The sequence below is a fragment of the Nocardia sp. NPDC004151 genome, assembly GCF_042874235.1.
Lineage (GTDB): Bacteria > Actinomycetota > Actinomycetes > Mycobacteriales > Mycobacteriaceae > Nocardia.
Window position 1 is genome coordinate 108,016 of record NZ_JBIAMR010000018.1, and the last position, 56,109, is coordinate 164,124.

Sequence of the window (56,109 nt, forward strand, 5' to 3'; positions counted from 1 at the left end):
CACGCCCTGGATGCCGGAGGCGAAGACCGCGGTGACGGTCGCGCCCCACCGTTCGAAGCCGGCGCCGACCACCATCAGCAGGATCACCATGAACGCGGTGACCGCCACGGTCCACCGCACCGACCCGACGCTGAGCCGCTGCACCGCCAGCGCGGTGACGGTGCTCGACGTCGCCAGATGCGCCAGCGCGAACAGCGCGCCCACCCGGCCCCACCGGTGCGCCCGCGCCGCCGCGAACACGATCACCGTGCCGACCGAGATCACCGTGCTGGACAGGAACAATCCGATGTGCGGCGGCGAGTCGATGATGGCGTCGAACCCGTAGAGGCTGTGCCACCACAGATCCCACAGCCCGTACAGCAGGAACGAGGCCGCGCCGAGGGCGGCCACCATGTAGCCCAGCGGCGCGGTGAAGGTGCGGCCGAACACGCCGATACCGGGACCGCCCAGTTCGCCGTCCACCCGGCGGCCCGCACGCCCGGCGGCGGTGGTGATGAGAATGACTGTCAGACCGGTGAATCCGGCGACCGCCGCGCTGGCGTAGATGAACAGGTGCGGCAGGGTGAAGAAGGTGTCGGGTCCGACATCGGTGTGCCACTGGATGTCCCAGGTGGACCCGACCGCGAAGGTCATGCTGGCGGCGAAGAGGATCGCCGCGGGTAGCCAGGGGCGGACGGTGATCGGTGCGGTCGCTTCGGCGGTGAGCCCGCGACCATTGGCGGTGAGGTCCATGTGCTGCTCCTGATCCTCTTTCCTTCGATTCAATGGGCCGGAACGGAGAAGACGGCGCTCCCGGAACCCGGTGCGCCGGACAGTTTCACGGCGATCTCCCACTGCCCGGGCATCGGCAGCGTCACCGTCGCCCGGTAGTGGCCCGGCGTGATCACGGTGGCGGTGCTCGGCGGGAGGGCATGGCCCATCTGCGGCATGGCGGGCTCCACCGACACCTTGTCCGGTGCCGCGGCCGTGCCCTGGGCGTCGGTGATCGCGAGATCGACGGTGTTGTCACCGGCGTGCGCGGAGCCGCCGGACACCCGCAGTTCCACCTGATAGGGCCCGGCGGCGCTGCGGGACACCGATGGCGCGGCATCGGCGGGCCACCACAGCCACGCCGCGACCGCCGCCAGTACGGCGACGACGGCCACGATCATCCCGGTGCGCTTGGTCATTGCGGGACCCCCGCTCGAACGTCGACGGTGGCCGGAACGGTCATCACCGAGTAGCCGCGCTCGGCCTGCGCCCACACCAGGTACCGGCCGGGCAGTGGAAAAGTGAAGGTGAAAGCCACATTCGGGCCGAACGCGGCCACGGTCTCGTCGGGTGGTTGCGAGCCGACGGCGGGCAGCGGTGCCATGGCGTGCGCGTGCGCCCAGATGGGGACGGTGGCCGCGGCCGTTCCGGCGGGCACCCCGTCGGGCAGCGGGCCGACCGCGATGAGATGGCCGACCATGCCCAGCCAGGGCTGGAGATCGGCCGGGCCGCCGAATGCGGCGGTGAGCGTGGTGGGTTCACCCGAGACCGCCTCGGTCGTGGTCAGCGTCGCTCCGCTCGCGGCGGCGCCCTGGCCATCACCGGGACCGGAGTCGCCTCGGCCACTGATCCGCAGCGAGGAGCGCAGCAATTGCACGCCGCCACCGCGCCGGGCGATTTCGGCGGCCACCGCGTAGTCACCGGATTCGGTGGACCCCAGGCTGACCCGATATTCGCCGGGCGCGACCCGGATCGGATGCCGATGCCACAGCCGTCCGGACGGCCCGACCACCATCAGATGCAGGAGCGCGTCATCGCTGACCAGCAGGTCGTCCACCGGCCGCCCCGTCGCCGAATCGGTCAGCGACAGCGCGAGCTCGGTCGGCTTGCCCGTGTCGGCGGGCTGCGCGCGCACCGTCAGATTGGCTGGGGGCCGTGAGTAGTTCGCGGTCAGCGGCAGATCCCGCTCCGGATACGGATTTCCGACATTGCCCGAGGTCGGATCGAGCAGACTGCCCGCGGGCCGCGGCTGCGGTGCGTGCGATGACAACACCGCCCCGGTCGTGCCCACCGTCACCGCGGCGATCAGCGCGCCCACCGGAATCAAGGTCGGCCACCCCCGCTTGGAGAGCAGCGCGGTGCCCAATGCCACCAGCAGCAGCGCTCCGGCCGCGAAGAATCCGCCATAAGCCGCCCGCTCCCAGGGCGTCACCACCCGCGCGGCCACGAGGAACGGTATCCGCGCGATGCGTTCACCATCGGCGACGGTCAATTCCCACGGTCCCGCCTGATCCACCCGCAGGGTGGCGGCGTAGATGCCGGGCCGATCCCCGAGCTCGACAGTCCCCGTGGATGTCTCACCCCCACGATCGACGGGCGTCGCGGTGAGCGCGAGCGTCCCCGGCGCCGTCCCCGCGTGCGTCACGACCTCGACCCGCAGCGGTCCGGCCTCGGCCCGCCGCACCACAACGGTCAGCTCCCGGGCCCCGAGTGACTGCGCCACGGTCAGATCGCCGCCGCTCGCGGCCCCGTCGGCCCGGGCCTGGGGCGCGAACCAGGAACCCAGCAGGGACACGCAGAGCACCCCGATTATCAGGCCCACCCCGCGCAGACGAACGTTCAACGGCGGCTGCACCGTTCCGAACCTACCGAAAACCGCCGCCCGGGAAATCCCACCCGCGGGGGATATCGCCTCAGGGCGGTATCAGGGTAAACGCGATCACCAGGGGGTGGAAGACCGGCTACGACAGGTGGTTTCGAAGCCAGCCGGGCCCGACCGTTGTCGCGCCGAGGGATTCGACCCGCGCCCGCAATCCGCGATCGGCCGTCACCACCGTGATCGCGGGCATGGGATCCGAGCCCCCGACCTCGGCGGCCACCACCTCGACGATCGTGTCGTCGCCGGACCCGCCGGCCAGCACGACGCGCACTCCCGCCGACCCGTCCGAACCGCTCTCACCGTCGGCGGCGTGCCCGTCACCGCCCCGGTCGGCGGCGGCCTTGGCCGCTCCCTCCAACACCACGATGATCCGCGTCGACCCGGGCAGCCGCGTCCGCAGCGCACCCAGCTCGCCGAGCAGCCGCCGCGCCGCCCCGGCCCGGTCGCGCCACCATCCGTCCGGCCGCGACCCGACCACATTGGCGGCGTCCACCACGATCACCTGCGAGGCATCCTGCATCCGCCCAGTCTCCACCCGAGCCGCCGCCGAACGGTGGATGGGCGGGCGCGCGCCGTCCTGTGCTGTCCGGCCCGCCCGTATTGATACGGTTGCTGCCTGGAGAATCATCCGCGAAACGACAGGCAGTGATCAGTTTTGGCGTCCGAATCGATGGCAGGCGAGAGTGCGTCGCGGCGGGCCGAGCCGCCCACCCGGCGTGGACAGCGGACCCGGGGTGCGCTGATCGCGGCCGCGCGGGAGGTGTTCGAGCGGGACGGCTACCTGGACGCCAAGATCGCCGACATCTCCAAGACCGCGGGCATGGCGGCCGGATCCTTCTACACCTACTTCGACAGCAAGGAAGAGATCTTCGCCGCGCTGGTCGAGCAGGTGTCGGAGGAGATGCTGCATCCGCATGTGCGTGAGCGCAGCGGGATCACCGATCCGCGCGCCCTGATCGAGGCGGCCAACCGTGATTACCTGTTGTCCTACAAGCGCAATGCCCGGCTCATGGCCCTGTTCGAACAGGTCGCCCAGATCGACGAGAACTTCCGGCGCATGCGGATGGAACGCGGGAAGGCGTTCGCGCAGCGCAACGCGCGCATGATCCGCGAACTGCAGGAATCCGGGCAGGCCAGTGCCGACCTGGATCCGATGATCACCGCGCACGCGCTGTCTGCCATGGTGAGCCGGATGGCGTCGATGGTTTTCGTTCAGAAGCAACGGATTCCGTTCGAGAAACTCGTCACCACCCTGACCCAGCTGTGGGTGAACGCGCTGCAACTGAAAACGGACTGACCGATCAGCCCAGACCGCGCGCGAATTCGATCAGCGCGGCATTGACCTCCTCGGGCCGCTGCTGCTGAATCCAGTGGCCCGCGCCGTCGAGGATGAGCGAGCCGCGCAGATCACCGAGCATCGCCGCCATCTTGTGCATCGGCGTGAAACGGATGACCGGATCGGTCGACCCGGCGATGAACAGCGACGGGCAGTCGATCTTCACGCCCTCCAGGTGCGCGGTCAGCTCCCAGGTCAGATCGAGGGTGCGGTAGTAGTTCAGCCCGCCGGTGAACCCGGTGCGGGTGAAAGCCTCCACGTAGTAATCGAATTCGGCTTCGCTGAGCCACGGCGGCAGCGGCGGCTCCGGCTCGCCGGTGTCCAGGAACGTCGCCGCGGTGACGATATCGTCACGCAACAGCGTGCGCCGCACATCCGCCGCCAGCACCGCGTCCGCGACGCCGGGCTCCTGGAACCACACCATGTAGAAGTCCTCACCCAGCCGCTTGCGCATGATCGGCAGCGGCGGCGCCGACGAGCGCGGCGTGGCGGGCACGCTCAGCCCCGCCACCGCCCGCACCCGCTCCGGGAACTCGCGGGCCAGATGCCACACCACCGACGCGCCCCAGTCGTGGCCCACGAAGATCGCGTCCTCGAGCCCGTACGCGTCGAGCAGCCCGACCAGATCCCGGCACACCGTGAGCAGGTCGTACGCCTCGATCCCGGCCGGTCGCGAACTGCCGCCGTAGCCGCGCATATCCAGTGTCAGCGTCCGGAAACCGGCCTCGGCCAGCGCGAACACCTGATGCCGCCACGAGAAGCCGAGCTCCGGGAACCCGTGGCAGAACACCACCGGCGTGCCCTCGCCATGCTCGACCACCCGCAGGTCGATGCCATTGGTCGCGACCTGCCTGCTGCCCAGGCGATTCCACTCGTCCACCGGATGTGCTGTCCGCATCGGCTGTTCACCTCTCGAGACCGGGACGGTTGACGCCGGGGCAGTCATGAACTTGAATCCGACGCAGGGTTCATATTTCCATGAGCCGGCGCGTTCGATCCAGCCTCCGATGGGCGGATCGGCGGCCGGAATCGGCCGGAGGGAGCATCCGTGCAGGTCGCGGGCAAGAACGCCATTGTCACAGGAGGCGGCGGCGGCATCGGTGGGGCGATCGCCGACCGGCTGGTGCGGGCCGGGGCGCGGGTGGTGGTCGCGGATCTGAACGCCGACGCGGCCGCGGCCGTGGTCGCCGCGCTGGAACCGGAATTCCCGGGCGCGGCCGTGGCGGTCGGCGCCGATGTGGCCGACACCGATCGCATCGCCGAGCTCATCGTCCGGTGCGAGACCGAATTCGGGCCGGTGGACCTGTATTTCGCCAATGCGGGCGTCATGGGCGGGATCGGGCTCGGCGACGACAAGGACTGGGGTGTCACCCTCGACGTGAACCTCAACGCGCACATCCGGGCGGCGCGTCTGCTGGTGCCCGGCTGGGTCGAACGCGGCGAGGGATACTTCGTCAGCACCGCCTCGGCGGCGGGGCTGCTCACCCAGATCGGTTCGGCCGCATACTCGGTCACCAAACACGCCGCCGTCGGATTCGCCGAATGGCTCTCGGTCACCTACGGCGACGCCGGGATCCGGGTCAGCTGCCTGTGCCCGATGGGGGTGGAGACCGCGCTGCTACGCGCGGGCGAACACTCCGGCGACACTCTCGGCATGGCCGCCACCCGTGCGGTCACCTCGGCGGGCGCGGTCCTGACCCCCGACGAGGTCGGCGAACTGGTGTTGGCCGCCGTCGACGACGAGCGCTTCCTGATCCTGCCGCACCCGGAAGTCCTCGACATGTACCGCCGCAAGGGCGCCGACTACGACCGCTGGCTGGCGGGCATGCGGCACTACCAGGCGCGACTGCTCGAGAGCGCGGGCGGGGAGTGACCACTGGGCAACCGCGCTGAGCCAACCCGAGCAGTCGCCGTGGCCGACGGTGCACGCGGGGCCTGTCACAGCGGCCATGCCGGAGGCGGGTAGCCGCAACGCGCGGTGAATACCTGACACGGCAAGGGCGACCCACGCCGCAGGCATTGGCGAGTGCACGACGACTGCACAGTCTCCGCCACCACACGTGGCTCGCATGCGCAGGTGCCGGCCGCTGCTGATTCGGGCCTACTTCGCGTCCGCGTAGCACTCGACTATGGCGGTGGTGAACGGGAAGCGCACCGGGGTCGAGCCGAACGCGAGTCGACCGGCGGTGTCGGCGGCTCGGGCGATCGCGTCGGCGACGGTCGCGGCCTCCTCCTCGGGGCAGTGCACGATGACCTCGTCGTGCTGGAAGAACACCAGTTCCGCGCGCAGTCCGGCGGTATGCAGGGTGTGGCGCAGGCCCGCGAGCAGCAGCAGCGTCCAGTCGGCGGCACTGCCCTGGACGACGAAGTTGCGGGTGAAGCGGCCTCGGGCCCGGGCACGCGGGGTGCTGCCGAAGCCCGGAGAATTGCCGGCCTCGTCGTCGGGCTGGTCGAAAGCGGTTGCGGGAGGACAGGTTCGGCCGAACCAGGTGCGGACCAGGCGGCCCTGTTCACCGGCGATGGCCGCGTCGTCGACGAAGGCGACCGCGGCCGGATAGCGTCGCCGCAGTTCGGCCATGTGAGTGAGCGCGTCGCCGGAGGTCTGGCCGTAGATCGCGCCCAGCATGGCGATCTTGGCCTGGGCGCGGTCGCCGCCGAAGGCCCGGGCGGCCAGATCGGCGTAGAGGTCCTCGCCGCGGCCCGCCACCTCCATCAACCCGCGGTCGCGGGAGATGGCGGCCAGCACCCGCGGTTCCATCTGGTCGGCGTCGGCGACCACCAGCCGCCACCCGGGGTCCGCGCGGATGGCGCGGCGCACGATCTTCGGAATCTGAAGCGCGCCACCGCCATTGGTGGTCCAGCGGCCGGTCACCGTACCGCCCGGCAGGTATTCGGGCCGGAATCGGCCGTCGCGCACCCACTGGTCGATCCAGGACCAGCCGTGGGCGGTGTGCAGGCGGTAGAGCTTCTTGTACTCCAGCAGCGGTTCCACGGCCGGATGATCGACGTCCTGGAGCTCCCATTTGCGGGTGGAGGACAACAGGATTCCCGCGCGGGCGAACGCGCGGATGATGTCCTGGGGGAGGTCGGGCCGGACCCGCACCCCGGTCCCGAAGGCCCGCGACACCTCGTCGGCAAGTTCGGCCAGCCGTCGTGGCTCCGACCCGCTCGGCACGCGTTCGCCCAGCAGGGAATCGAGTAGTTCGCGGTGGACATCGGCGCGCCACGGAATCCCGGCGCGCGACATCTCCGTCGCCACCAGCAACCCCGCGGACTCGGCGGCGAGCAGCATCCGCACGCGGGCCGGGTACTCGGCCGCGGCCGTGCGCGCCACCTGTCCCGCGTACACCTCGAGCAACGCGGTGAACTCGTCGGTCCCGGATGGCAATGGCACCGGCCCGGATTCGAACAGGGTCGGTTCGGTATCGGCGGCCCGGGCGGGCGCGTCCTGGGGGACCGGTAGGCCGTGCACCCGCGCCCACGCGGCGGCCAGCGAACGGGCCTGCCCGGACTGGCCCTGTTCGTGCCCGATCAGCAGCGCTTCGGCAGCCTCCACGTCATAGCAGCGGTCCACTCGCACCCCGGCGTCGAGCAGCCGCTTGTAGATCGCCGCCGTCGACCGCCACACCCACCGCTCGACCTCCGGCCGCGCCCGCACCGCCTCCGCGAGCGAGGATTCCTCGACCACCGGGCCCGCCGGTCGGCCACGCTCGTCCAGCGGGCACACCCGTGCCCCGCCGTCACCCGTCTCCGCCACCGCCCACCGCATACCGGTGAGTCTGGCAGCGGGCACAGACAATTCCGTGACACCCGACCGTGGCCGGGTGTCCGCGGGGAGGGCGGCGCTACCGGATTGTCCGCTAGCTGGAGTTTCAAGCTCTGCGGCGTGGTCGTGGCCCGGCGGGTTTCGATGCCCGTATGTTGCTGGGTGTCTTCAGGACGTCGTCGACTTCATCGCGGCCCGCACTGTGTGGAGCCGCTCGGCGTAGAAGAAGCCCGTCCGTATCCGAGGCAGAGCAGGGCGAGCAGGTCCGTCAGGGCCCGCCCGCCATTGCGCTGGATCAGACTCGAAGCGAGACGACCGGGCGAAGAGCCAGCGCACGATAAGCCTCCGACGCAGAATGCGCCCCAGCCGGGGCCGTCAGCCGGGAGCCGCCCCTGGCCCCGATCCCGGGGGGCAAGGGGTGTAGGGGCAAGGGATTTGCCGGGTACGAACCGACCGTTCGCTGACCTAACGTTCAGCGTCGCAGGGTAATCAGGTGCGGTAGCTCTCGGAGGAATCGGTGTGGTTGTGCAGTTGGCCGTCGAGGCGGACGTCGCGGTGACGGGTGAGCCGCGATGGAGTCCGTTGCGGCGGATGGTGTTCCGGTATTCGTTCGTGACGCTGGGTGTTGGAATGGCCGGGGTGTGGGTGCTGCACATGCTGCTGCGGTCGGTGGGAGTCTCGCAGCAGACCGTGGTGGGTGTGGCGAAATGGACGGCACTGCATCCGCTCACGGATTGGCTGGGAGAGCATGTCTTCGGCGTCCATGTCGACTGGTCGTACACGGGAAGCGGAGATACCGCGGCGAATTGGGTGTCGATTTTCACCCTACTGTTCGTCGCGGTGCCGATCACGGCGGTGTGGTCGGTGCTGGACCGGCGGCGGCCGGACTATCTGCGGCTGTACGCGTGGTTCCGGATGGTGGTACGTCTGGCCCTGATGAGCGCCCTGCTGCTGTACGGCGTCACGAAACTATTGCCCTCGCAGATGGCGTTCGCGCTGGACCGGCTGGTGGAGCCGTTCGGCGATCTGAGCCCGATGGCGGTGTTGTGGTCGCAGACGGCCAGCTCTGAGCCGTATGAAATCGCCTTGGGCGCAGCAGAAGTCACCGCAGGTTTGCTGCTGATCCTGCCGTTCACCGCGGGACTGGGTGCGCTCCTGTCAGTCGTGGTGACCCTCCAGGTGTTCCTGCTGAACCTCACCTTCGATGTGCCGGTGAAAATACTCTCCGGCGAGCTGCTGGTGTATGCGATGGTGCTGGCTGCCCCGGATATCGCACGCACCGTCCGGGCGCTGGTCGGGCGCGCGGTGCCGGTGCGCCGGCCCGAGCCGCTGGTCTCCTCGCCGCGCGGGCGGCGAATCCTGGTGGCGGCACAGGTGATTCTGGGGATGTGGATACTCTTCACGACTCTCGGTGAGGGGCACGACGCCTGGCAGACGTACGGAAATGGCCGACCGCACTCGCCGCTCTACGGGATTTGGAATGTCACCGAGTACACGGTCGCGGGCCAGGAGGTCCCGGCGCTGGTCGACTTCCGGTCCGCGCCATCGGATGGCCGGCTCATCGGTCCGGCGGACCGATTCCGCCGTCTCATCTTCGACATCCCGCAGGGCGTGACCGCTCAGCGCATGGACGACTCGCTGGTGTCGTTCCCGGTGGAGATCGATACCGATCTGCACACCGTGACCATTACGAAGGATCTGGCGCACCAGTGGAAGCTCGCCGTCCTGAATTACGAACAGCCCCAGCCTGATCAGCTGATGCTGGACGGTCAGCTGGCCGGCCGTCCGGTTCATCTGCGCCTGACCTGGGTCGATCTCGACCGCTTCCGGTTGATCTCGCGTGGGTTCCACTGGGTCCAGCCGGCGCCGTACCTCCGCTAGCTCGAGTTTCAAGCTCTGCGGGCTGTGTCGTGTGCCCCAGATGATCTTGGATGAAGCCCTTCGGCCAGCATCGCCGAGGTCATGGCAGTGTGAATGCGGCGCTGGATCGGGGCCGCATCGAGATCGATCGGCTGCGTCGGGCGCTGGCCGGCGTGCCGTTGCCGCGGGCGGCGGAACCACCCACGACCGCGATCTGCACGCCGCCCATCACATCCTCGCCGCCGGACGGGCCGAGAGGCTGAACGCCTGCGGAGGGACCGTCAGTCTTTCCGTCTGACGGAAAGCAAGTCCCAGCGAAACAGGAACCCACCCGGAGCGCCCGCCAGGGCGCTGACAGGAATCTCCGGCCTTCAGGCAGGAGAAGACGTCAACCAGTATTGATGCTGTGCGCCGTCGGTGTCGGTGATGAAGACGACCGCGTCGGCGCCGTCGAGATCGGCGAGCGTGAGCGGGAAATGGCCGCGCACAATCGGTTCGGCGGACGCGATCGCGGGGGACAGGGCGGCAGCGAGCGCACGCGCCGGGAACAGGGCGCGGCCGGGGGTCGCCTCGGCGAGCACACCCTGCAGGGTGCCCGGAACCGGGGCGGGGGTCGCGTCGGTCGCCACGAACAGGTAGCGCTCGCCGAGGGTGAAGGCGGCCAGCGCGCCCGCGTTGCTCCATGCGGGCTGGTCCGGCACCCGGGGATGCAGGTGCGAATTGTGCGCGAAGACGAGCGTCGGCCCGCGCCGCTGTTCTCGCTCGACAATCGCCAGGATGTTGTTCGCCATCATCTCCGATCGCACACCGGACAGGCTGCCGATACGGTCGGGGCCCGGGGTGGCCATGGCGGCGTGGTAGCGCAGCAACCCCAGCGCGGACCGCGCGTGGATGACGGCCTCGGCGTAACCGGTCGGATCGGCCGCGCGCAGCGAGGGGCCCGCGCGGTGCAGGGCATCGGCGAGGTCGTCGGCGATCAGGCGCAGCGCGCGGGCGCGGTCGGAGTCGCCGATCGAGGCCGCCGGATCGAACATGGCCGCCTGGTTCGTCCACTCGGCGTCCGCGCCCAGCAGCCCGTCGAGTTCGGCGACCGATGCGGGCAGCAGCGCCTTCGGCAGCCGGTCGGCCAGCGCGCACAACGCGGACCGGGGGCTCGGCGCACCCGCGTACTCCACCGGCGCGTCGAATCCGTAGAACCGCACCCGCTCCGAGGGCGCTCGGCCCGCGTTGTATTCGCGCAGCCACTCGACGAGTTCGCGATTACCGGGTATCGATCCGAATCCGTGGCTGAACCCCGTGGACAGCACGGCATCGATCGCCGCCTCCGACCCATTGACGTAGTCATCGACGATCCCCGCCGCCAGGAAATCGATCTCCAGCGCGATCGACCGGAACCCCCGGTCGGCCAGCCGGCTCAGAATGTCGTTGCGCAGCAGCGGGAATGCCGCGATCCCATGGGTCGGCTCGCCGAGCGCGAACACGGCCGGTGGTGTGGTGCGGGCGGACAGTAGCTCGTCCAGAGCGAGGCCCAGGGCCGCGCGGTCATCGGCTCGGCGGCCGATCGCGCTCGGGGAGGTGGGGGTGGTTGCGGACATGGCACTCCTTCCAGCAGGACTGCCTTCGACAGTATCGTTGAAGGTTCGGGTGAAACTTGTGTGAAGTTGTTCCTGTTCGGAGCAGGACAACCCTCAAAGGAGGTGGCGATGCGCCCGATCGATCTGGCCCGCGAGCACGGCTTGTCGGCACAGGCGATCCGCAACTACGACGACGCGGGCATCCTCCCGCCCACCGAGCGCACCGACAACGGCTACCGCCGCTACACCCCCGCGCATGCGCAAGCCCTGCGCGCCTTCCTCGCCCTGCGCGTCGGCCACGGCCACGAACGCGCCGCGGAGATCCTGCGCGCCTGCCATCGCGGCGACACCGAAGCCGCCTACCGGCTCATCGACGCCACACACACCGCGCTGCACACCGAACGCACCACCCACACCGACGTCTCGACCGCGCTCGACACCCTCTCCGCCGCGCCACCCGACCCGATTCCCGGTCGCCCCCTGACCGTCGGCGAACTCGCGCACCGCCTCGGCGTGCACGCCGCCACCCTGCGCACCTGGGAGACCGAAGGCATCCTGCGTCCGGAACGCGGCCCCGCCACCGGCTACCGCCACTACCGGCCCGACGCCGTGCGCGACGCGGAGATCGCCCGGCAGCTCCGCCGCGGCGGATACCCGCTGGCACGCGTCGCGCACTTCCTCGAATCCCTGCACGAGGCAGGCGGAACCGAGGCGCTCACCGCCTTCCTCACCGCCTGGCAGCAGCGCCTGAACGCCCGCGGCCGCGCCCTGCTGTCCGGCGCGGCCCAACTCGACGCCTATCTCCTACTGCGCGAGCGGATGTGACAACCTGCGCCGATATGACAACGGCCCCTGGCGCGCCCGCCGGAACGGCCTAGCATCGTAGGGAGATCCCGGACCGACGGCCCGGGCGGCAGGAGGTGCGAGTCATGGCCGGCAAACCCGAGATTCGATCGATCGGCAACCCCTCCGCGCCGTCGTGGGTCCCGGTGGAAGCCTGCGCGCTACCCACCGCCGAACAACCCTTGCGCGTCGCCGAATTCGACGCTCTGTTCCGCGACGCGGTGCTCGGCTGGGACCGGATCTCGGCGACCCGGCTGCGGCTGGACCTCGACGGCAGCGCCGAGCCCCGGGCCCGCGAACTCGCCGCGCGGGAAACCAGCTGCTGTTCCTTCTTCACCTTCGAATTCGCCGCCGCGGGAACCGATCTGGTGCACATGCACATCGGTGTGCCACCCGAGCGGGCCGTGGTGCTCGACGGCCTGGCGGCCCGGGTGACCGCGGCCGGAACCGCCTGACCGCGCGTCATTCCCGCGCATCGGCTCCCGGATACGCGCGGGAGTCGGTCGTGTACTCGGGGTTGCCGTAGACCACCAGCTGCTTGCGCACCCTGCGGACCGTGTAGGCGTCGGCCGCCCGGAGCAGGGTGGGAGACTGGCTCGCCATGGTCATGAGAATGAACCGCACGATGATGAACGGCGCGGTCAGGCCCACCCGGATCGCGTCGGGGAGAGTCAGCGTCACGCTCATGGCGGCCGCGGCCTTGCGGTTGCCGCCGCAGAAGCCGAGGAAGAACACCCGGCTCCAGCTCTTCTCGATCGCGTCGGCGACGCGGTCGTAGCGCGAGCGGCCCGGGCGCAGGTACGCGGACATGGTGGAGCGGACCAGCGCGCCGCAGGTGGCGTCGTCGAAGTCGTCGCGCAGCACGGCGGCCCGGCCGTGGAAGACCTCGAGGATGCCCGCCGCGGTGGTCGGCAGCAATTCCTCCGGCAGGCCCAGCAGGAAGCAGCGGTAGCGGCTGAATTCGAGGATCGCGCGTTCGCGGGCGCTGAACTCGGTGCGGCCGCGGCGGATCGCCATCGTCGCGAGCAGATACATATTGATCAGCCCGGCGGGCATCTGATCGACCTGCGGCAGCGGCACCCCGTACACGTCGGCGTCCCACCGGTCCCCGCGCGCCAACGCGTTGTAGCGCACCATCGAATGCATCAGGCGCACCATGGCCGCGGCCTCGAAGCCCTCGCCGTGCCGTTCCAGCGCACCGGGCAGCGTGGTCACCGCGAAGAACGAGGCGGTCTCGTTGACCCGCCGCGCCGCCCGCCGCCCCGACAGCGCCCCGGTCAATGTCATCGGCAGGGCCGCATAGGTATTGAGGAACGTCGCCAGGAACGCGCCCCGGATCAGGACCGGTGACAGGAACGCCGCGCCGACCCGCGAATGTCGCGCGCCCTCCTCGACCAGCTCCATGTCCAGCCAGGCCGGCGTCGCCTCCATGGCCGCCAGGAAAGCCCGCAGTTCCTCGGGTGCGCCGGGTACCGAGTCGACCCCCGCACGGCACGCCTGCCGCAGCATTCCGATCAAGCCCTTGACGCCGTACTCCGGGGCGAGCGCCGCGTACGGGTCGGCCACCACATCGCCGAGCATCGTTGCGGTGCGCATCAATTCGACGACCCGATCGTCGGCCAGCAGTGGCTCGCGCGGTGCGACCCAGCCGGGTAGCGACGACTTGTCGCCGGGATCGACGGTGAAGCGGAAGGGGGCCTCGTCGAAGTCGATCGAGCCGTAGAGGTCGGGCTGCAGTGCGCGCTGACTGCGGACGCGCTCGGCGAGTTCGGGGTAGTGCGGCGACATCGGAGCACCTCAACTTTCAACCTGTTAGTTAGAGACTGACAGGTTGTAAGTTATGCTGTCAAGGGTGACCACCGCTCCCCGGACGCGGCGGCGGATGAGCGCAGAGAACCGCCGCGAGCAGATCCTCGACATCACCCACGAGATCGTCGGGGCGGAAGGCTTCCCCGCGGCCACCCCCAATCGGATCGCCGAGGCGGCCGGGGTCACCCGCCCCGTGCTGTATCAGCAATTCGGCGATATGGCAGGGCTTTTCGTCGCCCTCATCGACCGGGAGAGCGTCCGTGCCGCGACCCAGTTCGCGGAAGGCTTCGCGCAGGTGGACGAGACCGCCGACCCGGACCCGTTCGTGCGGGCCTTCGAGGGCGCGGTCCGGGCCATCGACGCGCATCCCGAGACGTGGCGGCTGTTCCTGTTCCCGCCCGCCGGTGCGCCACCGGAACTGCACGAGCGCCAGGCCGTCGCCCAGGCGGCCGTCCGGGGATTCCTGGAACAGGAACTGCGGCAGGCGTTTCCGAAACTGCCCGATCCCGAATACACCGCGCGCATCCTGCACGCCTCCGGTCGCGAACTGCTCCAGTTGCGGCTCGCCGATCCCGAGCACGCCACCCTCGAACGGCTGGTCGCGCTGGTCCGGCACCTGCGCGTCAACGTGCTTCCGGCGGATCGGGCCGCGGACTGACCGAATACGCTCGGATCCCGTGAGCACACCGAAGATCGTTCTCGTCACCGGAGCCGGAGCCGGATTGGGGCGCGCCATGACCCACGCGCTGACCGCCGCCGGGCATCAGGTCGTCGCGGTGGGGCGCACCCGTGCCACCCTCGACGAGACCGCCGCGGCCGCACCCGGCCCGGGCGGCGTGGACGTCGTCCCCGCCGATGTCACCGATCCCGGCGCCGTGGACGAGGTGTTCGCGCACATCACGCGGCAGTGGGGGCGGCTCGACGTACTGGTCAACAATGCCGGGATCTTCGGGCCCGGCAAGCCGATCGACGAACTGTCCGCGCGAGAGTGGCGGCAGGTCGTCGACATCAACCTCACCGGCGCTTTCCTGTGCGCGCAGGCCGCGTTCCGGCTCATGAAGACCCAGACGCCGCGAGGCGGGCGGATCATCAACAACGGATCCATCTCCGCGCACACCCCGCGCCCCAACACGGTGGCCTACGCCGCCAGCAAGCACGGCATCACGGGTCTCACCAAGGCGCTCAACCTGGAAGGCCGCGCGCACGACATCGCGGTCGGGCAGATCGACATCGGCAATGCCGCAACCGAACTCACCGCGGGCATCGCGGCGGGATCACTGCAGGCCGACGGCAGCGTCCGCCCGGAACCGACCATCGACGCCGCGCACGTCGCCCGAGTCGTCGCGCAGACCATCGACCTGCCGTTGGACGTGAACGTGCCGTTCGTGACCGTGATGGCGACCGGCATGCCCTACATCGGCCGCGGCTGACCGGACCGGGTCCACCGCGTGTCCGTTCCGGCGTGATCGTGTCGTCGGCGGGGGCCTTCATCGATGGAGGCCAGCAGCTTCCACTGCTGTGCCGGGATGGTGAACGGCTCCGCAGGTAGGGCCTGCAGGCACACATGATCGGCGCCGGCGTCGATGTGGGCCGTGATCCGTTGCCGGACCTGGTCTTCCCCGATCGCGACCAACGCGTCGACGAGCCGGTCGCTGCCGCTGAGATCGGCGTCGGTGAAGCCGAGTCGCTGCCAGCTCGCGCGGTAGCCGGGGTTGGACAGGTAGGCGCCCACGTGTGCCCGTGCGCGGGTCCGGGCGTCCGCGTCGGCGGCCCCGACCACGACGGCCTGTTCGACCACGAGCGTCCGGTCCGGTCCGAGCGCGGCGCGGGCCCGCGCCGTGTGTTCGGGCGTCACGAGATAGGTGATCGCGCCGTCGGCCCGGTCCCGAGCCAGCCGCAACGCGCTCGGACCGAGCGCCGCCAGCACGCGAGGCAATCGGCCGGCGTCCGGCAATCCGAGCTGGGCCAGCAAGGCGTCCGGCGTGTCGAGTTCGTCGAGGTAGTCGCGCAGAGCGGTCAGCGGTCTGCGGTATTCGAGCCCGAGTACGCCTTCGACGACGCGGGGATTGGAGGTGCCGGCCCCGAACACGAACCGATCCGGATAGGCGTCCAGGACGGCTCGGGCCGAGGCTCGCATCCAGTGCGGATGGCGGCCGTATGTCACCGCGATCCCCGTGCCGACCACCAGTCCGCTTGTCGCGGCGAGCAATCCGGCGGCCGTGACGAACGGGTCGTGCGCGAGCCCTTCGCTGAGCCAGATCGCGCCCAGCCCCAGTTCCTGCAGCTCCGCGGCCAGTCCCGTCGCGACCGGCGGCGCCTGCAGATCGAGCCCGTTCACCCAGATGCCGGTGCGCGGCAAGTTGGTCGGCAACGTCATGTTCGACTCCTGTCCACTACAATTCGGAATGCCACTCCGAATATACGGAATGGCATTCCGATTCGCCCGAGGAGTCCTGTGGAGCAAGCAGAATCACCGCCACCGGGCGGGGCTCGAGCCGATGCCCGGCGCAGCCGCGCACGACTGCTCGACACCGCCCGCGCGATGTTCGCCAGCGATGGCGTCGACGTGTCGTTCAATGAGATCGCCCGCCGTGCCGGCGTCGGCCCGGCCACCCTCTATCGGCATTTCCCGCGGCGAGAAGACCTCATCGCCGCCGTGGTCGGCACCAGCCTCGACGAGGTCACCGCACTCGCGAGCGCTCTCGACGCCGAACCCGACCCCGCGGCGGCGCTATCGCAGTGGATTGCCGCGCTGGTAGCGCACATTCGCCGGGTGCGGGGGCTGTCCGAGGAGATCCTGCGAGCCCTCGAAGTGCCCGACAGCCCCTTGGCCCCGCATTGCGCCGCGGCACTGGATGCGGCCGGCACCGTGCTCGTCCGCGCCCAACGGGCAGGACGCGCGCACCCCGAGGTCACCACCGACGACATCGTCAAGCTCGCTACCGCCATCGCGTGGACCACTGACCGGTCCGACATCGCCGCAGCGGCCACCGACCGGCTTGTCGGCCTTGTGCTGCATGGCATCATCGGCCCGGGCGACACGCAACCCGCACACCCCTGACGTCCGACCGGGTCATCGGCTCAGGGCGGTCACCCGGTCCATGTGCGAGTGCTTCTCCGGGTTGCGGACCGCGTACAGCCCGGTGATGAGGCCGTCGTCGATCCGCAACGCCAGTACGGTGTCCACCGCACCCTCCCGTCGCATCACCAGCGCGGGATGGCCGTTGACCGACGTGGTGTCGAACGGGCTGTCGCCGAATCGCCGCCAGCCCGTGGTGAGTACGCGAGCCACCTTGTCCGCGCCCACGATCGGGTGCGGCAGCGCGGACCGGAGCCCGCCGCCGTCACCGAACGCGACGACATCCGGTGCGAGCAGATCCAGCAGACTTCGCAGGTCACCGGTCTCGACCGCGCGATGGAACGCGTCGAGCACCTCGCGGGACTCGGCGGGTGACACCGGGCCGCGCGGGCGGCGTGACGCGACGTGCGCGCGGGCGCGGTGCGCGATCTGCCGGACCGCGGCCGCGGACTTGTCCACCGCCGCGGCGATCTCGTCGTACGGCAGGTCGAACACCTCGCGCAGCACGAACACCGCGCGCTCGGTCGGGGTGAGCGTCTCGAGCACCAGCAGCATGGCCATCGACACGCTTTCCGCCAGTTCGACGTCGTCGGCCACATCCGGCGCGGTCAGCAGTGGTTCCGGCAGCCACTGCCCGACATAGGACTCCTTGCGCCGGCCCAGCGTCCGCAACCGGCTCAGCGCCTGCCGGGTGGTGATCCGCACCAGGTATGCCCGCTGATCCCGCACCTCCGCGAGGTCGACGCCGATCCAGCGCAGCCACGTCTCCTGCAGCACATCCTCGGCGTCGGCCGCCGACCCGAGCATCTCGTAGGCGACCGTGAACAGCAGATTCCGGTGCGCGACGAACGCGTCGGTGGCGGCGGTGGTACCGATCATGGGTGGGCTCCCGTCTTTCGTGTCATCCACTGGACACCGCCGCCGATCGACATGTGACAGCCCGCCTCAGAACACGAACCCGCGCAAGGCGAGAAACCGCATCCCACCGACCGCCGCCATCACCGCGAGCACGGCCGTCGCCTGGCTGAGCTCCCCGAGCCCGGGGGCCCAGAAATCGAGCCCCGCCAGCGCTGCCGTACTGATCACCAGCCCGACCGCGGCCAGCCCGCCGCCCTCCCATTGCGCGCTGAACCACCCGACCCGCCCGGCCGCCCGGAACGTCAACCGCCGGTGCAGCTCGTTCGCGATCGCCGTACTGACCACCGACCCCGCGATATTCGCCACCAGCGCCCCACTCCCGTTGACCGCCATGAACATCAGCACATACGCGATATTGCTGACCCCGCCGACCACCGCGAACCGGATCAGCTGCGCGACCACATGATCGCCGCGCAGAAACCGGCTCGCGGCGGCGAGCCCACGCTCGATGCCCAGATCGATGGCCTCGAAGTCCATCGGGTTGCCGTGCATCGTCCGCAGTCCGGAATCGGCGATCAGAGTGCTGTTCACGCCACTGACAATCCCCACCCGCGCTTACACCGAGCTGACACCGCCCTGACGCGCCACTGTCACGATCTTCGACACTCGAACAAACGTTCTACTCGAGGTATTGTCCCGGACCATGCCGGAACTCTCACGACGCGACTGGGCGACGATGAACCTCAAAGAGGTGCAGCGGCAGCTGCTGAAGGCGGCGTCGTTCGGGAAGGTGCTCTCGCCCGAGCAGTTGGAGAATGCTGCGGGCAAGATCGGGGAGGGCTTGCGGATCTTTCTGGACGAGACGGATGGGGGCGGTGCGGGGCGGCCGCCGTCGGGTGCGGGACGGTGACCGCCCGGGCGGCTCAGTCGGGGAGTGCGGGATCGGGGGCTGGGCGCGTGCCGCGCAGGAACGAGCACCCGAGGCAGACGAGTCCGAAGAAGAGGTAGCCGAGGGCGACCTTCGGGGCGGCGGCCCAGGCCACCTCGGTGGCGTGGATGAGACCGACGAAACTGAGCGCGGCGCCGACCGTGGCGGCGAGAGCGGCTGCGCGGAAGCGCTTTTCGAGGATGAAGGTAACCATGGTGCCGAGTACCAGCCCGGCCAGCACCGCGCCCGCACCCAGGGTCTTCAGGCCGTCGTAGACCACGCCGGCCTGGCCGAGCGCGCCCGTGCCGATCTTGTCGGCGGAGGTCCCGGCAGCGCTGAGCGCGTTGTCGATCTGGCCGACGCCCCACTCGGCCAGATTGGGCAGCAGCGCGGCCACCACCGCGACCGCGTGCAGGCGCGGGACGGCCTGGAAAGCCTGGGCGCCGATCAGCAGTCCGATGTAGAGCAGGATCGGGACGATCGCCGGAATGGGGAGCAGGGTGGCCAGCACGCCGAAAAGGCCCAGCAGGCACATCAATCCGATGATCGCTCCACTGGCGAGCGAGTAGGCGGTGCGTCCGCCCGCGTCCTTCCAGCCGGGATGGCCGATGTAGACGGCGGGCGGGAAGGGCGAGCCGAAACCGGAGCCGATGATCGCGCCGAAGCCGTCGGCCAGCAGCACGCTGCGCAGGTTGTAGTTGTCGCCCGCGGCGGCGGCGCTCTCGACGTTGCTCATGGCCTCGGTGAAGTTGTAGACGCCCAGCGGAATCGCGGTGGCCAGCAGCGGCGCCAGGTGCGCGAGCCCGTCGAAGAGCAGGTGCAGGCGCAGGTCCGGCAACCCGAGGGCGATGTCGTGTGCGGCCTGGGAGACGTCCGGAACCGACATATAGCCGCCGATCCACCCGACGGCGGTGCCGACCAGCAGCGCCACCAGGCCGACCGGAACATTGCCAGGCAGTCGCACATCGGTGAAGAAGCCGATGAGAATGATGGCCAGCACCGGCAACCCGATCCAGGCCGCTTCCCACATCTGCGCGGCGGGCCGCATGGCGATGAAAGTGATCGAGATGCCCGCCAGCGTGCCGAGCATGGCCGCGCGCGGGGTGATCCGGCGAATGTACGGTCCGACGAACGCGCCGATCATGACGATCACACCGATCATGAACGCCCACGCCAGACCCGCGGACCACGCCCGCATCGGGTCGTTGGTCTTCAGATAGATGGGCAGCATCACCACGAACACCACGATGAACATGTGCGGGACGCTCGGCCCGTAGGGCAGCGCGGTGACCGTCGCGCGGCCCTCACGCCGCGCGAGCCGCCGCGCCAGCAGCATGTAGTACAGATTGCCCAGCACCAGCGCCACACCCAGCGCGGGCAGTACGGTGCCCAGCACGTCGGCGCTCGGGATCTTCACCACCGCGATGGACAGCGTGGTCAGGGTCAGGACATTGACGAGGATGTTGAACGACAGGCCGAAGAAGGCATTGGTGTCGCCGCGGGTCCACCACGGCAGCGACAGCGGTGCGGCGCTGCCGGTTTCACCGGCGATCGGGGTTTCGACGGACATGGGCTTTCCTGTTCACTGGGCCGGGCTGGGGGAGACGGCGGAGGTGAGCGCGGCGCGGACCGCGGCCGAGTCGGCGACCCAGCCGAAGATGCCGCCCTGGGCGGCGATCATGGCCAGCCCGACGCGCTGGAACTCCGGGAAATACGAACCGACGCAGTCGGAGACCACCAGGCACTCGAATCCGCGGTCGTTGGCCTCGCGCACCGTGGTGTGCACGCAGACCTCGGTGGTGACCCCGGTGACCAGCAGCGAGCGGATTCCCCTGTCCGCCAGTGCGTCTGCCAGCTCGGTCGCGTAGAACGCGCCTTTGCCGGGCTTGTCGATCACCATTTCGCCGTCCACCGGCGCGAGCTCGTCGATGATGTCGTGCCCGTACTCGCCGCGGATCAGGATGCGGCCGAACCGTCCCGGGTCGCCGATGCGCTGGGCGGGATCACCGCGCAGTAGTTTCGCGGGCGGGCAGTCCGAGAGGTCGGGTCGATGGCCTTCGCGGGTGTGGATCACCGGAATCCCGGCCGCTCGCGCGGTGGCCAGCAGCCCGGCCAGCGGCTCGATGACCGTGCGCAGCAGGGCCACATCATTGCCCAGGCTCTCGCCGAAGCCGCCGGGGTACAGGAAGTCGCGTTGCATGTCGATGATCAGCAGCGCGACCCTGTTCGGGTCGAAGATGAAGTCGCCCGGTTGCGCCGGGACGCGGGAGAATGCCGTCATTGCCGTTCCTTCTGTACGAGCCGGAGATCCGCGTGCGCCACGACCGGGCGCGGTTCGTCGAGCAGGCGGGCCGCCGCGGCGAGCACCACGTCGTCGGCCAACGCCGGGCCGAACACCATCACCGACAGCGGGCGGCCGTCGGCGGCGAGGCCCATCGGCACCGAGATCGCGGTGAGGTCCAGCAGATTGCCGAAGTGGGTGTAGTGGCCCAGCACGGTGTTCGTGGCGATCGGATCGGCCAGCACCTGCGCGACGGTGAACGTGGTGCCGATGGTCGGCGTGACCACCACGTCGACGTAGTCCCAGACCCGGGCCACCGTGGCGCGCAGTTCTTGCAGGCGCTGCTGCGCCCGGAAGACGTCTACCGCGGTGAATCGGAAACCGCCGGTGAGGATTTCGCGGATCACCGGCAGGATCGAATCCGGTCGCTCGGCGAGGAAGTCCTCGAACTCCACCAGCCGCTCGGCCACCCACGGGCCCTGATAGAGCAATTCGCCCGCGGCCAGGAACGGTTCCAGGGTGGTCGGCACACAGTCGAAGCCGCGGCTTTCCAGTCGATTCCGGGCGTCGAGGTGCGCGGTGCGGAACACCTCGTCCCCGAAGAACTCCAGCTCGCCGGGATCGGGCAGTCCGACCCGCAGCCGTCCGCCGCCGAAGCGCGGCCCGCGCGCCCGGCTCCACGGATCGAGTGGATCCACGCCCGCGATCACCTCGAAGACCCGATCGAGGTCTTCGACGGTGCCCGCCATCAGTGTCACGCAGTCCAGCGACTTGCACGCCGGGACCAGGCCCCGCGCGCTGATCAGCCCCCGCGAGGGTTTCCAGCCCAGGATTCCGTTGAGCGCCGCGGGAACCCGCCCCGACCCGGCGGTGTCGGTGGCCACGCAGAACGGCACCTCACCGAGTGCCACCGCGCGCGCGGACCCGGAACTGGAACCGCCGCAGATCAATTCGCCGCCGAACACCGAGCGCGGGATCGGATACGGCGTGCGGGTGCCGTTGAGGCCGGTCGCGAACTGGTCGAGGTTCGTCTTGCCGACGAACAGCGCCCCCGCCGCCAGCAGGCGCTCGACCGCGGGTGCGGTGCTGGTGGCGGTGTAGGCGTAGTCGGGGCAGGCCAGTGTGGTGGGCCGGCCCGCGACGTCGATGCTGTCCTTCACCCCGAACGGCACACCGTACAGCGGTAGCGTGCGCGCCCCGGGCCGTCGCTCGATCTCGGCGGCCGCGGCCAGCAGCTGTTCGCGCGGGACCGGCGTGATCCAGGTGCCGTCGTCGCCGCGCGCCGCGATCGCGTCCGCGACTCGGGCGGCGGTGTGGGTCGGAGAGCCGCTGCCGCTTTCGTGCGAGGCCAGGATTTCCGCGACCGTGGGGCTCGGGTTCACCATTTGTCGATTGTCGACAGAATGTGTGAAATCGGCGGTGTCGCAATGTATCCGCTGTGTTAGCGGATATCCAGGTCCAGGTAGGCCCGCTCCCCGTGCCGCAACAGCGCCTCGCGCGCCGTCGCGGCGTCACCGGATTCCAGGGCCGCCAGCAGCTCCTCGTGCCGTCGAATACCGTTGTGGCGCTGGGTGAGCCGGGCCTCGGCGCGCAGGTTGCGGGCCATGGGCAGCTGTAGCTTGACCAGGATCGGCTCGTAGGCCAGTTCCAGCTGCCGATTACCGGACAGCGCCACGATGGCCGCGTGGAACCGGCGGTGGGCATTGTCGCGCTCGAACGCGTCCCCGGCGGCGTCGGCGACGCGCATCTCCTCGAGTGCCGCTCGGACCCGTCGCAGCGGGTCGCCCTCGACGGCCAGCGGGAACGCGCTGTCGATGGCGTAGCGCTCGAGCACCCGCCGCAACTCGAACAGCTCCAGGATGTCGGTCCGCGACCACACCGCCACCCGGAATCCGCGCCGGGGCAGATGTTCGATCAGCCCTTCTTGCGCCAAGAGCCGCAGAGCTTCCCGCACGGGCGCGCGGCTGGTGCCCAGCCGCGCGCACAGCGCTTCCTCGCCGATGCGGTCGCCCGGCTCGAACCCGCCGCTGAGCACCTCCGCCCGCAGATGCCGCGTCGCCATTTCCACCAGGCTGGGTGGCAGCACCGTCCCGTTCATGCGCGACACCATGATTCGAGACTAACCGGGCCGGTCGGGTCGCACGGCGCAGGCCAGGGCGTCGGTGCCGGTGGAACGGACGAATTCCCGTTCGCCGTAACGGAATTGGGTGTCATCCCAGTCGCCGCCCAGGCTGGTGACGAAGTCGCGGATCACCGCGCTGTCGGCGCGGTCGCCCACCAGGATCAGATCGCCGGACGGGGTGAACGAGCCGCCGCCGAGCCGTTCGGCCACCGCGGGATTCGCGGCGAGGGCCGCGCCGAAGCGGGTGCGGTCCACGCCGGTGACGGTCACGGTGAAGCCGTCGGCGCGGGTGTCCGCGCCGGGCAGGTATTCGAAGGTCAGGACCGTTTCCTGGCGGTAGCGCCCGCGCAGGTCGTCGGCGACCCAGCAGAGGTTCTTGTAGTCGGTGCAGGCCAGCAGGAATCGCTTGGAGCGTTCGTAGGTGAGACCGGTGTCGGCCGACCAGGCCACCCCGTCGATCAGTTGCGATCCGACCGGCAGGGCCAGTTCGGTCAGGGCGGTGAAGTTCTCGTCGAGTTCGAGCAGGTCCAGCCGATCGGTCAGGCGCGGGTCGGCGGGGTCGGTGATGGTGGCGGTGTTGGTGGTGGCGAACAGCTCGCCGGTGGGGCGGGTGGGGTCGCCGGGGACGCACGAGGCCGGTCCGTAGGCGTGGGCGGGTGTGGTGGCCGGGCCGCCGGCCACGACCCCGGTGATGACGATCGCGGAGGCCAGAGCAGCGGAAACGCGGGCGGTCGTCATCTTTCTCAGCCTGCGCGCGACCGGTCGCGGAGGGAGCCGGATCACACCGGCCGGTCTTGACTGAAAATTCAGTCAGAGATTAGAGTCGCTGATGCCCGGCTCGGGCCGTTCTGTGTGTGGCGGCCGTTTGATCAGCGGGTTCAGTGGATTCAGCGCGCCGGAGAGGGAAACGCCGCGCCGGGCCTTCTTTCAAAGGAGACAGTGCAATGCAAGGACGACGCCGGTTCATGCGATCGGGGATCTTGACGATGGGCGGGCTGCTGCTCGCGGGCTGTGAAGGATCCATCTCGTCGTGGTTCAACGGCGAGCCCTCCACGGGCTCGTCCAATGAGGGGCACTCCGGCGTGATGCCCGACGAGGGCGCCCCGCACAAGCGCACCTGGATGGCCTTCGGTGCGAGCGAAGCGATCTGGGGCCGGCAGTTGCTGCCCCAGGTGCGCGAGAACCTGGCCACCATCGCCTCCACCATCTCCCGCTTCGAGCCGGTGTCCATGCTGGTGCGCCAGGACGAACTCGATCTGGCGCGGCGACTGATCGGCGGCGCGAACGTCGAACTGATCGTGGCCGACCTCGACGACCTCTGGATGCGTGACACCGGACCGGTATTCGTGCACGGCAATCACGGCAAGTCCGGTGTCGACTTCAACTTCAACGGCTGGGGCGGCAAACAGCAGCACAAGCGCGACAGCAAGGTCGCCACCGTCGTCGACGGCCGCGCCGGCGTGGAGACCACGCACACCGATCTGGTGCTCGAGGGCGGCGGCATCGAGGTCGACGGCGAGGGCACCGCGCTCATCACCGAATCCTGTGTGCTGAACAAGAATCGGAATCCCGGCTGGAAGAAGGCCGACGTGGAGGCCGAGCTCGACCATCTGCTGGGCATCAAGAAGGTGATCTGGCTACCGGGCATCGCCGGGCAGGACATCACCGACGGCCACACCGATTTCTACGCCCGCTTCGCCCGCCCGGGGGTGGTGGTCGCGGCGCTGGACAATGACGAGGAGTCCTTCGACTACGACGTCACCCGCCGCCACCTCGAGATCCTGCACAACGCCACCGACGCGCAGGGACGGCCGCTCGAGATCGAAACCCTCGAAGCGCCGGTCGATCTGCGCTACCGCGGCGCGGGCGACGACTTCGCCGCCGGATACATCAACTTCTACGTCTGCAACGGCGGCGTCGTCGCCCCGGAATTCGGTGACGCGGAAGCCGATTCGGCCGCCTACTCCACACTGGCCCGGCTTTTCCCGGATCGCCGTGTGGTGCAGATCAATATCGACGCCATCGCCGCGGGCGGCGGCGGCATCCACTGCACCACCCAGCAGGAACCCGTCGACTGACCCGCGCGCGAGGTCCGCTCTAGACCTTCTTCACCACACTGGATTTCAGCTGCATGGCACCGATGCCGTCGACCTTGCAGTCGATGTCGTGGTCGCCGACGCCCTGGACGAGGCGGATATTGCGGACCTTGGTGCCGGCCTTGATGCCGGTGGGGCTGCCCTTCACCTTCAGCGACTTGATCACGGTGACGGTGTCGCCGTCGGCGAGGACATTGCCGACCGCGTCCCGGATCGCGCCGTCCTCGGCCGCCGCCTCGGTCTCGACGGTCCATTCGTGCGCGCACTCCGGGCAGGTGAGCAATCCGCTCACCTCGTACGTGTATTCGCTGGAACAGGCGGGACAGGGCGGCAGCGAGTCGGACACGATCGGCTCCTCGGCGGGTGGCAGGGACGGAAGTCGGTGGGGCTCAGGCGTGGACGCCGGTGAGGAAGTCGATGATGGTGCTGTTGACCGCCTCGGGCTGCTCCAGATACCCGTAGTGGCCGCACTTGTCGAGCTGCACGTACCGCGCACCCGGAATCGCCTCGGCCACCTCGCGGCCGAACATCGGCGGCAGCATGCGGTCGTCGGCGAACCCGACCACCAGGCTGGGGACGGTGATGCGGGCGTAGTCGGCGAGGCGGTTGCCGGTCCGGTCCATGCGCATCTGCGCGAGCACGCCCGGCCCGGGCGCGACACTCGCCGAGTACTCGAAGATGTCGAGCCACTGCTGCGCCGAGTCGTCGGCCTCGAGGGTGGCGGGGGAGAGGTTCAGCATCGCCTTGACCGCGGCCGCGTACTCCGGCGGCAGCTTCACGCCCAGCTGCTGCAACGCCTGCTCACCCTTGTTCAGCGTGCTGGCCAGGGGATGCGAGCGGCCGGTGGTGGCCAGCATGACGGCCTTGGTCACCAGATCCGGCCGGGCCAGCGCGAGTTCCTGGGTGACGCGGGCGCCCAGCGAGGTGCCGACCACGTGCGCGGGACCGCCGAGCAGTTCGATCAGGGCCGCGGTGTCGGCGACCAGGTCCTCGATCCGCATGCCGTGGGCGCTCTCCTCCGAGGGCGCGATGCCGCGGTTGTCGAAGGTGGCGACCCGGAAACCCGCCTTCACCAGGGCCGGCACCTGGTAGGTCCGCCAGACCCGGCCCGGGCTGCCGGTGCCCATGACGAGGACGACCAGGGGTCCGTTGCCGGTGACGTCGTAGTTGAGGCGAATCCCGTTGAGGGTGGCGATGGGCACGTTCGGTCTTCCTGTGGGCGGTCCGGGGACGACCGAACCTAGCATGATTGTCCTGTTTGCTAAACTCTGCAATCACCGGGTCGGGCAGCGCATCCGGATGCCCATCCGCCCTCGGAAGGAGTGGCTCGCGACATGCCAGGACTGCAACGGCCGCTCTATCAAATGAAGGCGGATTTCTTCAAGACGCTCGGCCATCCCGTGCGGATCCGGGTCCTCGAATTGCTGAGCCAGCGTGAGTACGCGGTCTCGGAGATGCTGACCGAGATCGGCGTCGAGGCCGCGAACCTGTCGCAGCAGCTGTCGATTCTGCGCCGCGCCGGGTTGGTCTCGGCCCGCCGCGAAGGACTCTCGGTCACCTACGAACTGACCTCGCCGCAGGTCGCGGAGCTGCTGGCGGTCGCGCGGGCCATCCTCACCGGCGTGGTGACCGGCCAGGCGGAGGCGCTCGAGCACTCCGCGTAGCCGCGGGGGCCCACGGCTTTTCCGGGGGTCCGCCCACCAACTGATTGCATGTTTTCTAAAATGAAAACCTAGTTGTTTCGTGAAGAGAGGTTCGCCGTGCCCGAACGTCCTACCGCCACCGTCGCCCCCACCGCGGCCCCGACCGCGCACCCCGACATCGCGGCCTGGGTCGCCGAGGTCGCGGAGCTGACCGCGCCCGAGCGGATCGTCTACTGCGACGGTTCCCGCGACGAGTGGGACCGGCTCACCGCGGACCTGGTGGCCAAGGGCACGTTCGTCCCGCTGCCCGCCAAGCCCAACTCCTTCTGGTGCGTCTCCGATCCGGATGACGTGGCGCGCGTGGAGGACCGGACCTTCATCTGCTCCGAGCGCGAGAGTGACGCCGGACCCACCAACAACTGGGTGGATCCGGTCGACATGCGGACCGTGCTCACCGAGCACTACCGCGGCGCGATGGCCGGGCGCACCCTGTACGTGATCGCCTTCTGCATGGGCCCGCTCGACGCCGGGGAACCGAAATACGGTGTGCAGATCACCGATTCGGAGTACGTGGCGGTCTCGATGCAGATCATGACCCGCTCCGGCGCGCAGGTCTGGGAACAGCTCACCCCCGGCACCGAATTCGTGAAGTGCCTGCATTCGGTGGGCGCGCCGCTGTCGGAGGGCGAGGCCGACGTGCCGTGGCCGTGCGACAAGACCAAGTACATCGCGCACTTCCCCGAGACCCGCACCATCTGGAGCTACGGGTCCGGCTACGGCGGCAACGCGCTACTGGGCAAGAAGTGCTTCGCGCTGCGCATCGCCTCGGTGATCGGCCGTGACGAGGGGTGGCTGGCCGAGCACATGCTCATCCTGAAACTGACTTCGCCGCAGGGGAAGACGCATTACATCGCCGCCGCGTTCCCGTCGTCGTGCGGCAAGACCAACCTGGCCATGCTCGAACCCACCCTGCCCGGCTGGAAGGCCGAGACCGTGGGCGACGACATCGCCTGGATGCGCTTCGGCGCCGACGGTCGCCTCTACGCGGTCAACCCGGAGGCCGGATTCTTCGGCGTCGCACCGGGAACCGGCGCCAAGACCAACCCCAATGCGATCGCCACCATCGAGGCGGGCAACTCCATCTTCACCAACACCGCCCGCACCGACCAGGGCGACGCCTGGTGGGAGGGCCTGACCGAGCAGCCGCCGGCGCACCTGATCGACTGGCGCGGCAACGACTGGACCCCCGAGTCGGGAACCCCGGCCGCGCACCCGAACTCGCGCTACTGCACCCCGATCGAGCAGTGCCCGTCGGTGGCCCCGGAATGGAACGACCCGCGCGGGGTGCCGATCTCGGCCGTCTTCTTCGGCGGCCGCCGCGCCACCACCATCCCGCTGGTCGCCGAGTCCTTCGACTGGGCGCACGGCGTGTTCACCGCCTCGGTGCTGTCCTCGGAGACCACCGCGGCCGCCGCGGGCGCGGTCGGCGTGGTGCGCCGCGACCCCATGGCGATGCTGCCGTTCCTGGGCTACCACGTGGGCGACTACTTCGCGCACTGGCTGGCCATGGGCGCCCGCGAAGGCGCGCAGCTGCCGAAGATCTTCCAGGTCAACTGGTTCCGCCGCAGCGCCGACGGCAAGTTCCTGTGGCCCGGCTTCGGCGACAATGTGCGCGTGCTGAAGTGGGCGCTCGAACGCCTCGACGGCACCGCCGACGCCGTGCGCACCCCCATCGGGTACGTGCCCACCGCGGACGCACTCGATCTCGAGGGCCTGGGCGCGGGCTACCGCGGCCTGGCCGGCGCGGCCCTGGCCGTGGACGTCGAGGAATGGGTGCGCGAGCTGGAATCCATTGACGAGTGGTACGCGAGCATCGGCGGCAACCGCCTGCCCGACGCCTTGCGCGCCGAACTGGCCGCGCTGAAATTACGTCTGGCCGAGGCGCTCTGACCGTGGCCCACCTGCTGCCGAACCGGGCGGACTGGCTGCCCGCCTTGCGCGCCCCGGGCGCGGACCTGCTGGCCGGGCTCGTCGTCGCGCTGGTCGCGCTGCCGCTCGCGCTGGGCTTCGGCATCAGCTCCGGGCTCGGCGCGGCCGCCGGACTGGCGACCGCGGTGGTGGCGGGCGCGCTCGCCGCGGTCTTCGGCGGCTCCCGGTTCCAGGTCACCGGGCCCACGGGCGCGATGACCGTGGTGCTGGTTCCGATCTTCCATCGGCACGGAGCGAGCGGGGTGCTGGCCGTGGGGCTGCTGGCCGGGCTCGTGCTGGTGGTGCTCGCGATCGCCGGGGTCGGGCGCGCCGTGCGCTATATGCCCGCCCCGGTGATCGAGGGATTCACCGCGGGGATCGCGGTGGTCATCGCACTGCAGCAGTTCCCGTCCGCGCTGGGGGTCGCGCACGCGCAGGGCGACAAGGTGTGGCAGTCGGCGTGGGACGCGGTGCGGCAGTTCGCCGCCGAACCCGGCTGGGTGTCCCTGGGCACCGCGCTGGTGGTGGCGGCTGTCGTACTGATCGGCGGCCGCTACCTGCCGCGACTGCCGTTCGCGCTGCTCGCCGTGGTGCTGGCGACCGTCGCGGCCAAGCTCTTCCACCTGGACCTGACCCTGATCGGGACCATCCCGTCCGGATTGCAGGCGCCCACACTGAATTTCGTGCACCTGGACCAGCTCGGCGGGCTGATCGCCCCGGCGCTGGCCGTGGCCGCGCTGGCGGCGCTGGAATCACTGCTGTCGGCGACCGCGGCCGACTCCATGGCCGTGGGCACCCGCCACGATCCCGACCGCGAACTGTTCGGGCAGGGCCTGGCCAATATCGCCGCGCCCCTGTTCGGCGGAGTGCCCGCCACCGGGGCGATCGCGCGCACCGCGGTGAACGTGCGCTCGGGCGCGCGCAGCCGGCTGGCCGCGCTCACCCACGCGGTGGTGCTGGCGGGCATCGTCTTCCTCGCCACCGGGCTGGTCGCGGCGATTCCCTTGGCGGCCTTGGCCGGCGTGCTGCTGGCCACCACCGTGCGCATGGTCGAGACCGCCTCGCTGGCCGCCATCGCCCGCGCCTCCCGCGGCGACGCGGCCGTCATGGCGATCACCTTCGGGATCACCGTCGCCCTGGACCTGGTCAGCGCGGTCGCCGTCGGGGTGGGCATCGCGGTGCTGCTGGCGCTGCGCTCGGTCGCCAAAGAGGCCCGGCTGCACCAGATTCCGCTCGACGACGCCGACCACCTGGCCGAGGAGCACGAGCTGCTGCACGACCACATCGTGGCCTACCGCCTCGACGGGCCGCTCTTCTTCGCCGCCGCGCACCGCTTCCTGCTGGAACTGGCCGAGGTGTCGCAGGTGCGGGTGGTCATCCTGCGCATGTCCCACCTCACCGCGCTCGACACCACCGGCGCGCTCACCCTGCGCGACGCCGTCGGCAAGCTCGAGCATCGCGGCATCACCGTGCTCATGTCCGGCCTGCGCGAGGACCACCGGCGCACGCTCGCGGCCGTCGGCGCGCTGCCCGGCCCGGGCCACCTGTTCGATCAGACCCCCGAGGCCATCGCGGTCGCCCGCGAACTCGTCTCCCGTCCCGCCGAAAGCAGCCATCGATGAGCACGAACGACACCCCGAATCTCTGGCAGCGCCTGCGCTACATCGCGGGCGGCGCCCTGCCCGCGTCGATGCACCCGTGGGTGATCGAGGATCTGACCGGGCCCGGTGCGGCCCGCCGCTACATGCTGCGCATCCTGATCCCGATCATTCCGCCGCTGTGCCTGTTCCTGCTGATTCCCGGGCCGCTGTGGATGGGGGCGTCGATGATGGCGCTGTTGTACCTGCCGCTCATCTACTTCACCGCGGCGCTGATGTACGTGTTCCGGCGGGCCCGCCTGGCCAAGCACGGCCTGGACCCGAATCTGGCCGATCAGCGCGAACGCGCCCGCGCCGCGGACGCCCGCGCGGCCTACGAGCGGGCGCACGGGCGCGGCTGAGGTCGCGCGGGGTCAGTGCAGGTAGCGCTGGACGAACTCGGCGAGGATCGCGGCGCCGTTGCCCTTGATCTGATCCCAGGAGAACGGCAGCTGTTTGACCTCGGCGTAGGTGCGGGTGCCCGGGGCCACCGGGATGTCGGTGCGGGCGGGAATCATCTTGTGGGCCGCTGAGATCTGCTGGGCCTCGGGGGTGAACATGTAGTCCACCAGGGCTTTCGCGGCGGCGGGGTTCCTGGTGGTGTTCAGGATGAAGACCGGGCGCGGCGTCACGATGGTGCCCGAGGCGGGCGAGATGACCCGCAGTGGAACGCCTTTGGCGGCCGCGTCGTAGGCCGCGTAGTCGGCGCCGCCGAGGACCACCGCGCAGCCGTTGCCCGAGCCGACCTCGTCGAGGGCCGGACCGTTGCCGCCGCGCACCACCATGCCGTTGGCGAACAGCGCGTCGAAGACGGCCCAGGTGTCGTCCTTGCCCCACGCGCTGACCATGGCCGCCAGCAGGTCGCGCGCGGTGCCCGATTCGCGGGGGTCGGGCATGATCACCTTGCCGCGGAACTCCGGCGCGGCCAGGTCGGCCCAGTCGTTGGGCAGGCGCCGGGACGCCTTCGTGTTGACCACCATGGTCAGCGCGGACCCGTCGCGGCCCAGGAAGCCGTGATTCTTGCCGATCCACCCGTCGTGCACGCGGTCCGCGCCGCGCGGGGTATAGGGCAGGGTGCGGCCGTCGAGGTCGTATTGCGCGGCGGGCGTCCACGAGGCCAGGTACACCACGTCGGCGGCCGGACTCGGGCCCTCCTTGTCGAGCTTGGCCGTGATCTTGCCGGTCTCGGCGCTGAACACGGTCACCTTCACCCCCGACGCCTTGGTGAAGGCGGCCACCAGATCGTCGGTGAGGTCCTGCGGATTGGCCGAGTACAGGGTCAGCTCGCCGCGCAGCCCGGGCGGCGCGGTCCACGAACTGGTCGCCGCCGGAACCGTTCCCGGCTCCGGCGGCTTGCCGCAGGCGGCGGTGGAGACGGTCGCGAGGACGACGGCCGCGACGACGACGCGGCGGGGGAGCGACATTCCGCGGGACCCTTTCCGAAGGACCCCGACTCACTCCGGGTTCCACAGCAATCTCGCGCGCACAGTAGGCATCGCGGGCGAACCCGCAGGGTGCATCGGGTGAACAAACGGTGATATCCGATTGGCGCGAGCGCGTGAGCTGTGTCACAGTTTGGTAGCGGTTCGCATCAATCGCCGCAAACGCTTTTCGTTCCCTTTGCCTTGTCTTTACGCTTACCCGCGTTCTGCCAAGCGTCGTGGTTCTCCAGCCTCGCCCGCCGCTGCCTCTCGATGCCAGTACATGTTGACCGATGAACCGGGCGGCTCCGCCGTGCCGGCGAAGGAGAAATATGTCCACCGACACCGATCAGCCTCCACGGACGTCGCTTCCCGGTCCCGCGCGTCGGGACTCGTGGGCCACCCTGGTGCGCCACGATCTCCCGGCCTCGCTCGTCGTCTTCCTCGTCTCGCTACCGCTGTCGATCGGCATCGCGGTGGCCGCGGGCGCCCCCGTCGCCGCCGGACTCATCGCCGCGGTGGTCGGCGGGGTGGTCGCCGCGCTCTGCGGCGGCTCAGTGCTCCAGGTCAGTGGGCCCACCGCCTCGCTGACCGTGGTGGTCGCCGAATCCATCAACCAGTTCGGCTGGGCCGCCACGTGTTTCATCACCATGCTGGCGGGCGGACTGCAGATCCTGTTCGGGCTCAGCCGGATCGCGCGCGGCGTGCTCGCCATCGCGCCGGTCGTGGTGCACGCCATGCTCGCCGGGATCGGCATCGTCATCGCCCTGCAACAGGTGCACGTGCTGCTGGGCGGCGACACCCTGACCTCGTCCTGGGCGGCCATCGCCGGGCTGCCGCACCAGCTGGCCTCGGTGAAGGCCGGCGACCTGTGCATCGGGCTGGTGGTGATCGCCATCCTGGTCGGCTGGCAGCACCTGCCCGAACCCGTGCGCAAGGTGCCCGCGCCGCTGGCCGCGGTGCTGGTCGCCACCGTGCTGGCCCGGCTGCTGCCGGTGCGCGTCGAGCACATCACCATCGACGGATCGCTGCTGGACGAACTGCGGCTGCCGCAGGTGCCGCACGGCAGCTGGGCCGCCATCGCCCTGATGGCGGTGACCATCGCGCTCATCGCCAGCGTGGAGACCCTACTATCGGCCGTCGCGGCCGACCGGATGCGTCAAAACGCCACTCGCCGAACCGATCTGGACCGTGAACTGATCGGGCAGGGCGCGGCCAACGTGGTCTCCGGCCTGATCGGCGGCCTGCCCGTGGCCGCGGTCATCGTGCGCAGCATCACCAATGTGAAGGCGGGGGCGCGCACCCGGGCCTCGACCATGCTGCACGGGCTGTGGATCCTGCTGTTCTCGGTGGCGCTGGTCGAGGTGGCGCGCTCGATTCCCAAGGCGGCGCTGGCCGGACTGCTCATCGTGGTCGGCGTCCAGCTGATCAAACTGGCCCACATCCGGCGCGCTCAGCGCACCGGCGACCTGGTGGTGTACGCGGCCACCGTGTTCGTGGTGGTGTTCTGGAATCTGTTGCTGGGCATGGTCGTTGGTCTCGCACTCGCCTTCGCGCTGCTGCTGTGGCGGGTGGTGCGGGTGACGGTGACCGCCGAGGAGGTCGGGCTGGGCGGTACCGACGCCGTGCGCTGGCGGGTCACGGTGGACGGCAGCTTCACCTTCCTGGCCTTACCCGAGCTCACCAGTGAACTCGCCAAGGTGCCGCCGAACGCCGATGTGGTGCTGGAGATGACGGTCGACTTCCTGGACCACGCCGCCTACGACGCCCTGCAGGAATGGGTGGACCAGCACCGCGCCGACGGCGGCACGGTCGAGTTCATCGAGGTCGGCGCGGTCCGTATGGCCGATGCCGCGGCGGGTCCGTCCGCGCGCGGGCATTCGCGGCACCTGCTCAACGAGGTGCTCGGGCCGTGGCGGCGCACCGCGACCGATGTGGACCCGATCGTCGCGGGTGTGGCGGCCTACCACCGCAGTCACGCGCACGTCATGCGGCCACACCTGGGTGTGCTGCGTGACGGGCAGGAACCGGACTCGCTTTTCGTCACGTGCGCCGACTCGCGCATCGTGCCGAACGTGATCACCAACAGCGGTCCCGGCGATCTGTTCACGGTGCGCAACGTGGGCAACCTGATTCCGCGCGACGCCCAGGACTCGTCCATGGAAGCCGCGCTGATCTACGCCCTCGACAAGCTCGACGTGCGTTCGGTGGTGGTGTGCGGGCACTCCGGATGCGGCGCGATGGGCGCGCTGCACGGTGAACTGGTCACCGGGTCCCGGCTCGACGACTGGCTCGCGCACGCCCGGCCCAGCCTGGACCGGTTCCGGCTCGGGCATCCGGTCGGAACAGCCGCTGCCGCAGCCGGATTCGGTCCGGTCGATCAGCTCGGCATGGTGAATGTGGCGGTGCAGCTGGAGACGCTGTACGCGCATCCGGTGGTGCGGCGCGGGGTCCAGGAGCGCGGGGTGGTGCTGTCGGGGCTGTTCTTCGACATCGCCACGGCGCGGGTGGTGGAGGTCACCGTGGACGGGATCGCGGAGATCGACGGCGTGGGGAGGGTGGCCCAGCCCGCATGAGGCGCGTGTGATTTGGGGTGTTGGTGAGGATTTTCGGGCAAAAGGGGCGTGAATCCGGCAGGATTCACCCCCTTGTTATGTTGGGCGGCAGGTTTTCTCAGACTTTGCTAAGACTTTACCTTTAGCCTGGCCTTTGCTCGTCCGGTGAGTGCGCGGCCAACGCCGTCCGCGGTCTTTATTCGATGCCCCTGTACATGCTCGCTGAGGAGCGATATGTCTCGCGACACCGATTCACCGCCAGGTAGATCCGAAGGCAGGCTCGACAGCCTGCTGCGTCACGATCTGCCTGCATCCCTAGTAGTTTTTCTCGTCGCCTTGCCGCTGTCACTCGGCATCGCGGTCGCCTCCGGCGCGCCCATCGCGGCCGGACTCATCGCCGCCGTGGTCGGCGGTATCGTGGTCGGCCTGCTCGGCGGTTCCCCGCTGCAGGTCAGCGGCCCCGCGGCCGGTCTGACGGTCGTCGTCGCCGAAACCATCACCCAGTTCGGTTGGAAGACGGCATGTTTCATTACCGTCCTGGCCGGTCTGATCCAGATTCTGTTCGGGCTCAGCCGAATTGCCCGCGCCGCCCTGGCTATCGCACCCGTCGTGGTGCACGCCATGCTGGCGGGAATCGGCATCACCATCGCGCTGCAGCAGCTGCATGTGCTGCTCGGCGGCGCGTCCCATAGTTCGGCCTGGCAGAACGTGATCCAGCTCCCCGGTGAGCTGTCCAGCATCCATGGCGACGATTTCCTGATCGGCGCGGTCGTGATGGCCATCATGTTCGGCTGGAAGTATGTGCCCGGCAAGGTGAAGGTGCTGCCCGGCCCGCTGGTCGCGGTCGTCGTCGGCACCGTGCTGTCGCTGGTGCTGCCCGGCTCCCCGGAGCGAATCGTGTTGAGCGGCTCGCTGTTCGACGCCATCGGCCTGCCCGGAATGCCGTTCGGCAACTGGGGCGCGGTGGCGCTCGCCGCCCTGACCATCGCTCTGATCGCCAGCGTGGAGAGCCTGCTGTCGGCGGTCGCGGTGGACAAGATGCACACCGGCCCGCGCACCAACTTCGACCGCGAACTGATCGGTCAGGGCGCGGCCAACATGATCTCCGGCACCCTGGGCGGCCTGCCCGTCACCGGCGTGATCGTGCGCAGCGCCACCAATGTGCAGGCGGGGGCCCGCTCCCGCGCCTCCGCCCTGATGCACGGCGTCTGGGTGCTGGTGTTCTCGGTCGCGCTGGTCGGACTGGTGCAGCAGATTCCGAAATCGGCGCTGGCCGGTCTGCTCATCGTGGTCGGCGTGCAGCTGGTGAAGCTGGCCCACATCAAGCTGGCCCGGCGCACCGGCGATCTGATGGTGTACGTGGTGACCGTGCTCGGCGTGGTGTTCCTGAACCTGCTCGAGGGCGTCATCATCGGCCTGGTCCTGGCCTTCGGGCTACTGCTGTGGCGGGTTGTCCGCGTGTCGGTGACCGCGGGCGAGGTCGCCGGCACCGATCGCTGGCTGGTCAGCATCGACGGCACCTGCACCTTCCTGGCGCTGCCGAAACTGTCCGCGGAACTGGGCAAGGTCCCGACCGGCGCGGACGTGCTGGTCGAACTGACCGTCGACTTCCTCGACCACGCTGCCTACGAGGCCATCCACGACTGGGCCGGCCAGCACGAGAACACCGGCGGCACAGTCGAATACGTGGAACTCGGCACCGCCCGCATGGCGCACGCCCTGACCGGGCCGCCGGTCCGCGGCCGCGCCCGCACCCTGCTCGACGACGTGCTGCGACCGTGGCGCGAGGACGACGGCAACCCGATCACCCACGGCGTGGCCGCCTTCCACCGCCGCAACGCCCACGTGGTGCGCCCGCACCTCGACGAGCTACGCGACGTACAGAACCCGCACTCGCTCTTCCTGACCTGCGCGGATTCGCGGATCGTGCCCAATGTGATCACCAATACCGGACCCGGTGACCTGTTCACGATTCGCAATGTCGGCAACTTCGTGGTCCCCGGCGGCCGCGACACCTCCATCGAGGCGGCGCTGTCGTTCGCCATCGAGGAACTGCGCGTCGACAATGTCGTGGTGTGCGGCCACTCCGCCTGTGGAGCGATGAAAGCCCTGGTCGCGGGCGGGCCCACCGGCCCGGGCCTGGGCGACTGGCTGGTCCACGGCCGCGCCAGCCTGGACCGCTTCCACCCCGACGACCCGGTCGCCGCCGCGGCCGCCCGGGCCGGATACGGCGTGGACGATCAGCTCTCCATCATCAACGTCGCGGTTCAGCTGGACACCCTGCGGGCCCACCCCGTGGTCCGGCGCGCCATGGCGGAACACGGCCTGCAGATCAAGGGCCTGTTCTTCGACATCGGCACCGCCCGGGTGCTCGAGGTGACCTCGGCGGGCATCCGGGAGATCGACGCCCCCGAGCTATCGGCCTTGGCGCACACCCACTGATCGACCCACACCACACGGTGGCGCGGGCATTCCATTCGGGATTGCCCGCGCCACCGTACTTTTCGGTGCCGTGGATCATGAAGGGCCAGCAGGCGGGCGAGCCCGCACGGCCGCATGGTCGGGCCGACTGGCCCTTCGTGATCGGTGTCCTCCGCTGGCGATCGGTGTGGCCCGAGGAACGCCGCATCGTCCTCGGGTGCGTTCGCCTGGCGCGTCGGCCGGGCGGTTCGGCACACGCGCCGTACGCTGAGCGCGCCTCGTGGAATCGCGGGCTGATCGGGTGCGCGGAAGGCTCGCGGGGGAGCGGTCCACTTCGGCGCCCAAACGTGACATCGTGGGTAGTAATCACCGTGAACGGCCGGATCGGAGTCGAATGGAAATGGTTGCGCAGCCCCCCGTTTCACAGGCCCTCGTGCCGGGCACCGACCTGCTACGGCCGGAGTGGCTGGCCGAACGGATCGCCGACATGGGGATCTCGTGGGGGACTGCCGACTCGCGGGTCTCGGGCACCCTGTGGTGGTGCATGGCCGCGTCGTCCCTGGTGGACCCGATCGTCGCGGCGATCGCCAGCGATGCGCCCGCCTTCGACCCCGCGCTCGAGCACATCGTGCTCGAGATCCGGCCGGACGGCGGCGTCGAGCGCGTGCTGGGCGAACCGCACGGCTACCGGATCGCCGCCCACCTGCTCGCCCTCGGATCGGACACGGTGGCGGCCCCGGACGTGGTCGCCGCGTCGATCGTGGATCCGCTGATGCCCGCGCCTACCGGTGACACCGAGTCCGAAGTCCGCGCCGCCGATCTCGAAGGCTGCGCCTCGGGGCCCGAAAGCGGCTGCGCGACAGCATCTGTCGGGCACGCGCTGCGCCATACCCTGTCCCGGGTGATCCCGGTGGTCGCCGAGGTGTCCGGCGCGGGCGTGGCCTCACTGTGGGCGATCGTGGCCGATGCCATCGGCAACCGCGCCCTCGACATCGGGGCCGAGGAAGCGGGCGCGCGACTGGCCCGCGACGTGGCCGGGCGCCTTCCGGTGCCCCGCTTCCAGGACGTCGGCGGCCGCACCTTCGTCCGCCGCATTTCCTGCTGCCTGGTCTTCGAGGTCCCCGGCTGCACCATGTGCACCAGCTGCCCCAAACGCCCCGCCGCCGAGCGTGAGGTCCTGCTCGCCGAGGTCGCCGCGCGCGGCTGACGGCGCGGGCGGGGCCGAACACCCTGGGGCGCAGGGGTGGTCCATCGGCGCGCGGGGACAACCGTGCCGATAGAGTGGTGGCCGCCGGGGCTCTGCCCTTCACGAGGGGGGTGCCCGGTCGTCATGTCCAACCTGTACGGCGGATGGATCGCCGCCGTGAAACGCCTAGGAGTGTCCAGCCGTGACCACCTCACCCCAGCAGACCCCAGCCGCCCGCGTCCGGGTCACGGCTGGGACTACCGCCGGGGCCGCGGTGCGGGAGGCGGACCTGCCGAGCAAGGGCCCGGGCGCGGTGCTCGTGGTGCGGGACGCGGACGGCGCGTTGAAGGATCTGACCTGGGTGCCGGAGCTGGACACCGAGGTGGAGGTCGTGACCGCCGATTCGCCCGACGGCCGCAATGTGATCCGGCATTCGGCCGCGCACGTGCTGGCGCAGGCCGTGCAGCAGGAGTTCCCCGAGGCCAAGCTGGGCATCGGCCCGTACATCAAGGACGGCTTCTACTACGACTTCCAGGTCGACCGTCCCTTCACCCCCGAGGATCTGGCCAAGCTGGAGTCCCGGATGAAGAAGATCATCAAAGGCGCGCAGCGGTTTTCGCGCCGGGTGGTCGAAATCGACGAGGCCCGGGTCGAACTGGCCAAGGAGCCGTTCAAGCTGGAGCTCATCTCCGACAAGTCGGGCATCGACGATCCGGAGGTCATGGAGGTCGGCGGCAAAGAGCTGACCATCTACGACAACCTGGATCCGCGCACCGGCGAGCTGATCTGGGCCGACCTGTGCCGCGGCCCGCACCTGCCGACCACCAAGTACATTCCGGCGTTCAAGCTGACCCGCTCCTCGGCCGCCTACTGGCGCGGTGACCAGTCCCGCGAGGATCTGCAGCGCATCTACGGCACCGCCTGGGAGTCCACCGAGGCCCAGGACGAGCACCTGCGCCTGCTGGAAGAGGCCGAGAAGCGCGACCACCGCAAGCTCGGCCTGGAACTGGACCTGTTCTCCTTCCCCGACGAGCTCGGCTCGGGCCTGCCGGTGTTCCACCCCAAGGGCGGCATCATCCGCAAGGAGCTCGAGGACTACTCGCGTCGCCGCCACACCGCCGCCGGCTACGAGTTCGTCAACACCCCGCACATCACCAAGGGCCACCTCTTCGAGGTCTCCGGTCACCTGGACTGGTACCGCGACGGCATGTTCCCGGCCATGCACCTCGACGCCGAACTCAATGAGGACGGCACCGTGCGCAAGCCCGGCCAGGACTACTACGTCAAGCCGATGAACTGCCCGATGCACAACCTGATCTTCCGGTCGCGCGGGCGTTCCTACCGGGAACTGCCGCTGCGCATGTTCGAGTTCGGCTCGGTCTACCGCTACGAGAAGTCCGGCGTCGTGCACGGCTTGACCCGGGTGCGCGGCATGACGCAGGACGACGCGCACATCTACTGCACCAAGGAGCAGATGCACGCGGAGCTCACCTCCACGCTGCAGTTCGTGCTCTCGCTGCTGCGCGACTACGGCCTCGACGACTTCTACCTGGAGCTCTCGACCAAGGACCCGAAGAAGTTCGTGGGTTCCGACGAGCTGTGGGAGGAGGCCACCGAGACCCTGCGCAAGGTGGCCACCGACTCCGGTCTGGAGCTGGTCCCGGATCCGGGCGGCGCCGCGTTCTACGGCCCGAAGATCTCCGTGCAGGCCAAGGACGCCCTGGGCCGCACCTGGCAGATGTCGACCATCCAGCTCGACTTCAACCTGCCCGAGCGCTTCGAGCTGGAGTACACCGGCTCCGACGGCGCCAAGCACCGCCCGGTCATGATCCACCGCGCGCTGTTCGGTTCCATCGAGCGCTTCTTCGGCGTGCTCACCGAGCACTACGCGGGCGCGTTCCCGGCGTGGCTGTCGCCGGTGCAGGTGGTGGGCATCCCGGTCGCCGAGGCGTTCGCCGAGCACCTCGATCGCGTGATCGAGCAGTTGCAGGACAACGGGATTCGCGCCGAGCTCGACCGTAGCGACGACCGCATGCAGAAGAAGATCTTCAACCAGACCGCGCAGAAGGTGCCGTTCATGCTGCTGGCCGGCGCGCGCGACGTGGAGGGTGACGCGGTCAGCTTCCGCTTCCGCGACGGCACCCAGGTCAACGGTGTGCCGGTGGCCGACGCGGTCGCCACCGTCGTGGACTGGGTGCAGCGGCGGGAGAACAGCTCGCCGACCGCGGAGGGTTTCGAGATCCGCAAGGCGGGTCGATGAGCGAAGCATTCGTACCCGTGCCCGAGCAGATCGTGGACACCGGTGCGGGAGATCCGGATCGCCTGCAGCGGTTGTGGACCCCGTACCGGATGTCCTACATCACCGGCGAGGCCGAGGATCGCGACACCGCGGCCGAGTCGAAGGCCGACGCGCCCAAGAAGACCGGGCACCCCTTCACCGACATCCCCGAGATGTCGGACGAGGACGGGCTGATCATCGCGCGCGGTGAATCGGTGTACGCGGTGCTGAACCTGTACCCGTACAACCCCGGCCACATGATGGTGGTGCCCTACCGTCGCGTCGCCAACCTGGAGGACCTGACCGCCGCGGAGAGCGCCGAGCTGATGGCGTTCACCCAGCAGGCGATCCGGGTGATGAAGCAGGTGTCGCGGCCCGAGGGCTTCAATGTCGGGCTGAATCTCGGTGGCGTTGCCGGGGGTTCACTCGCCGATCATCTGCATCAACATATCGTGCCGCGCTGGAGTGGGGACGCGAACTTCATTACCGTCGTCGGCGGAGTGAAGGTGATGCCGCAGCTGCTCCGGGAGACCCGGGCGCTGCTGGCACAGGCGTGGAAGGAAGCGGATTCGGCATGAGCGGGTCAGGCCCGGAGGCGGTAGCGAAGCGTGACCATGGAGGGCCCTCGCTCATGCCCCGAGGGCGCCGCGTGAGCGGTAGTGGCCGGGAGTTCGTAGCGTGCTGAGCTTCTTCGGTCGCGAGACGTTCGCCAAAGCGACCGCGCCTCTGGGCAAAGCGCTGGTGAGCACGGGGCTGACCCCCGATGCCATGACGCTCATCGGCACCACCGCCTCGATCGCCGCGGCGGTGACGCTGTTCCCGGCCGATCACCTGTTCTGGGGAACCATGGTGATCTGGCTGTTCGTCATGTTCGACATGCTGGACGGCGCCATGGCCCGCGCGCGCGGCGGCGGCACGAAATACGGTGCGGTGCTGGACGCCACGTGTGACCGCGTGGCCGACGGCGCCATCTTCGCGGCGCTGGCCTGGTGGGCGGTGTACACCGAGCACTCGAAGCACCTGTTCGTGGCGACGCTGGTGGTGCTGGTGACCTCGCAGGTCATCTCCTACGCGAAGGCGCGCGCGGAGGCCAGCGGGCTCTCGGCGGACGGCGGTCTGATCGAGCGGCCCGACCGGCTGGTCATCGTGCTGGTCGGCGCCGGATTGACCGGTATCGGCGGCTATTTCGGCATCGAGTGGCTGTCGTACGCGGTCTATGTCGCCATGTACATCCTCGCCGTGCTCAGCATCATCACCGTCTTCCAGCGTGTGCTGGCGGTTCGCAATTCGCCCGGCGCCCGCGACATCATCGCCCCCGCGGCGCAGGCCCCGGAGGAACCGCAGCCGTGACAACCGATTTCACGTCCGCGATGACCGACAAGGCATACGCGGCCGGATGGCGGCTGGTCCGCGCCCTGCCCGAGCGCACCGCGCGCCGCCTGTTCGACCGGGGCGCGGATCTCGCCGCACGCAAGGCGAACAAGGCCGCGCGCCGGGGCAATCCGAACCAGCTGCGCAAGAACCTGGCGCGAGTGGTGGGCACCACGCCGGACCTGGTGCCGGACAGCCTGATCCGCGACAGCATGCGCTCGTATGCCCGCTACTGGCGTGAGGCGTTCCGGCTGCCGTCGATGGACCACGTGGCGCTGGGCAAGTCGCTGCGCGTGGAGGGCATCGAGCACGTCGACGCCGCGCTGGCCCGCGGCAAGGGTGTGCTGCTGGTGCTGCCGCATTCGGGCAACTGGGATATGGCGGGGGTCTGGCTGGTCCAGAACTACGGCCAGTTCTCCACGGTTGCCGAGCGTTTGAAGCCGGAGTCGCTGTTCGAGCGGTTCGTGGAATACCGGGAGAGCCTCGGCTTCGAGGTGTTCCCGCTGACCGGCGGTGAGCAGCCGCCGTTCCCGCAGCTGGCGGATCGGTTGCGGGACAACAAGATCGTGTGCCTGATGGGGGAGCGCGACATCACCGGCAAGGGCGTGCCGGTCAGGTTCTTCGGCGAGGACAGCTGGCTGCCCGCGGGCGCGGCCAAGCTCGCCCAGGACACCGGGGCGGCGCTGCTGCCGGTGCACTGCTGGTTCACCGTCGACGCCGACGGCCGTGAAGGCTGGGGCATGCGGGTGTTCGAGTCCCTCGACCTGGCGGGCGGCATGGCCCCCGCCACCCAGGCGCTGACCGATGTGTTCGCGGCCAATATCGCCGCCCATCCGGCCGACTGGCACATGTTGCAGCCGGTGTGGAAGAGTGATTTATCGCAGGCCAGGCTGGATCGCATCGCGGCCGCGCAGCAGGCGCTGGGCTCTCGGGAGCCGGGGACAGGGGCACTATGAAGATCGGCATGGTCTGCCCGTACTCGTTCGACGTTCCGGGCGGGGTGCAGTCGCATGTCGTGGAGCTGGCGCAGGTGCTCATCGAGCGCGGCCACAAGGTGAGCGTGCTCGCGCCCGCCGCCGACGACACGCCGCTGCCCGACTTCGTGGTCTCCGCCGGCAAAGCGGTCGCGATCCCCTACAACGGGTCGGTCGCGCGACTGTCCTTCGGGCCCACCGCCTACACCCGCATCCGGCGCTGGATCGCCGACAACGACTTCGATGTCCTGCACATCCACGAACCCAACGCGCCCAGCCTGTCCATGCTCGCGTTGAAGATCGCGGAGGGGCCGATCGTGGCCACCTTCCACACCTCGACCACGAAATCGCTGGTGCTGAGTACTTTCCAGGGTGTGCTGCGGCCGTACCACGAGAAGATCAGCGGCCGGATCGCGGTGAGCGAACTGGCGCGGCGCTGGCAGGTGGAGGCGCTCGGCGGCGACGCGGTCGAGATCCCCAATGGGGTCGACGTGCCCGCGTTCGCGCACGCGCCGCTGCTGGACGGCTATCCGAAGCCCGGCAAGTCGGTGCTGTTCCTGGGCCGGTTCGACGAACCGCGCAAGGGCATGGAGGTCCTGCTGGGCGCACTGCCCGAGCTGGTCCGCGAGCATCCCGACGTGGAGATCCTGATCGTCGGTCGCGGTGACGAGGACCGGTTGCGCCGTGAGGCCGGGGAGAACGCGGGTCACCTGCGGTTCCTGGGGCAGGTCACCGATGCGGAGAAGGCCTCGGCCATGCGCAGCGCCGACGTGTACGTCGCGCCCAACCTGGGTGGCGAGAGCTTCGGCATCGTCTTGGTGGAGGCCATGGCCGCCGGGACCGCCGTGGTGGCCAGCGATCTGGACGCCTTCCGCCGGGTGCTGCGCGACGGCACCGCGGGCATGCTGGTGCCGGTCGGCGACTCCGCGCGGCTGTCGGCGGCGATCAGCGCCATGCTCACCGACGACGAGCGGCGCGAAGAGTACATCCGCACCGCCAATCAGGTTGTCGGCGAATACGATTGGCCGGTCGTGGCCGAGCAGATCCTGCGGGTGTACGAGACCGTCACCGTCGGCGACGTGCGCGTCAGGACCGCCGGATGATCACTTTCTCCGCGACGACCATTCTGGTTCTCGCGCTCGTCGCGGCGGCCGTCGTCGCGGCCGCGCTCTGGGCGTACACCACCGCCAACCGCCTCGACCGCCTGCACGTGCGCAGCGACCAGGCCCGCCACGCGCTGGACGCGGCGCTGGCCCGGCGCGCGGTCGTCGCGCGCTCGGTGGCGACCACCCTGGCCGGTCTCTACGATCCGGCGCTGGTCGAGCAGGCCCGCCGGTTGACCGCGCTGGCCGACCGCGCCGAACGGTCCAACTGGCGCGACCGCGAGACCGTCGAGAACCAGCTCGCCGCGGCGCTGTCCGGTGTGGACATCGCGCTGCTGCCGCCGCAACTGGTGGCCGAGCTGGCCGATGCGGAGGCCCGGGTGCTCATCGCCCGCCGCTTCCACAACGACGCGGTCCGCGACACCCTGGCCCTGCGCACCCGCCGGCTGGTCCGGTGGGTACACCTCGCCGGTACCGCGCCGCTGCCGGTGTACTTCGAGATCGCCGAACGGGTCACCGCGGCCGCCTCGACCGGCCTCGAGGTCGACACCGTCCGGACCTCGGCCCGCGTGGTGCTGATCGACGAGCAGGATCGGGTCCTGCTGTTGCAGGGCGTCGACCCGAAGATCCCGGACGTGCCGTTCTGGTTCACCATCGGCGGCGGCGTCGATCCGGGGGAGACGCTGCGTGAGGCCGCGATCCGCGAACTCTACGAGGAGACCGGTCACGCCGCCGACTCGTCGGCGCTGCGCGGTCCGCTGTGGCGGCGCGTCGCGGTGTTCCCGTTCAACGGTGAGCTGATCCGCTCCGAGGAACTCTTCTTCGCCCTGCGTGCCAAGAGTTTCGACCCGGTCCCCACCAACCTGAACTTCATCGAACGCCGCTCCATCACCGGCAACAAGTGGTGCACCCCCACCGATATCGCCCACCTCGACCACTCGGGCGAAACGGTGTACCCGTACCACCTCGATCACCTGCTCGCCGAGGCGATCACCGCCGCCGACTCCGACAGCGATCCCGAAGTCCGCTCCATCCGCTGACCCCGGGCGCGTCCGCTGGGTGGGACCGCGAGCGCGAACCCCGTCCGCCGGAGCCGATCCGCGGTTACGGTGGGCCGATCAATGGTGATCTGTGGCAAGGACTTACGGCATGAAGTTGATGTACGCGTTGTGGGGTGCGGATCTGGGGGAGCGGCTGCGGGGCGAGCAGCTGCGCAAAGAGCTGACCGGGCTGGGGGTCAGCGCCTTGCAGGTGAACGTCCGGGACGCCGACGTGGAGGCCGCCCAGGTTCGGCACACCACCTATGACGCGCCGATCGACGCCATCGTCAGCGTGTGGACCGAGGGTGACCACGAGGCCGTGACGGCCGCGCTGCGGGCGGTGGCCGACGAGGTCAACGGGTGGGTCGTGCACGAGCGCCGCCCGATCGAACCGCCCGAGGTCGCCGACGGCGAGCGCACCAACGCGCTGGCCAATATCGCCATCCTGCGTATCCCCGAGAACCTCACCCGCGAGGAGTGGTTGCACAACTGGCACGTCCTGCACACCCCGGTGGCCATCGGGACCCAGGACACCTTCGGCTACGTGCAGAACACCGTCGCCCAGGCCGTCACCGAGGGCAAGCAGGTCGACGCGCTCGTCGAGGAACTGTTCCCGATGGCCGCCATGACCAGCGCGCACGCCTTCTACGGCAGCGGTGGCGACGATGCCGAACTGCAGCGCCGGGTCACGGCCATGATGGAGAGCGTGGTCCGGTTCGGGGCGCACCTGAACCTGGACCTCGTCCCCACCAGCCGCTACTTCTATCAGCTGGGCTGAGCGCTCACCGGTCGGGCCGAGGGCTCAACCGAAGAACGAACTGCGCACCGGGCCCGGAGACTTCACCGGGGTCCGGGAGCCCTGCAGCCAGGTGTCCCGGGTGGCGGCGACGAAGTCGGCCAGCACCCGGTCGGGGTCGGGCGGCGTCCGGTCGTCGCCCGAGTCCGGGGTGCCGTCGGCGCGCACGATCTCCCGTGCGATCTCGGACTCCGGGCGGGAATCGGCGGGCGCGGTCTCGGGGCCGTTGTCGCCGAGGCGGGTGTGCGGGCCCCACGGTTCGACGGCTATCTGGCACAGCAGGCCGCTGATGTCGGCGGCCACCGCCGGTGGCCGGACCCAGTAGGTGGCGTGCTCGAACAGGACCTGCCCGGAAGCGCGGACGGTGAGGGCACGGCTCAGGTCGCGGTCCAGGTCGCCGAGGGAGTAGGCCGCGACGAGGGTGTCCGTCCGGTCCGGCGCGTACTCGACCACGGGCAGGCCGAGCAGTTCCGCCGCCGCCAAACCGATGATCCGGTCGGACCGGCCCGGCAGCAGCGACACCGAGGACGGCGTGAGTGCGGCCGAGCGCAGGATCACGGCGAGCCGGTCGAGGGTGTGGCGGCACAGTTCGAGGCGGTCGCCGAGGTACGCCCAGCGGCCGGTCATCCCGGCGTCGAAGCCATAGGGCGACAGGGTGGCCAGGTAGCCGCCGGTGAGCGTGTAGTGCCAGCCGCGCAGGTCGGTGCCGTCCAGCTCGCTGACCGGGGCGACCCGGTCGGCGCGGAGCAGCATCCGGTGCACGCGGTCGCGGGCGGGCAACCAGTCCTCGTCCTCGGGTGCGGGCAGCCGCGCGAATTCGGCGCGGGCGCGGTCCAGATCGCCCGCCAGGATCGAGTCGTAGGTCAGCAGATATCGCTCGGGATAGGGGCGCAGGATCGATTCGTGGGCGAGCAGCGCTTCCACCGCTTCGGCGTGGCGGTGCTCGTCCTCGAACGCGTAGACCAGTTCGGAGAGGGCCAGATTGGGCTTGGTGGTGCCGGTGCGCAGGGCCTCCCGCAGGGCCGGGATCGCGGCGAACGGCACACCGTATTCGATGCACTCGTAGCCGAAGATGGTCCAGGCATCCGGATTGTCCGGCGCGCTCGCGGCGGCCCACGCGGCCAGCGCGAGCTTGTCCAGCTCGGCTCGGTCCGCCAATTCGGCTGTGATCGATGCCATTTCATGGACCGGGAGGGTGTCGGCGATCGGGCGCAGCGTGCGCGCCGCGCCGCTCACATCGTCCGCGGCGAGCAGGCGGCGGACCTCGTGCAATTCACTTGTCATCGCCCTCGATCCTGGCGGGCGGGACGGGTTCGGGCAAACGAGTATTAGCGACGCGGTAGCCCCGCGATTGTGACGCCCGTCATTCCGATGCAGGTAGGCAGTCCAGTCGTGTCGGACTGGCTATGAAGTGGCCTGAACCCGCAGCCTAGAATCGTGGTGTTCGATTCCGAGCCGGTGTTCGAATTCAAACGATCCGATTGGCCCACATGACCCAGGAGTTTGCCGTGACCACGCCCGACACCACGCCCACCATCGGTACCGCCCGCGTCAAGCGCGGCATGGCCGAGATGCTGAAGGGCGGTGTGATCATGGATGTCGTCACGCCGGAGCAGGCCAAGATCGCCGAGGACGCCGGCGCGGTCGCCGTCATGGCGCTCGAGCGGGTCCCGGCCGACATCCGTGCTCAGGGTGGCGTGTCCCGCATGTCGGATCCGGACATGATCGACGGCATCATCAACGCCGTCTCCATCCCGGTCATGGCCAAGGCTCGGATCGGCCACTTCGTCGAGGCGCAGATCCTGCAGTCGCTCGGCGTCGACTACATCGACGAGTCCGAGGTGCTGACCCCCGCGGATTACGCCAACCACATCGACAAGTTCGCCTTCACCGTCCCGTTCGTGTGTGGCGCCACCAACCTGGGCGAGGCGCTGCGCCGTATCACCGAGGGCGCGGCCATGATCCGCTCCAAGGGTGAGGCCGGCACCGGCGACGTCTCCAACGCCACCACCCACATGCGCACGATCCGCGCCGAGATCCGCCGCCTGACCTCGTTGTCCAAGGATGAGCTGTACGTGGCCGCCAAGGAACTGCAGGCCCCCTACGAGCTGGTGTGCGAGGTCGCCGAGACCGGCAAGCTGCCCGTCGTGATGTTCACCGCCGGTGGCATCGCCACCCCCGCCGACGCCGCCATGATGATGCAGCTCGGCGCCGAGGGCGTCTTCGTCGGCTCCGGAATCTTCAAGTCCGGCAACCCGGCCGAGCGCGCCGCCGCCATCGTCAAGGCCACCACCTTCCACGACGACCCGGACGTTCTGGCCAAGGTCTCCCGTGGCCTGGGCGAGGCCATGGTCGGCATCAATGTCGAGGAGATCCCCCAGCCCCACCGCCTCGCCGAGCGCGGCTGGTAATCTCCGCCGAGCGCGGCCGGTAATCGATTCGGCCGCAGCCTGATTCACACCGCCGGGTGGTCCTCGTGACCACCCGGCGGTTTTTCATTGTGCGCGAGGGACTTTCGGCCCTATTGGGTTTGCGGGATGGGTGCTAGATGTCAAGGGCGGCAGACGTGGAACGCGGAGGGGCGCGGGGGTGTCCATACCGGTGGCTACCTGCGTGCATACCGGCGGGCAAACTGTGATCGCTTTTCGGGCAGCGAGGTTCGGCAAATTTACTACCTGGTGTTTCGTGGCTAGTGTTCGGCTGAGTCACCGGTGAGCAGTCGAATATCGTGTTTCTGGCAAGGAGCCCGAATGCTGGCGATCGACCATTTCACCTATGGCTGGCTGACCCCCGTCCTGGCCTATGTCATGTCCGTTACCGGGTCGTTGCTGGCACTGCGGTGCATGGTGCGGGCGCGGAATCAGCAGGGGCACGGCGGGTGGATCATCACCGGGGCGATCGCGCTCGGGGGGACCGGGATCTGGGTCATGCATTTCATCGCGATGCTGGGGTTCTCGGTGCAGGACAGCACTATTCGGTACAACGTGCCGATCACACTGTTCAGTGCCGCCATCGCGATGGGGGTGGTGTGGCTGGGGCTCTACATCGTGGTGCACCAGCACGGGGAGGCGTTCGCGTTGATCACCGGCGGGACCATCACGGGGCTCGGGGTGGGGGCGATGCACTACTCGGGGATGTACGCGATGAAGACCGATGCGCTGGTGGCGTACGACCCGTGGGTGGTGTTGCTGTCCATCGTGATCGCGGTGGTCGCGGCGATCGCGGCGCTCTGGTTCACGCTGCACGTCAACGGCATCGTCTCCACGGTCAGCGCCGCGCTCATCATGGGGGTCGCGGTGTGCGGCATGCACTACACGGGGATGTTCTCGATGCACGCGCACGTGGCGGCGCACATGCACGCGCCGTCGGGGGCGCAGCCCGCGCAGCTGCTCACGCCGTTGATCATCGCGGTCAGCATGGCGACCATGATCCTGCTGTTCCAGGTCGGGATCACCGAGATCGACGAGCCGGATCTGAGCCGCATCCGCGGGCAGTACGCCAGCCGGTTCTGGCCCGCGCGCCGCGCCGGGAGCGCCCCTACGGCCGAGAAGTACCCGGCAGACACCTTCGACGCCCGGCATCGGCAGTGGTGAGACACACCGCGGCGGTCGTGGCCTGACGGTCCGGATGCTGGTGTCATGAACGCCAGCATTGCTCCGCACACCCCGGGGAAAGGATCGTCATGCCCGCCGCGACCCGCACGGTGACCATTGCCCGCCCGATCGACCATGTCTTCGCGTTCTTCGCCGATACCACCAACAGCGCGCGGTGGCGCAGCGGCGTCAAGGAGATCACCGCCGAGGGCGAGCCGGCCGTGGGCACCATCTATCGCCAGACGGTTTCCGGGTTGGGCGGGCGCGGTATCCCCGCCGATGTCGAGATCACCGAGTACCTGCCGAACCGGGCGGTGGTGCTGCACGGCATCGCCGGACCGCTGCGGCCCACTGTCACCTACACATTCGTGCCGGTGGGAGAGGCCGCCACCGAGGTGACCTTCTCGCTGTGGGCGCAGTTGTCGGGTCTGAAGAAGCTGTTCATGAGCGGCCCGGTCCAGAAGACCATGACCGCGGAGGTCTCGGGGTTGGATCGCGCCAGGACATTGCTCGAAACCGGGGCGGCGTAAGGCTCCTCGACGGCGCCCGGGCTTACCCGGCCTGTACGGCCGGGCGGTCGGGGTGGTCCCAGGCGACGAGAATGTCCGGTCGCTCGGTGTGCTCGCGCTGATATTCCAGCAGGCCGTCCACTGTGAACGCCTGCTCCGGATCGGTCCGTCGCCGCAGCGCCCCCTCCGACATGCGCAGGGAGACGGTCAGATCGAAGTCCAGTCCCCGACCCAGCAGCATGGGACCGGCGACGAACAGCACCGTGCCCTCGGCGGCGGTGCGGATGCGCGCTCGGGCGGAGCGATCGGTCTGCTCGTTCCACAGCGCGGGCAGGTAGCGCCCGCCGTCCCGAAGGGGCTTCAGGACTTCGCGGTTCACTGCGGCGTAGTCGAACCAGGCCGTGCGATAGGTGAATTCGCTGTCCCGGTCGTACTCCAGGCGAACCGACGCGGGCCGCACGAAATCGTGCAGGGACACCACCTCCGCGGGACGGCCCCGCGAGCGCAGTAGCTCGGTGACGCCGTCCGCCACGGTCATCGGCCCAGCCGCGTCCGCGCCGTCCACGGCGACGACCGCGTACCCCCGCAGCGCCCCGGCCCGCCCGGCGACCAATTCGAGCAGCGCGTCAGGGGTGAGGGCGGTGAACTCGGGCACGACACCATCTTGCTGCAGGTATCACACCGGACATCGTCGGGGGCGGCGGCCAACGGCACGACCCGATCGTGGCAGCGGTCTTTTGTGACGGACCGGCTTCCGCCGGAGGTGGTGTCGGGCCGCGATGGTCGGGCGCAGATACCGGGTTCGACAGCCGGTCTCGGCCTGATGCGTCATGGAGCGGCATCCAGGGCTGCCCGATACTCAACTGCATTTCGCGGGTCAGGGGTGTAGGAGGTCGGATCGGGCGTGCGGCTGAACCGCTGGGGGTTCCGGTTCGCTCGCATGGACCGTGAAGCCGACCGGCCGTTCCCGACGCCGGGCGCCGTCGGGCGGCCCTCGACCGGGCGCGGATGCGGTGCTCGACGTGCGGCGACGGCCTAATAGGAGTTGGAAGGGGCGGTGATCTCGGTGACCGCGTCCGCATACCAGCGGAACAAACGAATCGGCGGTAGGGGAGCGGCGTCGAGGGCGGCCCAGCATTCGGCGACGACCGCGCGGGCGGATGCGCCGATCCACGGCTGGGGGAGCAGTTCGGGCGGTAGCAGCGGGTCCGGGTGGTGGGCGCGGTCGAATTCGGCCGCCAAGGCGATGGCGAGGGTGACGCGTTCGGTCTCCTGCGCGGTCGGGAGGGCCGAGCGCACGTGTTCGGCGATGCCGAGGAGGCGTTCGTGGCCGGCCGCGATCCGGTCGAGCGGCCACAGGTGGGCTGCCAGCTCACGCGCCGCGGTGCATGCGCCGACGGTGAGGTCGCGGGTGGAGAAGGTGGTGAGGGACCCCGTGATACCGAGTTCGCCTGCTGCCGAACGGATTCGATCCTCCCACGGGTGCGCCGAGGCGTACAGTCCGCCCTGGATCGGCGCGCCGCCGAGTTCGACGATGGTGTTGCGCATGGCATCGCGTGCCGTCCGGTCGGTCTCGGGCACCGCGAAGGCCGCCACATGCCAGACGCCGTCCCAGCTCGCCTGCCCGCGGTCCTGCGCGTACATCAGCCGCAGATACTCGAGCTCGGGTGCGAGCACCGCGCGGGTGTCCTCGGTGGCGCGAAGGAGCGCCTTGCGGCCGCGACCCTCGTGCGTGAACAGCCCTTCGGCGACAACCCTCTTGATGCACAGCCGTACCTGCTGATCGGTCATGCCGAGCGCGGCCGCGACATCGTAGAGTTCGCCGGCGTCGATGGTGGCGTCCTCGCGGATCATGCTCTCCACCAGCGACCGGGTGGGAATCTCGGTGGCCGGAATCAGGTCGTCCACTGTGTGCACCTCACTGTCCGACCGGTTCCTGCTCGATGACCACCGGTGACGCGCCGCCGAATTCGCGTCCCAGGTCGGCGAAGAAGCGGGGCGCGTCGATGACGGCCTCCGGCGGGTGTACGCCCGGGCGGCGGGCGCAGCCGTCGATGACCTGGGACATGCCCAGTGCCAACGGGATCCCGGTCGCTCGCGCCATATCGGCGAACAGCTTATCGAGACCGCCGGCGGCGTTCGGGTCCAGGTGCGCCAGCACCCGGTGTTCGCGACCGGCGCGCCGGCCCGAGACGGTGGTGAAGAAGGGCGGCAGATTGCCCGGTCCTCTGGTGCGCAGCGCGGTGGGTACCGAGCGGGCGATCCGGCCCAGCGACGGGCGCGCGAGTTCCCGTGCGGCCGCTTCGTTGGTGAGTTTCCCGGCGTCGATGTCGCGGCGCAGCATGTCCAGGTAGGCCAGCGTCGTGGGCGTCACCACCATCAGATTGGCGGCGTCGCCGACCGGTTTCAGGCTGCGCTGCAGGGTGATCGGCTCGGGATGGCCGACGGTGTAGGCGGTGCCGCGCCGCCCGCCGGGCAGGGTGAGTTCGACCGGGCGCAGCGGGCGCTGGGAGACCAGACGTCCCGCTGTCACCGCCGTGATGGTGCCGCTGCTCTGCTGCATCCAGTGCACGGCCGCGGCGGTCGGCTGCCCGCCGGCGAGCAGCGACTCGTCCTCGCCCGCGCCCGGAACATCCACCGGCCACGCGGTATACACGTCGTGGACGGTGTCGAGTTCGGCCGACGCCAGCGCGGCCAGCAGGTTGCTGATCCCGGGGCTGGCTCCCATGCCCACGATCGCGCACACCCCGGCCTCGCGGGCGGCGTCGTCGAGCCCGAGCATGTCGAGCGTCGGTTCCCAGTCGTCGCAGATGTCGAGATAGTGCGTGCCGGTGTCGATGGCCGCGCTCAGTACGGTGCGGCCGAAACGGTAGTAGGGGCCGACGGTGTTGAGCACCAGGTCCGCTCGCGACAGCGCGTCGCGCAGGGTGGCCGCGTCGGTGACATCGACGGTGCGCGCGGCGACCGGCACCCGCGCCGCCGCGAACCGCCGGGCGGTGGCGGCGGCCGCGTCGCCGTCGCGATCGGCGATCACGATGTGCTCGACGCCGAGCAGGGTGGCGGCGGTCTCGACGGCGGCGGCTCCCATCGCGCCGGCCGCGCCCAGGGCGAGGACTTTCATGGCGGTACTCCCGTGACTCGGTGGTTCAGTTCTTCGAAGGATCGGCGGCGAAGTCGCGCAGCGCGTCGAGATAGCCGGGGGCGTACAGGGATCGGGGCGCGAACAGGGCGACCAGGAAGGACCGGACGCTGTCGGGCTTGTCCAGCTCGAACTTGACGATGTTGTGCGAGGCGTCGGGATAGGTGCGCACCGTCAGCAGGCTCGCGGGCATCGACTCGCGATACACGCGCGCGGTCTCGGCGACGTCGACATGGAGATCGCGCTCGCCCAGTGCCAACAGCGTCGGAACGCGCACTCGTGGAAGGGTTTCGGTGATATCGGCGAGGTAGTTCTTGCCGACGAACCGCCACCGATCCTCGGACATCGGCGGGGAATCCGTGGTGGCCGCGCGATATCGGGAATAGTCAGCGCCCTCGCGGAGCAGGGTCAGATCGTTCTCGCGTCGCCGCAGCTGGCCGGCGAGCTCGTCCTCGGAGGCGTTGCGCCGATCCAGTTCCGCGCGCAGGTTGTATTCGCCCTGCCGGATCCAGTTGATCGCCGGTCCGGCGAGGATCATGAATCGCAGCTGCGGGTGCCGGGCCGCGACTTCGGGCAGCACCCATCCGGCTTGGCTGATGCCCCACAGGCCGATGCGCTGCGCGTCGATCTCGGGGCGTCCGTGTGACCAGGCGATGGCCGCTTCGGTCTCGACGGCCCGGTCGTGCATGGTCTGGTCCAGCCAGTTCCCGGGCGCGCCGTTCACCCCGGGCTTGTCCCACGCCAGCGACGCGTACCCGGCCTCGGCGAAGCTCTCCCAGATCGGCCGGTAGAACTCGTCGCGGTCGGCGGTGGCCACGCCGTCGCCGTGGACGAAAACCGCGAGTCCGAAGGGGCCGTCCCCCTTTTCGGGTAGCGCCAGGGTGCCTTGCAGGGGCTGCGCTCCGCCGGTGATGGTGACCCGTTCGGTGCGAATGTCGAAGTCGTGCTGCACGACCACGTATCCGCCCGCCGACAGCAGCAGGGCGGCAACGCAACTCGCGGCGATCAGGAGGCGGCGCTTCCGGGACATATTTCTATCGTATCAGAAACGATCGTATAGGAGTTGATAGATTACTGTGGTTGTTAGCCTGAGCGGGACAAACGCGAAGGGACGGGTGCATGGCGACGATCGAAGAGGCGCTCGAAATCGAGCAACTCGAACGCGACATCTTCCGCGGCGCGTCCATCAAGACGCAGCTGCCCCGCACATTCGGCGGGCAGGTGGCCGGACAGGCGCTGGTGGCGGCTGTCCGCACGGTGGATCCGCACTATCAGGTGCATTCGCTGCACGGGTACTTCCTGCGGCCGGGTAACCCGGAACGGCCCACGGTCTACATGGTGGAACGCATCCGTGAGGGCCGCTCCTTCTGCACCCGCCGGGTGACCGGGGTGCAGAACGGCGAGGCCATCTTCACCATGTCGGCCTCGTTCCATGTGGGTGACGAGGGGCCCGAGCATCAGGATCAGATGCCCAACGTCCCGCCGCCCGCGGACCTGCCCGACGCCAAGGAGTCCATGAGCCCGGAACGGCTGTGGGCCATGCGTGAATGGGAGCACTGGGACATCCGCACCATCCCGCAGGACGAGGTGGACCGCCGTGGCGGCCTGGCCGCCCAGCAGCAGGTGTGGTTCCGCTACCGGCACGCGCTGCCCGACGACCCGCTGTTCCATGTGTGCACGCTCGCCTACATGAGCGATATGACCCTGCTCGGCTCCTCGAAGGTCATCCACCCCGACGAGCCCACCCAGAACGCCTCGCTCGACCACGCCATGTGGTTCCTGCGTCCGTTCCGCGCCGACGACTACCTGCTCTACGACCAGCAGTCACCGTCGGCGGGCGCGGGCCGGGCGCTGACCGGCGGCCGGATCTGGAACCAGGCCGGGGAACTGGTGGCGGTCGTCATGCAGGAGGGGCTGACCCGCACCCTGAAGGATCCGCAGGCGCAGTCGTACCCGCCCGGAACCGCCTGAGCGACAAACGAATCGAGCGCGCCGCCGGTGGAATCCGGCGGCGCGCTCGTGGTTTCGGGGTCAGGCGGTCTGCACCCGCAGGTGACACACCACGGTGTCGTTCATCTTGCGCAGCACCCGTTCCAGCTCGTCGCTGCGATGGCTGGGCAGCACGTGATTCCACCCGGCGGGCGGCTCGACCTCCGCGATCACCACCACCTTGCGGCGCCCGGCGAAATGGTCGGCGACGTAGCGCGCCACCGGGCCGCCGACGGTCGAATCGCCGTCCTCGAGCAGGACCAGACGCACATCCGGATGCCAGGTCTCCCATTCCTTGGTGAACACGGTGATGTTCTCGCCCGGCAGGCACACATGGACCGCTGTCACATCCCGGCCCAGCGACATCGCCGCCGAGAGCGCCTCACGGCTGAGCTCCGACACCTCCGACACCGGCACCACGATCGCGGTCTCGGTGGCCTTCGGCTCGGCGGGCACGCAGCCGGTGCCCCGGCAGCCGTCGATGCGGCCGTAGATGGTTCGAATCCGTTCCATGGCGACCACCAGCAGCGGCAGCACCACCACGATCAGCCACGCGCCCTCGGTGAATTTCATTGCGGTGGTGACGATCAGCGCCACGAAGGTGAGCGCCGCGCCGAAACCGTTGAGGACGGCACGCCACTGCCGGCCCGGGCCGCCCACCGCGAGCCAGTGCCGGACCATCCCGGCCTGGGCGATGGTGAAGCCCACGAACACGCCGATCGCGAACAGCGGCACCAGGGCGTTCATATCGCCGCCGGAGGCGACCAGCAACACCGCCGACGAGATGCCCAGCGCGAGCACACCGAAGCGGTACACCTGTCGCTGCGAGCTGACCGCGAACCGGTGCGGCAGGCTGTTGTCGTCGGCGAGGATCTTGGTCAGTGTCGGCAGGCCGCCGTAGGAGGTGTTGGCGGCCAGGGCCAGCAGGATCACCGTCGCGAACTGCACGATGTAGTAGGCGATGCCGTGGCCGAGCGCGGCTTCGGTCAGCTGCGACAGGACGGTGGTGCCCTCGATCGGGTGAATCGCGAACTTGCCGATCAGGGTGGCCAGCCCGATCAGCATGACGCCGAGCAGCGCGCCGAGCGCCACCTCGGCCCGCTGCGCGCGCTTGACCTTGGGCTCGGCGAAGCTGGGTACCGCGTTGGCGATGGCCTCGACACCGGTCAGCGCCGCACAGCCGCTGGAGAACGCCTTGAGCAGCAACAGGATTCCGATGGTGCGCGCGTTCTCGGAGACGGCCGCGCCGGTGGCGACGGTCGCCGGTTCCGAGCGCAGCAGCCCGGCGACGATCACGGTGAGGAT

53 protein-coding genes (2 of these 53 cut by a window edge) are annotated in these 56,109 nt (G+C 69.6%); 28 read left to right on the plus strand and 25 right to left on the minus strand.

The features are described 5' to 3' along the window. From ACFYTS_RS31170 to ACFYTS_RS31185, 4 genes are all read right to left on the minus strand, one after another. A protein-coding gene (locus tag ACFYTS_RS31170) for a hypothetical protein (RefSeq protein WP_387309067.1) crosses the window boundary here: on the minus strand, window positions 1-732 show its 5' portion. The gene continues 390 nt to the left of window position 1, outside the view; the window shows 732 of its 1,122 coding nt (coding positions 1-732); its start codon is at window positions 730-732; its stop codon lies beyond the left edge, outside the window. A gap of 29 nt (window positions 733-761) precedes the next feature. Continuing rightward, window positions 762-1,169 (minus strand): FixH family protein, encoded by a 408-nt coding sequence (locus ACFYTS_RS31175; RefSeq protein WP_387309068.1) that lies wholly within the window; start codon window positions 1,167-1,169, stop codon window positions 762-764. Beyond that, window positions 1,166-2,545 (minus strand): hypothetical protein, encoded by a 1,380-nt coding sequence (locus ACFYTS_RS31180; protein ID WP_387309069.1) that lies wholly within the window; start codon window positions 2,543-2,545, stop codon window positions 1,166-1,168. Before ACFYTS_RS31180 ends, ACFYTS_RS31175 begins: the two co-directional genes overlap by 4 nt. A gap of 166 nt (window positions 2,546-2,711) precedes the next feature. Continuing rightward, window positions 2,712-3,149, minus strand: coding sequence for a hypothetical protein (locus tag ACFYTS_RS31185; protein WP_357285377.1), 438 nt, complete (start codon window positions 3,147-3,149; stop codon window positions 2,712-2,714). A gap of 150 nt (window positions 3,150-3,299) precedes the next feature. Between ACFYTS_RS31185 and ACFYTS_RS31190 the strand changes: the two genes are divergently transcribed. Further along, window positions 3,300-3,926 carry a helix-turn-helix domain-containing protein gene (locus tag ACFYTS_RS31190; RefSeq protein ID WP_357285374.1) on the plus strand — a complete coding sequence of 209 codons (627 nt, stop codon included), beginning with the start codon at window positions 3,300-3,302 and terminating at the stop codon, window positions 3,924-3,926. 4 nt (window positions 3,927-3,930) lie between these two features. Here ACFYTS_RS31190 and ACFYTS_RS31195 read toward each other — a convergent pair whose 3' ends face one another. Beyond that, entirely contained in the window at window positions 3,931-4,863 is a 933-nt protein-coding gene (locus ACFYTS_RS31195; RefSeq protein WP_387309070.1) for an alpha/beta fold hydrolase, read from the minus strand. A 150-nt stretch (window positions 4,864-5,013) separates the two neighbouring features. On the opposite strand from ACFYTS_RS31195, the gene ACFYTS_RS31200 reads away from it, so the two are divergent. Next, a complete protein-coding gene (locus tag ACFYTS_RS31200) occupies window positions 5,014-5,838 on the plus strand; it encodes an SDR family oxidoreductase (RefSeq protein WP_387309071.1) in 825 nt (274 codons plus the stop codon). A gap of 228 nt (window positions 5,839-6,066) precedes the next feature. Here the strand turns inward: ACFYTS_RS31200 and ACFYTS_RS31205 are convergent, their stop codons facing one another. Next, window positions 6,067-7,734, minus strand: coding sequence for a bifunctional 3'-5' exonuclease/DNA polymerase (locus ACFYTS_RS31205; RefSeq protein WP_387309108.1), 1,668 nt, complete (start codon window positions 7,732-7,734; stop codon window positions 6,067-6,069). A 516-nt stretch (window positions 7,735-8,250) separates the two neighbouring features. On the opposite strand from ACFYTS_RS31205, the gene ACFYTS_RS31210 reads away from it, so the two are divergent. After that, entirely contained in the window at window positions 8,251-9,612 is a 1,362-nt protein-coding gene (locus ACFYTS_RS31210; RefSeq protein ID WP_387309072.1) for a DoxX family protein, read from the plus strand. Window positions 9,613-9,962: 350 nt separating this feature from the next. On the opposite strand, the gene ACFYTS_RS31215 is transcribed toward ACFYTS_RS31210, so the two are convergent. After that, entirely contained in the window at window positions 9,963-11,186 is a 1,224-nt protein-coding gene (locus ACFYTS_RS31215) for an erythromycin esterase family protein (RefSeq protein ID WP_387309073.1), read from the minus strand. 108 nt (window positions 11,187-11,294) lie between these two features. On the opposite strand from ACFYTS_RS31215, the gene ACFYTS_RS31220 reads away from it, so the two are divergent. Then, a complete protein-coding gene (locus tag ACFYTS_RS31220; protein ID WP_387309074.1) occupies window positions 11,295-11,990 on the plus strand; it encodes a MerR family transcriptional regulator in 696 nt (231 codons plus the stop codon). 104 nt (window positions 11,991-12,094) lie between these two features. Continuing rightward, window positions 12,095-12,463 (plus strand): hypothetical protein, encoded by a 369-nt coding sequence (locus ACFYTS_RS31225; protein WP_357285356.1) that lies wholly within the window; start codon window positions 12,095-12,097, stop codon window positions 12,461-12,463. 7 nt (window positions 12,464-12,470) lie between these two features. Here the strand turns inward: ACFYTS_RS31225 and ACFYTS_RS31230 are convergent, their stop codons facing one another. Beyond that, window positions 12,471-13,796 (minus strand): DUF2236 domain-containing protein, encoded by a 1,326-nt coding sequence (locus ACFYTS_RS31230; RefSeq protein WP_387309075.1) that lies wholly within the window; start codon window positions 13,794-13,796, stop codon window positions 12,471-12,473. 94 nt (window positions 13,797-13,890) lie between these two features. Here ACFYTS_RS31230 and ACFYTS_RS31235 point away from each other — a divergent pair, with 94 nt between their 5' ends. Both ACFYTS_RS31235 and ACFYTS_RS31240 read left to right on the plus strand, forming a co-directional pair. Continuing rightward, window positions 13,891-14,475, plus strand: a complete 585-nt coding sequence (locus ACFYTS_RS31235; RefSeq protein ID WP_387309109.1) for a TetR/AcrR family transcriptional regulator — start codon at window positions 13,891-13,893, stop codon at window positions 14,473-14,475. Between the two features lie 19 nt (window positions 14,476-14,494). Further along, on the plus strand, window positions 14,495-15,247 hold the full coding sequence (locus ACFYTS_RS31240) for an SDR family oxidoreductase (RefSeq protein WP_387309076.1): 753 nt from the start codon (window positions 14,495-14,497) through the stop codon (window positions 15,245-15,247). Here the strand turns inward: ACFYTS_RS31240 and ACFYTS_RS31245 are convergent. Then, window positions 15,229-16,194 (minus strand): TIGR03620 family F420-dependent LLM class oxidoreductase, encoded by a 966-nt coding sequence (locus ACFYTS_RS31245; RefSeq protein ID WP_387309077.1) that lies wholly within the window; start codon window positions 16,192-16,194, stop codon window positions 15,229-15,231. The two genes, ACFYTS_RS31240 and ACFYTS_RS31245, sit on opposite strands and share 19 nt — an antisense overlap. Window positions 16,195-16,272: 78 nt before the next feature. Here ACFYTS_RS31245 and ACFYTS_RS31250 point away from each other — a divergent pair, with 78 nt between their 5' ends. Further along, window positions 16,273-16,878 (plus strand): TetR/AcrR family transcriptional regulator, encoded by a 606-nt coding sequence (locus tag ACFYTS_RS31250; RefSeq protein ID WP_387309078.1) that lies wholly within the window; start codon window positions 16,273-16,275, stop codon window positions 16,876-16,878. A gap of 12 nt (window positions 16,879-16,890) precedes the next feature. Here the strand turns inward: ACFYTS_RS31250 and ACFYTS_RS31255 are convergent, their stop codons facing one another. Together ACFYTS_RS31255 and ACFYTS_RS31260 are read right to left on the minus strand one after the other, a co-directional pair. Then, window positions 16,891-17,775 carry an RNA polymerase sigma-70 factor gene (locus tag ACFYTS_RS31255; RefSeq protein WP_387309079.1) on the minus strand — a complete coding sequence of 295 codons (885 nt, stop codon included), beginning with the start codon at window positions 17,773-17,775 and terminating at the stop codon, window positions 16,891-16,893. Window positions 17,776-17,841: 66 nt separating this feature from the next. Further along, window positions 17,842-18,291 carry a GtrA family protein gene (locus ACFYTS_RS31260; RefSeq protein ID WP_357285675.1) on the minus strand — a complete coding sequence of 150 codons (450 nt, stop codon included), beginning with the start codon at window positions 18,289-18,291 and terminating at the stop codon, window positions 17,842-17,844. Window positions 18,292-18,457: 166 nt separating this feature from the next. Between ACFYTS_RS31260 and ACFYTS_RS31265 the strand changes: the two genes are divergently transcribed. Beyond that, the gene (locus ACFYTS_RS31265) at window positions 18,458-18,664 is read left to right on the plus strand and encodes a DUF6374 family protein (protein ID WP_357285333.1); all 207 of its coding nucleotides are present in this window, start codon (window positions 18,458-18,460) and stop codon (window positions 18,662-18,664) included. 13 nt (window positions 18,665-18,677) lie between these two features. Here the strand turns inward: ACFYTS_RS31265 and ACFYTS_RS31270 are convergent, their stop codons facing one another. From ACFYTS_RS31270 to ACFYTS_RS31290, 5 genes are read right to left on the minus strand one after another with little or no spacing between them, the layout of a single operon-like run. Next, window positions 18,678-20,252, minus strand: coding sequence for a regulator (locus tag ACFYTS_RS31270; RefSeq protein ID WP_387309080.1), 1,575 nt, complete (start codon window positions 20,250-20,252; stop codon window positions 18,678-18,680). Between the two features lie 12 nt (window positions 20,253-20,264). Next, entirely contained in the window at window positions 20,265-20,963 is a 699-nt protein-coding gene (locus ACFYTS_RS31275) for a cysteine hydrolase family protein (protein WP_387309081.1), read from the minus strand. After that, window positions 20,960-22,348 (minus strand): allophanate hydrolase, encoded by a 1,389-nt coding sequence (locus ACFYTS_RS31280; RefSeq protein ID WP_387309082.1) that lies wholly within the window; start codon window positions 22,346-22,348, stop codon window positions 20,960-20,962. Before ACFYTS_RS31280 ends, ACFYTS_RS31275 begins: the two co-directional genes overlap by 4 nt. Window positions 22,349-22,404: 56 nt before the next feature. Beyond that, window positions 22,405-23,073, minus strand: coding sequence for a GntR family transcriptional regulator (locus tag ACFYTS_RS31285; protein ID WP_357285322.1), 669 nt, complete (start codon window positions 23,071-23,073; stop codon window positions 22,405-22,407). A gap of 9 nt (window positions 23,074-23,082) precedes the next feature. Beyond that, window positions 23,083-23,823, minus strand: coding sequence for a hypothetical protein (locus ACFYTS_RS31290; protein ID WP_387309083.1), 741 nt, complete (start codon window positions 23,821-23,823; stop codon window positions 23,083-23,085). 206 nt (window positions 23,824-24,029) lie between these two features. Here ACFYTS_RS31290 and ACFYTS_RS31295 point away from each other — a divergent pair, with 206 nt between their 5' ends. Continuing rightward, window positions 24,030-25,163 carry an agmatine/peptidylarginine deiminase gene (locus tag ACFYTS_RS31295; RefSeq protein ID WP_387309084.1) on the plus strand — a complete coding sequence of 378 codons (1,134 nt, stop codon included), beginning with the start codon at window positions 24,030-24,032 and terminating at the stop codon, window positions 25,161-25,163. A gap of 19 nt (window positions 25,164-25,182) precedes the next feature. Here ACFYTS_RS31295 and ACFYTS_RS31300 read toward each other — a convergent pair whose 3' ends face one another. Then, window positions 25,183-25,527, minus strand: a complete 345-nt coding sequence (locus ACFYTS_RS31300; RefSeq protein ID WP_357285315.1) for a zinc ribbon domain-containing protein YjdM — start codon at window positions 25,525-25,527, stop codon at window positions 25,183-25,185. Window positions 25,528-25,570: 43 nt separating this feature from the next. Next, on the minus strand, window positions 25,571-26,383 hold the full coding sequence (locus ACFYTS_RS31305) for an alpha/beta hydrolase (RefSeq protein WP_357285313.1): 813 nt from the start codon (window positions 26,381-26,383) through the stop codon (window positions 25,571-25,573). A gap of 132 nt (window positions 26,384-26,515) precedes the next feature. Between ACFYTS_RS31305 and ACFYTS_RS31310 the strand changes: the two genes are divergently transcribed. The 4 genes from ACFYTS_RS31310 (at window position 26,516) to ACFYTS_RS31325 (ending at window position 30,791) form a co-directional block, all read left to right on the plus strand. Further along, window positions 26,516-26,845, plus strand: coding sequence for a metalloregulator ArsR/SmtB family transcription factor (locus ACFYTS_RS31310; protein WP_357285311.1), 330 nt, complete (start codon window positions 26,516-26,518; stop codon window positions 26,843-26,845). A gap of 96 nt (window positions 26,846-26,941) precedes the next feature. Continuing rightward, window positions 26,942-28,774, plus strand: coding sequence for a phosphoenolpyruvate carboxykinase (GTP) (locus tag ACFYTS_RS31315; protein ID WP_387309085.1), 1,833 nt, complete (start codon window positions 26,942-26,944; stop codon window positions 28,772-28,774). After that, window positions 28,750-30,414 (plus strand): SulP family inorganic anion transporter, encoded by a 1,665-nt coding sequence (locus tag ACFYTS_RS31320; protein WP_387309110.1) that lies wholly within the window; start codon window positions 28,750-28,752, stop codon window positions 30,412-30,414. The genes ACFYTS_RS31315 and ACFYTS_RS31320 overlap by 25 nt, the downstream gene beginning before the upstream one ends. Next, window positions 30,411-30,791 carry a DUF5313 family protein gene (locus ACFYTS_RS31325; RefSeq protein WP_357285307.1) on the plus strand — a complete coding sequence of 127 codons (381 nt, stop codon included), beginning with the start codon at window positions 30,411-30,413 and terminating at the stop codon, window positions 30,789-30,791. Before ACFYTS_RS31320 ends, ACFYTS_RS31325 begins: the two co-directional genes overlap by 4 nt. A gap of 12 nt (window positions 30,792-30,803) precedes the next feature. Here ACFYTS_RS31325 and ACFYTS_RS31330 read toward each other — a convergent pair whose 3' ends face one another. Then, window positions 30,804-31,853, minus strand: a complete 1,050-nt coding sequence (locus tag ACFYTS_RS31330) for an extracellular solute-binding protein (protein ID WP_387309086.1) — start codon at window positions 31,851-31,853, stop codon at window positions 30,804-30,806. Window positions 31,854-32,182: 329 nt separating this feature from the next. Between ACFYTS_RS31330 and ACFYTS_RS31335 the strand changes: the two genes are divergently transcribed. The 10 genes from ACFYTS_RS31335 (at window position 32,183) to ACFYTS_RS31380 (ending at window position 45,556) form a co-directional block, all read left to right on the plus strand. Next, window positions 32,183-34,426, plus strand: coding sequence for a bifunctional SulP family inorganic anion transporter/carbonic anhydrase (locus ACFYTS_RS31335; RefSeq protein WP_357285303.1), 2,244 nt, complete (start codon window positions 32,183-32,185; stop codon window positions 34,424-34,426). Between the two features lie 213 nt (window positions 34,427-34,639). Further along, a complete protein-coding gene (locus ACFYTS_RS31340) occupies window positions 34,640-36,847 on the plus strand; it encodes a SulP family inorganic anion transporter (protein ID WP_387309087.1) in 2,208 nt (735 codons plus the stop codon). Window positions 36,848-37,226: 379 nt separating this feature from the next. After that, window positions 37,227-38,033: a (2Fe-2S)-binding protein gene (locus ACFYTS_RS31345; RefSeq protein WP_387309088.1), complete on the plus strand. Its 807-nt coding sequence runs from the start codon at window positions 37,227-37,229 to the stop codon at window positions 38,031-38,033. A gap of 181 nt (window positions 38,034-38,214) precedes the next feature. Next, on the plus strand, window positions 38,215-40,272 hold the full coding sequence (thrS, locus tag ACFYTS_RS31350; protein ID WP_357285297.1) for a threonine--tRNA ligase: 2,058 nt from the start codon (window positions 38,215-38,217) through the stop codon (window positions 40,270-40,272). Next, complete coding sequence (locus ACFYTS_RS31355; RefSeq protein WP_357285295.1) at window positions 40,269-40,868, plus strand: HIT domain-containing protein; 600 nt, start codon at window positions 40,269-40,271, stop codon at window positions 40,866-40,868. The genes thrS and ACFYTS_RS31355 overlap by 4 nt, the downstream gene beginning before the upstream one ends. A gap of 100 nt (window positions 40,869-40,968) precedes the next feature. After that, window positions 40,969-41,640 carry a phosphatidylinositol phosphate synthase gene (gene pgsA / locus ACFYTS_RS31360; protein WP_387309089.1) on the plus strand — a complete coding sequence of 224 codons (672 nt, stop codon included), beginning with the start codon at window positions 40,969-40,971 and terminating at the stop codon, window positions 41,638-41,640. 20 nt (window positions 41,641-41,660) lie between these two features. Further along, entirely contained in the window at window positions 41,661-42,617 is a 957-nt protein-coding gene (locus ACFYTS_RS31365; RefSeq protein WP_387309111.1) for a phosphatidylinositol mannoside acyltransferase, read from the plus strand. Next, entirely contained in the window at window positions 42,614-43,738 is a 1,125-nt protein-coding gene (locus tag ACFYTS_RS31370) for a glycosyltransferase family 4 protein (protein ID WP_357285291.1), read from the plus strand. The genes ACFYTS_RS31365 and ACFYTS_RS31370 overlap by 4 nt, the downstream gene beginning before the upstream one ends. Beyond that, window positions 43,738-44,778, plus strand: a complete 1,041-nt coding sequence (locus ACFYTS_RS31375; protein ID WP_387309112.1) for an NUDIX hydrolase — start codon at window positions 43,738-43,740, stop codon at window positions 44,776-44,778. The genes ACFYTS_RS31370 and ACFYTS_RS31375 overlap by 1 nt, the downstream gene beginning before the upstream one ends. Before the next feature lie 109 nt (window positions 44,779-44,887). After that, window positions 44,888-45,556 carry a hypothetical protein gene (locus tag ACFYTS_RS31380; protein ID WP_387309090.1) on the plus strand — a complete coding sequence of 223 codons (669 nt, stop codon included), beginning with the start codon at window positions 44,888-44,890 and terminating at the stop codon, window positions 45,554-45,556. Between the two features lie 24 nt (window positions 45,557-45,580). Here ACFYTS_RS31380 and ACFYTS_RS31385 read toward each other — a convergent pair whose 3' ends face one another. After that, a complete protein-coding gene (locus ACFYTS_RS31385) occupies window positions 45,581-46,858 on the minus strand; it encodes a hypothetical protein (protein WP_387309091.1) in 1,278 nt (425 codons plus the stop codon). 224 nt (window positions 46,859-47,082) lie between these two features. Between ACFYTS_RS31385 and pdxS the strand changes: the two genes are divergently transcribed. From pdxS to ACFYTS_RS31400, 3 genes are all read left to right on the plus strand, one after another. Next, on the plus strand, window positions 47,083-47,985 hold the full coding sequence (gene pdxS, locus ACFYTS_RS31390; RefSeq protein WP_033089600.1) for a pyridoxal 5'-phosphate synthase lyase subunit PdxS: 903 nt from the start codon (window positions 47,083-47,085) through the stop codon (window positions 47,983-47,985). Window positions 47,986-48,324: 339 nt separating this feature from the next. Beyond that, window positions 48,325-49,167 (plus strand): MHYT domain-containing protein, encoded by an 843-nt coding sequence (locus ACFYTS_RS31395; RefSeq protein ID WP_357285285.1) that lies wholly within the window; start codon window positions 48,325-48,327, stop codon window positions 49,165-49,167. Between the two features lie 89 nt (window positions 49,168-49,256). Beyond that, entirely contained in the window at window positions 49,257-49,697 is a 441-nt protein-coding gene (locus tag ACFYTS_RS31400) for an SRPBCC family protein (protein ID WP_357285283.1), read from the plus strand. 22 nt (window positions 49,698-49,719) lie between these two features. Here ACFYTS_RS31400 and ACFYTS_RS31405 read toward each other — a convergent pair whose 3' ends face one another. The 4 genes from ACFYTS_RS31405 to ACFYTS_RS31420 all read right to left on the minus strand — a co-directional run bounded on the left by ACFYTS_RS31405 (window position 49,720) and on the right by ACFYTS_RS31420 (window position 53,845). Beyond that, entirely contained in the window at window positions 49,720-50,331 is a 612-nt protein-coding gene (locus tag ACFYTS_RS31405) for a hypothetical protein (RefSeq protein ID WP_387309092.1), read from the minus strand. 380 nt (window positions 50,332-50,711) lie between these two features. After that, complete coding sequence (locus ACFYTS_RS31410; protein WP_387309113.1) at window positions 50,712-51,530, minus strand: PaaX family transcriptional regulator C-terminal domain-containing protein; 819 nt, start codon at window positions 51,528-51,530, stop codon at window positions 50,712-50,714. Window positions 51,531-51,594: 64 nt separating this feature from the next. Then, a complete protein-coding gene (locus ACFYTS_RS31415; protein ID WP_387309093.1) occupies window positions 51,595-52,797 on the minus strand; it encodes a saccharopine dehydrogenase family protein in 1,203 nt (400 codons plus the stop codon). Window positions 52,798-52,822: 25 nt separating this feature from the next. Continuing rightward, window positions 52,823-53,845, minus strand: a complete 1,023-nt coding sequence (locus ACFYTS_RS31420; RefSeq protein ID WP_387309094.1) for an alpha/beta hydrolase family protein — start codon at window positions 53,843-53,845, stop codon at window positions 52,823-52,825. A gap of 89 nt (window positions 53,846-53,934) precedes the next feature. Between ACFYTS_RS31420 and ACFYTS_RS31425 the strand changes: the two genes are divergently transcribed. Continuing rightward, window positions 53,935-54,786, plus strand: coding sequence for an acyl-CoA thioesterase II (locus tag ACFYTS_RS31425; RefSeq protein WP_357285276.1), 852 nt, complete (start codon window positions 53,935-53,937; stop codon window positions 54,784-54,786). Window positions 54,787-54,846: 60 nt separating this feature from the next. On the opposite strand, the gene ACFYTS_RS31430 is transcribed toward ACFYTS_RS31425, so the two are convergent. Continuing rightward, window positions 54,847-56,109 carry the 3' portion of an APC family permease gene (locus ACFYTS_RS31430; protein WP_387309114.1) on the minus strand. The gene runs 429 nt beyond the window's last position, so only the last 1,263 of its 1,692 coding nucleotides appear in the window; its start codon lies beyond the right edge, outside the window; it ends in the stop codon at window positions 54,847-54,849.

Bases quoted from the DNA above. Each gene is read 5' to 3' on its own strand.
- ACFYTS_RS31255 (WP_387309079.1), bottom strand. From the start codon at position 17,775: ATGATCGGTACCACCGCCGCCACCGACGCGTTCGTCGCGCACCGGAAT.
- ACFYTS_RS31410 (WP_387309113.1), bottom strand. From the start codon at position 51,530: ATGATCCGCGAGGACGCCACCATCGACGCCGGCGAACTCTACGATGTC.
- ACFYTS_RS31385 (WP_387309091.1), bottom strand. From the start codon at position 46,858: ATGACAAGTGAATTGCACGAGGTCCGCCGCCTGCTCGCCGCGGACGAT.
- ACFYTS_RS31260 (WP_357285675.1), bottom strand. From the start codon at position 18,291: ATGGACTTCGAGGCCATCGATCTGGGCATCGAGCGTGGGCTCGCCGCC.
- ACFYTS_RS31220 (WP_387309074.1), top strand. From the start codon at position 11,295: ATGCGCCCGATCGATCTGGCCCGCGAGCACGGCTTGTCGGCACAGGCG.
- ACFYTS_RS31285 (WP_357285322.1), bottom strand. From the start codon at position 23,073: ATGGTGTCGCGCATGAACGGGACGGTGCTGCCACCCAGCCTGGTGGAA.
- ACFYTS_RS31355 (WP_357285295.1), top strand. From the start codon at position 40,269: ATGAGCGAAGCATTCGTACCCGTGCCCGAGCAGATCGTGGACACCGGT.
- ACFYTS_RS31310 (WP_357285311.1), top strand. From the start codon at position 26,516: ATGCCAGGACTGCAACGGCCGCTCTATCAAATGAAGGCGGATTTCTTC.
- ACFYTS_RS31395 (WP_357285285.1), top strand. From the start codon at position 48,325: ATGCTGGCGATCGACCATTTCACCTATGGCTGGCTGACCCCCGTCCTG.
- ACFYTS_RS31175 (WP_387309068.1), bottom strand. From the start codon at position 1,169: ATGACCAAGCGCACCGGGATGATCGTGGCCGTCGTCGCCGTACTGGCG.
- ACFYTS_RS31275 (WP_387309081.1), bottom strand. From the start codon at position 20,963: ATGACGGCATTCTCCCGCGTCCCGGCGCAACCGGGCGACTTCATCTTC.
- ACFYTS_RS31335 (WP_357285303.1), top strand. From the start codon at position 32,183: ATGTCCACCGACACCGATCAGCCTCCACGGACGTCGCTTCCCGGTCCC.
- ACFYTS_RS31370 (WP_357285291.1), top strand. From the start codon at position 42,614: ATGAAGATCGGCATGGTCTGCCCGTACTCGTTCGACGTTCCGGGCGGG.
- ACFYTS_RS31330 (WP_387309086.1), bottom strand. From the start codon at position 31,853: ATGTCGCTCCCCCGCCGCGTCGTCGTCGCGGCCGTCGTCCTCGCGACC.
- ACFYTS_RS31185 (WP_357285377.1), bottom strand. From the start codon at position 3,149: ATGCAGGATGCCTCGCAGGTGATCGTGGTGGACGCCGCCAATGTGGTC.
- ACFYTS_RS31270 (WP_387309080.1), bottom strand. From the start codon at position 20,252: ATGTCCGTCGAAACCCCGATCGCCGGTGAAACCGGCAGCGCCGCACCG.
- ACFYTS_RS31235 (WP_387309109.1), top strand. From the start codon at position 13,891: ATGAGCGCAGAGAACCGCCGCGAGCAGATCCTCGACATCACCCACGAG.
- ACFYTS_RS31280 (WP_387309082.1), bottom strand. From the start codon at position 22,348: ATGGTGAACCCGAGCCCCACGGTCGCGGAAATCCTGGCCTCGCACGAA.
- ACFYTS_RS31340 (WP_387309087.1), top strand. From the start codon at position 34,640: ATGTCTCGCGACACCGATTCACCGCCAGGTAGATCCGAAGGCAGGCTC.
- ACFYTS_RS31215 (WP_387309073.1), bottom strand. From the start codon at position 11,186: ATGTCCGCAACCACCCCCACCTCCCCGAGCGCGATCGGCCGCCGAGCC.
- ACFYTS_RS31190 (WP_357285374.1), top strand. From the start codon at position 3,300: ATGGCAGGCGAGAGTGCGTCGCGGCGGGCCGAGCCGCCCACCCGGCGT.
- ACFYTS_RS31415 (WP_387309093.1), bottom strand. From the start codon at position 52,797: ATGAAAGTCCTCGCCCTGGGCGCGGCCGGCGCGATGGGAGCCGCCGCC.
- ACFYTS_RS31380 (WP_387309090.1), top strand. From the start codon at position 44,888: ATGAAGTTGATGTACGCGTTGTGGGGTGCGGATCTGGGGGAGCGGCTG.
- ACFYTS_RS31295 (WP_387309084.1), top strand. From the start codon at position 24,030: ATGCAAGGACGACGCCGGTTCATGCGATCGGGGATCTTGACGATGGGC.
- ACFYTS_RS31195 (WP_387309070.1), bottom strand. From the start codon at position 4,863: ATGCGGACAGCACATCCGGTGGACGAGTGGAATCGCCTGGGCAGCAGG.
- ACFYTS_RS31225 (WP_357285356.1), top strand. From the start codon at position 12,095: ATGGCCGGCAAACCCGAGATTCGATCGATCGGCAACCCCTCCGCGCCG.
- ACFYTS_RS31400 (WP_357285283.1), top strand. From the start codon at position 49,257: ATGCCCGCCGCGACCCGCACGGTGACCATTGCCCGCCCGATCGACCAT.
- ACFYTS_RS31265 (WP_357285333.1), top strand. From the start codon at position 18,458: ATGCCGGAACTCTCACGACGCGACTGGGCGACGATGAACCTCAAAGAG.
- ACFYTS_RS31230 (WP_387309075.1), bottom strand. From the start codon at position 13,796: ATGTCGCCGCACTACCCCGAACTCGCCGAGCGCGTCCGCAGTCAGCGC.
- ACFYTS_RS31345 (WP_387309088.1), top strand. From the start codon at position 37,227: ATGGTTGCGCAGCCCCCCGTTTCACAGGCCCTCGTGCCGGGCACCGAC.
- ACFYTS_RS31245 (WP_387309077.1), bottom strand. From the start codon at position 16,194: ATGACGTTGCCGACCAACTTGCCGCGCACCGGCATCTGGGTGAACGGG.
- ACFYTS_RS31205 (WP_387309108.1), bottom strand. From the start codon at position 7,734: ATGCGGTGGGCGGTGGCGGAGACGGGTGACGGCGGGGCACGGGTGTGC.
- ACFYTS_RS31425 (WP_357285276.1), top strand. From the start codon at position 53,935: ATGGCGACGATCGAAGAGGCGCTCGAAATCGAGCAACTCGAACGCGAC.
- ACFYTS_RS31290 (WP_387309083.1), bottom strand. From the start codon at position 23,823: ATGACGACCGCCCGCGTTTCCGCTGCTCTGGCCTCCGCGATCGTCATC.
- ACFYTS_RS31325 (WP_357285307.1), top strand. From the start codon at position 30,411: ATGAGCACGAACGACACCCCGAATCTCTGGCAGCGCCTGCGCTACATC.
- ACFYTS_RS31420 (WP_387309094.1), bottom strand. From the start codon at position 53,845: ATGTCCCGGAAGCGCCGCCTCCTGATCGCCGCGAGTTGCGTTGCCGCC.
- ACFYTS_RS31365 (WP_387309111.1), top strand. From the start codon at position 41,661: ATGACCGACAAGGCATACGCGGCCGGATGGCGGCTGGTCCGCGCCCTG.